The organism is Robertmurraya massiliosenegalensis JC6 (assembly GCF_000311725.1).
Lineage (GTDB): Bacteria > Bacillota > Bacilli > Bacillales > Cytobacillaceae > Robertmurraya > Robertmurraya massiliosenegalensis.
The window spans coordinates 15,174-72,435 of record NZ_HE978513.1 but is presented as its reverse complement, the minus strand read 5'-3'; the positions used below and the strand labels follow the sequence as shown (position 1 = coordinate 72,435).

63 protein-coding genes and 3 pseudogenes (1 of these 66 running past the window's edge) are annotated in these 57,262 nt (G+C 37.6%); 58 read left to right on the top strand and 8 right to left on the bottom strand.

The window, feature by feature from the left end; genetic code table 11:
- The 5 genes from BMSHG_RS10160 to BMSHG_RS10140 all read left to right on the top strand — a co-directional run.
- Window positions 1-941: the 3' portion of a helix-turn-helix domain-containing protein gene (locus BMSHG_RS10160; RefSeq protein ID WP_019154340.1), read on the top strand. Its footprint begins 121 nt before the window's first position; 941 of the gene's 1,062 nt are visible here — the last part of the coding sequence; the start codon falls outside the window, past its left edge; the stop codon is at window positions 939-941.
- Window positions 931-2,424 (top strand): RecQ family ATP-dependent DNA helicase, encoded by a 1,494-nt coding sequence (locus tag BMSHG_RS10155; protein ID WP_019154339.1) that lies wholly within the window; start codon window positions 931-933, stop codon window positions 2,422-2,424. The genes BMSHG_RS10160 and BMSHG_RS10155 overlap by 11 nt, the downstream gene beginning before the upstream one ends.
- Before the next feature lie 10 nt (window positions 2,425-2,434).
- Entirely contained in the window at window positions 2,435-3,043 is a 609-nt protein-coding gene (locus BMSHG_RS10150; RefSeq protein ID WP_019154338.1) for a CPBP family intramembrane glutamic endopeptidase, read from the top strand.
- On the top strand, window positions 3,036-3,707 hold the full coding sequence (locus BMSHG_RS10145) for a LysM peptidoglycan-binding domain-containing protein (RefSeq protein ID WP_019154337.1): 672 nt from the start codon (window positions 3,036-3,038) through the stop codon (window positions 3,705-3,707). Before BMSHG_RS10150 ends, BMSHG_RS10145 begins: the two co-directional genes overlap by 8 nt.
- Before the next feature lie 173 nt (window positions 3,708-3,880).
- Entirely contained in the window at window positions 3,881-4,339 is a 459-nt protein-coding gene (locus tag BMSHG_RS10140) for a YpbF family protein (RefSeq protein ID WP_019154336.1), read from the top strand.
- 53 nt (window positions 4,340-4,392) lie between these two features.
- On the opposite strand, the gene BMSHG_RS10135 is transcribed toward BMSHG_RS10140, so the two are convergent.
- From BMSHG_RS10135 to BMSHG_RS10125, 3 genes are read right to left on the bottom strand one after another with little or no spacing between them, the layout of a single operon-like run.
- Window positions 4,393-4,962, bottom strand: a complete 570-nt coding sequence (locus BMSHG_RS10135; protein ID WP_019154335.1) for a manganese catalase family protein — start codon at window positions 4,960-4,962, stop codon at window positions 4,393-4,395.
- Window positions 4,963-5,000: 38 nt separating this feature from the next.
- Window positions 5,001-5,264 carry a spore coat protein CotJB gene (locus BMSHG_RS10130; protein ID WP_019154334.1) on the bottom strand — a complete coding sequence of 88 codons (264 nt, stop codon included), beginning with the start codon at window positions 5,262-5,264 and terminating at the stop codon, window positions 5,001-5,003.
- Entirely contained in the window at window positions 5,261-5,494 is a 234-nt protein-coding gene (locus BMSHG_RS10125; RefSeq protein ID WP_019154333.1) for a spore coat associated protein CotJA, read from the bottom strand. The genes BMSHG_RS10130 and BMSHG_RS10125 overlap by 4 nt, the downstream gene beginning before the upstream one ends.
- 144 nt (window positions 5,495-5,638) lie before the next feature.
- On the opposite strand from BMSHG_RS10125, the gene BMSHG_RS10120 reads away from it, so the two are divergent.
- The 5 genes from BMSHG_RS10120 to BMSHG_RS10100 all read left to right on the top strand — a co-directional run bounded on the left by BMSHG_RS10120 (window position 5,639) and on the right by BMSHG_RS10100 (window position 10,549).
- The gene (locus BMSHG_RS10120) at window positions 5,639-6,271 is read left to right on the top strand and encodes a CBS domain-containing protein (protein WP_019154332.1); all 633 of its coding nucleotides are present in this window, start codon (window positions 5,639-5,641) and stop codon (window positions 6,269-6,271) included.
- Window positions 6,272-6,378: 107 nt separating this feature from the next.
- A complete protein-coding gene (locus BMSHG_RS10115; RefSeq protein ID WP_019154331.1) occupies window positions 6,379-7,158 on the top strand; it encodes a metallophosphoesterase in 780 nt (259 codons plus the stop codon).
- 83 nt (window positions 7,159-7,241) lie between these two features.
- Window positions 7,242-7,826 (top strand): genetic competence negative regulator, encoded by a 585-nt coding sequence (locus BMSHG_RS10110; protein ID WP_019154330.1) that lies wholly within the window; start codon window positions 7,242-7,244, stop codon window positions 7,824-7,826.
- Window positions 7,827-8,059: 233 nt separating this feature from the next.
- The gene (locus tag BMSHG_RS10105) at window positions 8,060-9,337 is read left to right on the top strand and encodes a Glu/Leu/Phe/Val family dehydrogenase (protein ID WP_019154329.1); all 1,278 of its coding nucleotides are present in this window, start codon (window positions 8,060-8,062) and stop codon (window positions 9,335-9,337) included.
- Window positions 9,338-9,583: 246 nt separating this feature from the next.
- Entirely contained in the window at window positions 9,584-10,549 is a 966-nt protein-coding gene (locus BMSHG_RS10100; protein ID WP_019154328.1) for a YpdA family putative bacillithiol disulfide reductase, read from the top strand.
- 448 nt (window positions 10,550-10,997) lie between these two features.
- Here BMSHG_RS10100 and BMSHG_RS10095 read toward each other — a convergent pair whose 3' ends face one another.
- Window positions 10,998-11,972, bottom strand: coding sequence for an asparaginase (locus BMSHG_RS10095; RefSeq protein ID WP_019154327.1), 975 nt, complete (start codon window positions 11,970-11,972; stop codon window positions 10,998-11,000).
- Between the two features lie 193 nt (window positions 11,973-12,165).
- Here BMSHG_RS10095 and prsW point away from each other — a divergent pair, with 193 nt between their 5' ends.
- From prsW to fni, 9 genes are all read left to right on the top strand, one after another.
- The gene (gene prsW, locus BMSHG_RS10090) at window positions 12,166-12,846 is read left to right on the top strand and encodes a glutamic-type intramembrane protease PrsW (protein WP_019154326.1); all 681 of its coding nucleotides are present in this window, start codon (window positions 12,166-12,168) and stop codon (window positions 12,844-12,846) included.
- Window positions 12,847-13,032: 186 nt separating this feature from the next.
- Window positions 13,033-14,037, top strand: a complete 1,005-nt coding sequence (gene sleB / locus BMSHG_RS10080) for a spore cortex-lytic enzyme (RefSeq protein ID WP_019154324.1) — start codon at window positions 13,033-13,035, stop codon at window positions 14,035-14,037.
- 15 nt (window positions 14,038-14,052) lie between these two features.
- Window positions 14,053-15,402, top strand: coding sequence for a germination protein YpeB (ypeB, locus tag BMSHG_RS10075; RefSeq protein ID WP_019154323.1), 1,350 nt, complete (start codon window positions 14,053-14,055; stop codon window positions 15,400-15,402).
- Window positions 15,403-15,780: 378 nt separating this feature from the next.
- Window positions 15,781-16,440, top strand: a complete 660-nt coding sequence (locus BMSHG_RS10070) for a flagellar brake protein (protein WP_019154322.1) — start codon at window positions 15,781-15,783, stop codon at window positions 16,438-16,440.
- A 74-nt stretch (window positions 16,441-16,514) separates the two neighbouring features.
- Window positions 16,515-16,697 (top strand): YpfB family protein, encoded by a 183-nt coding sequence (locus tag BMSHG_RS10065; RefSeq protein WP_019154321.1) that lies wholly within the window; start codon window positions 16,515-16,517, stop codon window positions 16,695-16,697.
- A gap of 207 nt (window positions 16,698-16,904) precedes the next feature.
- Complete coding sequence (gene cmk / locus BMSHG_RS10060) at window positions 16,905-17,579, top strand: (d)CMP kinase (protein WP_026073405.1); 675 nt, start codon at window positions 16,905-16,907, stop codon at window positions 17,577-17,579.
- A 1-nt stretch (window position 17,580) separates the two neighbouring features.
- Window positions 17,581-18,171, top strand: coding sequence for a lysophospholipid acyltransferase family protein (locus tag BMSHG_RS10055; RefSeq protein WP_019154319.1), 591 nt, complete (start codon window positions 17,581-17,583; stop codon window positions 18,169-18,171).
- 183 nt (window positions 18,172-18,354) lie between these two features.
- Entirely contained in the window at window positions 18,355-19,491 is a 1,137-nt protein-coding gene (gene rpsA / locus BMSHG_RS10050; RefSeq protein ID WP_019154318.1) for a 30S ribosomal protein S1, read from the top strand.
- An 18-nt stretch (window positions 19,492-19,509) separates the two neighbouring features.
- Window positions 19,510-20,562 (top strand): type 2 isopentenyl-diphosphate Delta-isomerase, encoded by a 1,053-nt coding sequence (fni, locus tag BMSHG_RS10045; RefSeq protein ID WP_019154317.1) that lies wholly within the window; start codon window positions 19,510-19,512, stop codon window positions 20,560-20,562.
- 508 nt (window positions 20,563-21,070) lie between these two features.
- On the opposite strand, the gene BMSHG_RS27515 is transcribed toward fni, so the two are convergent.
- Window positions 21,071-21,208, bottom strand: coding sequence for a YpzI family protein (locus BMSHG_RS27515; protein ID WP_019154316.1), 138 nt, complete (start codon window positions 21,206-21,208; stop codon window positions 21,071-21,073).
- 157 nt (window positions 21,209-21,365) lie between these two features.
- On the opposite strand from BMSHG_RS27515, the gene BMSHG_RS10035 reads away from it, so the two are divergent.
- The 32 genes and pseudogenes from BMSHG_RS10035 to tnpA form a co-directional block, all read left to right on the top strand.
- Complete coding sequence (locus BMSHG_RS10035) at window positions 21,366-21,971, top strand: YphA family membrane protein (RefSeq protein ID WP_019154315.1); 606 nt, start codon at window positions 21,366-21,368, stop codon at window positions 21,969-21,971.
- Complete coding sequence (locus tag BMSHG_RS10030; RefSeq protein WP_019154314.1) at window positions 21,968-22,855, top strand: YIEGIA family protein; 888 nt, start codon at window positions 21,968-21,970, stop codon at window positions 22,853-22,855. The genes BMSHG_RS10035 and BMSHG_RS10030 overlap by 4 nt, the downstream gene beginning before the upstream one ends.
- A gap of 5 nt (window positions 22,856-22,860) precedes the next feature.
- Complete coding sequence (locus BMSHG_RS10025) at window positions 22,861-23,046, top strand: capping complex subunit for YIEGIA (RefSeq protein WP_019154313.1); 186 nt, start codon at window positions 22,861-22,863, stop codon at window positions 23,044-23,046.
- Between the two features lie 247 nt (window positions 23,047-23,293).
- Window positions 23,294-24,604 carry a ribosome biogenesis GTPase Der gene (gene der, locus BMSHG_RS10020; protein WP_026073404.1) on the top strand — a complete coding sequence of 437 codons (1,311 nt, stop codon included), beginning with the start codon at window positions 23,294-23,296 and terminating at the stop codon, window positions 24,602-24,604.
- 68 nt (window positions 24,605-24,672) lie between these two features.
- Complete coding sequence (locus BMSHG_RS10015) at window positions 24,673-25,728, top strand: NAD(P)H-dependent glycerol-3-phosphate dehydrogenase (RefSeq protein ID WP_019154311.1); 1,056 nt, start codon at window positions 24,673-24,675, stop codon at window positions 25,726-25,728.
- Between the two features lie 419 nt (window positions 25,729-26,147).
- Window positions 26,148-26,348: a DUF2768 domain-containing protein gene (locus BMSHG_RS10010; RefSeq protein WP_019154310.1), complete on the top strand. Its 201-nt coding sequence runs from the start codon at window positions 26,148-26,150 to the stop codon at window positions 26,346-26,348.
- 39 nt (window positions 26,349-26,387) lie between these two features.
- On the top strand, window positions 26,388-27,101 hold the full coding sequence (locus tag BMSHG_RS10005; protein WP_019154309.1) for a hypothetical protein: 714 nt from the start codon (window positions 26,388-26,390) through the stop codon (window positions 27,099-27,101).
- A 532-nt stretch (window positions 27,102-27,633) separates the two neighbouring features.
- Window positions 27,634-29,112 (top strand): stage IV sporulation protein A, encoded by a 1,479-nt coding sequence (spoIVA, locus tag BMSHG_RS10000; RefSeq protein WP_019154308.1) that lies wholly within the window; start codon window positions 27,634-27,636, stop codon window positions 29,110-29,112.
- A gap of 474 nt (window positions 29,113-29,586) precedes the next feature.
- A complete protein-coding gene (locus tag BMSHG_RS09995) occupies window positions 29,587-29,859 on the top strand; it encodes an HU family DNA-binding protein (protein ID WP_019154307.1) in 273 nt (90 codons plus the stop codon).
- 239 nt (window positions 29,860-30,098) lie between these two features.
- Entirely contained in the window at window positions 30,099-30,665 is a 567-nt protein-coding gene (gene folE, locus BMSHG_RS09990) for a GTP cyclohydrolase I FolE (protein ID WP_019154306.1), read from the top strand.
- Between the two features lie 166 nt (window positions 30,666-30,831).
- A complete protein-coding gene (mtrB, locus tag BMSHG_RS09985; RefSeq protein WP_019154305.1) occupies window positions 30,832-31,065 on the top strand; it encodes a trp RNA-binding attenuation protein MtrB in 234 nt (77 codons plus the stop codon).
- A 174-nt stretch (window positions 31,066-31,239) separates the two neighbouring features.
- Window positions 31,240-32,061: a heptaprenyl diphosphate synthase component 1 gene (locus tag BMSHG_RS09980; RefSeq protein ID WP_019154304.1), complete on the top strand. Its 822-nt coding sequence runs from the start codon at window positions 31,240-31,242 to the stop codon at window positions 32,059-32,061.
- Window positions 32,062-32,065: 4 nt separating this feature from the next.
- The gene (locus BMSHG_RS09975) at window positions 32,066-32,770 is read left to right on the top strand and encodes a demethylmenaquinone methyltransferase (RefSeq protein ID WP_019154303.1); all 705 of its coding nucleotides are present in this window, start codon (window positions 32,066-32,068) and stop codon (window positions 32,768-32,770) included.
- A 52-nt stretch (window positions 32,771-32,822) separates the two neighbouring features.
- Window positions 32,823-33,785: a heptaprenyl diphosphate synthase component II gene (gene hepT, locus BMSHG_RS09970; protein WP_019154302.1), complete on the top strand. Its 963-nt coding sequence runs from the start codon at window positions 32,823-32,825 to the stop codon at window positions 33,783-33,785.
- Window positions 33,786-33,968: 183 nt separating this feature from the next.
- Complete coding sequence (gene ndk, locus BMSHG_RS09965; RefSeq protein ID WP_019154301.1) at window positions 33,969-34,415, top strand: nucleoside-diphosphate kinase; 447 nt, start codon at window positions 33,969-33,971, stop codon at window positions 34,413-34,415.
- A 140-nt stretch (window positions 34,416-34,555) separates the two neighbouring features.
- A complete protein-coding gene (locus BMSHG_RS09960) occupies window positions 34,556-35,329 on the top strand; it encodes a CheR family methyltransferase (protein WP_019154300.1) in 774 nt (257 codons plus the stop codon).
- Between the two features lie 183 nt (window positions 35,330-35,512).
- Window positions 35,513-36,685 (top strand): chorismate synthase, encoded by a 1,173-nt coding sequence (gene aroC / locus BMSHG_RS09955; RefSeq protein ID WP_019154299.1) that lies wholly within the window; start codon window positions 35,513-35,515, stop codon window positions 36,683-36,685.
- On the top strand, window positions 36,685-37,764 hold the full coding sequence (gene aroB, locus BMSHG_RS09950) for a 3-dehydroquinate synthase (protein WP_019154298.1): 1,080 nt from the start codon (window positions 36,685-36,687) through the stop codon (window positions 37,762-37,764). Before aroC ends, aroB begins: the two co-directional genes overlap by 1 nt.
- An 18-nt stretch (window positions 37,765-37,782) precedes the next feature.
- Window positions 37,783-38,145, top strand: a complete 363-nt coding sequence (gene aroH / locus BMSHG_RS09945) for a chorismate mutase (protein WP_019154297.1) — start codon at window positions 37,783-37,785, stop codon at window positions 38,143-38,145.
- Between the two features lie 30 nt (window positions 38,146-38,175).
- Complete coding sequence (hisC, locus tag BMSHG_RS09940) at window positions 38,176-39,300, top strand: histidinol-phosphate transaminase (RefSeq protein WP_019154296.1); 1,125 nt, start codon at window positions 38,176-38,178, stop codon at window positions 39,298-39,300.
- Between the two features lie 81 nt (window positions 39,301-39,381).
- On the top strand, window positions 39,382-40,506 hold the full coding sequence (locus BMSHG_RS09935; RefSeq protein ID WP_019154295.1) for a prephenate dehydrogenase: 1,125 nt from the start codon (window positions 39,382-39,384) through the stop codon (window positions 40,504-40,506).
- Between the two features lie 11 nt (window positions 40,507-40,517).
- A complete protein-coding gene (aroA, locus tag BMSHG_RS09930) occupies window positions 40,518-41,804 on the top strand; it encodes a 3-phosphoshikimate 1-carboxyvinyltransferase (RefSeq protein ID WP_019154294.1) in 1,287 nt (428 codons plus the stop codon).
- Between the two features lie 109 nt (window positions 41,805-41,913).
- Window positions 41,914-42,816, top strand: a complete 903-nt coding sequence (locus tag BMSHG_RS09925) for a hypothetical protein (protein ID WP_019154293.1) — start codon at window positions 41,914-41,916, stop codon at window positions 42,814-42,816.
- An 83-nt stretch (window positions 42,817-42,899) separates the two neighbouring features.
- Window positions 42,900-44,162, top strand: coding sequence for a tetratricopeptide repeat protein (locus BMSHG_RS09920; protein WP_019154292.1), 1,263 nt, complete (start codon window positions 42,900-42,902; stop codon window positions 44,160-44,162).
- Between the two features lie 108 nt (window positions 44,163-44,270).
- Window positions 44,271-44,810 (top strand): ReoY family proteolytic degradation factor, encoded by a 540-nt coding sequence (locus tag BMSHG_RS09915; RefSeq protein WP_019154291.1) that lies wholly within the window; start codon window positions 44,271-44,273, stop codon window positions 44,808-44,810.
- Between the two features lie 130 nt (window positions 44,811-44,940).
- On the top strand, window positions 44,941-45,405 hold the full coding sequence (locus tag BMSHG_RS09910) for a YpiF family protein (RefSeq protein WP_019154290.1): 465 nt from the start codon (window positions 44,941-44,943) through the stop codon (window positions 45,403-45,405).
- 149 nt (window positions 45,406-45,554) lie between these two features.
- Entirely contained in the window at window positions 45,555-46,061 is a 507-nt protein-coding gene (locus BMSHG_RS09905) for a QcrA and Rieske domain-containing protein (RefSeq protein WP_019154289.1), read from the top strand.
- Window positions 46,062-46,064: 3 nt separating this feature from the next.
- Window positions 46,065-46,739 carry a menaquinol-cytochrome c reductase cytochrome b subunit gene (gene qcrB / locus BMSHG_RS09900; RefSeq protein WP_019154288.1) on the top strand — a complete coding sequence of 225 codons (675 nt, stop codon included), beginning with the start codon at window positions 46,065-46,067 and terminating at the stop codon, window positions 46,737-46,739.
- A gap of 51 nt (window positions 46,740-46,790) precedes the next feature.
- The gene (locus BMSHG_RS09895; RefSeq protein WP_019154287.1) at window positions 46,791-47,561 is read left to right on the top strand and encodes a menaquinol-cytochrome c reductase cytochrome b/c subunit; all 771 of its coding nucleotides are present in this window, start codon (window positions 46,791-46,793) and stop codon (window positions 47,559-47,561) included.
- Between the two features lie 131 nt (window positions 47,562-47,692).
- Window positions 47,693-48,286, top strand: coding sequence for a lipoprotein heptaprenylglyceryl N-acetyltransferase LhaT (gene lhaT / locus BMSHG_RS09890; protein ID WP_019154286.1), 594 nt, complete (start codon window positions 47,693-47,695; stop codon window positions 48,284-48,286).
- An 82-nt stretch (window positions 48,287-48,368) separates the two neighbouring features.
- The gene (gene ypjB / locus BMSHG_RS09885; protein ID WP_019154285.1) at window positions 48,369-49,157 is read left to right on the top strand and encodes a sporulation protein YpjB; all 789 of its coding nucleotides are present in this window, start codon (window positions 48,369-48,371) and stop codon (window positions 49,155-49,157) included.
- 233 nt (window positions 49,158-49,390) lie between these two features.
- Window positions 49,391-49,582 (top strand): annotated as a pseudogene (gene tnpA, locus BMSHG_RS27510) (IS200/IS605 family transposase); the annotation flags it as partial.
- A 432-nt stretch (window positions 49,583-50,014) separates the two neighbouring features.
- Here tnpA and BMSHG_RS29110 read toward each other — a convergent pair.
- Window positions 50,015-50,116 (bottom strand): annotated as a pseudogene (locus BMSHG_RS29110) (hypothetical protein); the annotation flags it as partial.
- Between the two features lie 680 nt (window positions 50,117-50,796).
- On the opposite strand from BMSHG_RS29110, the gene BMSHG_RS29105 reads away from it, so the two are divergent.
- From BMSHG_RS29105 to BMSHG_RS29095, 7 genes and pseudogenes are all read left to right on the top strand, one after another.
- Window positions 50,797-51,027: a tyrosine-type recombinase/integrase gene (locus tag BMSHG_RS29105; RefSeq protein ID WP_316245667.1), complete on the top strand. Its 231-nt coding sequence runs from the start codon at window positions 50,797-50,799 to the stop codon at window positions 51,025-51,027.
- Between the two features lie 145 nt (window positions 51,028-51,172).
- A complete protein-coding gene (locus tag BMSHG_RS26075) occupies window positions 51,173-51,763 on the top strand; it encodes a tyrosine-type recombinase/integrase (protein WP_019154283.1) in 591 nt (196 codons plus the stop codon).
- Window positions 51,760-52,041 carry a site-specific integrase gene (locus tag BMSHG_RS09870; RefSeq protein WP_026073402.1) on the top strand — a complete coding sequence of 94 codons (282 nt, stop codon included), beginning with the start codon at window positions 51,760-51,762 and terminating at the stop codon, window positions 52,039-52,041. The genes BMSHG_RS26075 and BMSHG_RS09870 overlap by 4 nt, the downstream gene beginning before the upstream one ends.
- A gap of 142 nt (window positions 52,042-52,183) precedes the next feature.
- The gene (locus tag BMSHG_RS28675) at window positions 52,184-52,348 is read left to right on the top strand and encodes a hypothetical protein (protein ID WP_019154282.1); all 165 of its coding nucleotides are present in this window, start codon (window positions 52,184-52,186) and stop codon (window positions 52,346-52,348) included.
- Between the two features lie 26 nt (window positions 52,349-52,374).
- The gene (tnpB, locus tag BMSHG_RS09860; protein ID WP_019154281.1) at window positions 52,375-52,728 is read left to right on the top strand and encodes an IS66 family insertion sequence element accessory protein TnpB; all 354 of its coding nucleotides are present in this window, start codon (window positions 52,375-52,377) and stop codon (window positions 52,726-52,728) included.
- A 65-nt stretch (window positions 52,729-52,793) separates the two neighbouring features.
- Window positions 52,794-54,344 (top strand): annotated as a pseudogene (gene tnpC / locus BMSHG_RS26070) (IS66 family transposase).
- Window positions 54,345-55,015: 671 nt separating this feature from the next.
- Window positions 55,016-55,351: a tyrosine-type recombinase/integrase gene (locus BMSHG_RS29095; RefSeq protein WP_316245666.1), complete on the top strand. Its 336-nt coding sequence runs from the start codon at window positions 55,016-55,018 to the stop codon at window positions 55,349-55,351.
- Here BMSHG_RS29095 and BMSHG_RS29090 read toward each other — a convergent pair.
- Together BMSHG_RS29090 and BMSHG_RS28805 are read right to left on the bottom strand one after the other, a co-directional pair.
- Window positions 55,262-55,792, bottom strand: a complete 531-nt coding sequence (locus BMSHG_RS29090; protein ID WP_262362270.1) for a DUF6431 domain-containing protein — start codon at window positions 55,790-55,792, stop codon at window positions 55,262-55,264. The two genes, BMSHG_RS29095 and BMSHG_RS29090, sit on opposite strands and share 90 nt — an antisense overlap.
- 648 nt (window positions 55,793-56,440) lie before the next feature.
- Window positions 56,441-56,668, bottom strand: a complete 228-nt coding sequence (locus tag BMSHG_RS28805) for a hypothetical protein (protein ID WP_026073398.1) — start codon at window positions 56,666-56,668, stop codon at window positions 56,441-56,443.
- Between the last annotated feature and the right edge of the window lie 594 nt (window positions 56,669-57,262).

Here is a 57,262-nt window from a genome sequence, read left to right as displayed (position 1 = left end):
ATGCACATCTTTTCCAAATTACGCAATTTTATAGAACATATAATTCGTTAACTAGAAAACAATACGAGAACATCATTATCGAGCTTGAAAGATTAAATTTAATTGTTCTAACGAAGGAGCAGCATTACGTTCTAACGGATGATGGAAGAGTGTTTTTGGAGAATGAGTTGAAAAGTTATCCTTTTTTATCTTATTTAGATGGCTGGAATTATCAGTATTCAGAGGTATTTTGGCAAAGATTATCATTAGTGGTTCAAGTCACCTCCCATTTAGTGAATAAAGATCGGAATTACATTCCAATTCAGAGAAATAGACATTTGCTTAACTGGTTAAAAAGTTTTTTCTTACATCATCGGCTTAATCGTAAGGAATTTAGTCGAAATCTCTATGAAGAACTTCACCTTGTACTGGATCAGAGTGCTGAAATCAGTCCCAATGTTTTAGTTATTCGTTTTACAGGTTACGAAAACATTGGATTAACGGAAAAACAAGCATGTGATTATCTAGAGATGGAGCAAACGCTGTACCAATACCAGTTTCAAGCATTACTACATTATATATTGGAAAAAGTTCAAAATGTTCCAGGGAGATTTGCCCTTTTATCCTCTCTAATAATGGATTTGCAAACCACTTTCCAGATTACAGAATCGAGTAAAAAAACGTTAGACCTCTTAAATAAAGGACTTTCAATTGAAAGAATCGCGCAAATAAGAAAATTGAAAGTCAGTACCATACAGGATCATATTGTGGAGCTTGCTCTTCAGATGAAATCATTTCAAATTGACCCTTTTGTGGACAAGCAAACAATGAATCTGATATTAAAAGCGCGCGAAGAGGCAGCATCTAAACAATTAAGGTATATACGTGAATTGGTACCAGAAGCGACCTATTTTCAAATACGCTTAGTGTTGAGCAAATTTGGTGATAACGATGAGTCATAATTTAGAGAAAGAATTACAAGACCATTTCCGCTTTCCTTCATTTAGACCTGGGCAAAAGGAGGTTGTGTCTTCTGTTATAGACAGCAAACATACGGTAGCTGTTCTGCCTACGGGTACAGGAAAATCATTGTGCTATCAACTTCCAGGCTATTTATTGCCAGGTGCCGTGGTGATTGTTTCTCCTCTCTTGTCACTGATGCAAGACCAGGTTGAACAGATGCAAATGCAGGGAGAAAAAAGAGTGATTGCCCTCAACTCATTTTTAACGGGGACTGAGAGAATGAGGGTGCTCAGTCAACTCAAAAAGTATAAGTTCATCTTCATTTCACCTGAAATGCTAAATCTCCAGGAAATAAAGAAAAAGCTTCGAGCTTTGTCCATTTCCTTATTTGTCATAGATGAAGCTCATTGTATATCGCAATGGGGATATGATTTTCGCCCAGATTATATGAAGCTCGGTTCGGTAAGAGAAGAGCTGGATAATCCGTTAACATTAGCATTGACAGCGACTGCCACGAAAGAAGTAGTAAGTGATATTGTCAAATCCTTACATTTGCATTCTTGGGAAGAGCATCTATTTTCTGTCGATCGTCCTAATATCGCATTGAAGGTCGAAGAAGTGGAGAATCCAGAACTAAAAGAACAACGACTTCTAGATTTAGTTGCATCCTTACAGGGACCAGGGATCATCTATTTTTCAAGTCGGAAGAGGGCAGAAGCCATCGTGGAACGATTGAGGTCTAGGGGAATAGACAGCGTGATGGCTTATCATGGAGGAATGGATCAAGAAAGTCGAACTCTGATTCAACAACAATTTATCCATGGTCAGCTTGATCTTATTTGTGCTACGAGTGCTTTTGGCATGGGCGTGAACAAAGAAGATATTCGTTTTATTATACATTATCATCTGCCATTGCAAATCGAATCCTATTTACAAGAAATTGGACGTGCTGGAAGAGACGGAAAAAAAAGCATAGCTATTTTGTTATATGCACCAGGTGATGAAGCTCTTTCCTATCATTTAGTCGAAAATGAATTGCCAAATGAATTCCAAATTGAGCGTGTCATCGAATGGATGGACGGTTCTTCCCATAACACCATTCAATATCATGAGGAAGAGGTTCGGAACTTTGCTGGCTTAAATGATATTCAATGGCGATTAATAAATGATTTTATTCAAAGTATGGAAAGTACCGAATATTTGCAATCCAATATGAAAAAATTTATCCGTTTTGTCGAAGAAAGAACTAGCTTAAAGAAGAAAAAAATTGAAGAAATCAAGAATTGGGCACAATCTCATCAATGTCGTAGAGAAAAAATCTTGAATTATTTTGATGAAGAAAAGAAAATAGTGATTAAAGATTGTTGTGATGTATGTGGGATAGATTTTGAGCCATTTAGGAAAAAAGAGGAGAAAACAGAGGCAATAACTTTTCCTTTTGATTGGAAATCCTATTTATCCACCATTTTATTAAAAGAGTGAGCGTGAGTCCATGAAAAACAAATATACAGAATTAATTCAAGGGTTAACAGATCGAGAAATCACGTTTCATCTTGTTGCAACGCAAGTGTTATTACTAGTTATTGCATTAGTGATGGGATTTTTTTTGTTTGAAGATTTTTCATCGTTCTGGGATCTTTTCGTTTGGAATGATTGGAAGATATGGTACGTAGGTGGAGTTGCTGGATTAGCAATTGTTTTTTTGGATGTCTTGTTAATGAAAATTTTGCCACCATCTTATTATGATGATGGTGGTTTGAATAAACGGATGTTTGAAAATAGGACGATTGGGCAAATTGCTGGAATTGCTGCGATGGTTGCTGTAAGTGAGGAGATATTATTTAGAGGGGTGATCCAAACCCATTTCGGATTAGTTGTCACAAGTATTCTCTTTGCACTTATCCATTATCGTTATTTGTTTAATAAATTTCTTTTTGTCAATATTATCGTTCTCAGTTTTTTTATCGGCTACATTTATTACATGACGGAGAATCTTCTCGTCACGATTGTGCTACATTTTATTGTCGATTTTCTATTAGGTTTATCGGTGCGATTTAATAAACAACTACCTCAGGAACAGGAGGGAATTAATCATGAATAATGAGAAACCATACCGTGATCAAGCGGAACGGTTACGTAAACGAATTACAAAGAAAGAGGAACCCTTGGAGCATATAGAGCCGTCTAAAGAATTGCCACCAAGAAGTAGGGTGCATTATCAAAAAGCGAAGAGGACAAAGGTAAAGTTAAAATACCCACTTATTCGACTATTAGCGATCTTTTTTATTCTTTTACCGATTGTTAGCTTCAGTATTTATTCCATTAATGAAAGTAAAGCGAAACGTTCTGCGTCAGTTGAGCAAAATTTATCAGGAAATGTAGAGTCAGTCGATGTTAGAAATGATGACCCTGTAGAGAAAGTGGTTGAAGAAGAGGAAGAGCCAGAAATAGAAGTTGCTCCAGAGCCAGAAAAGGTTGAGCATGAAGAAGAACCTACTCCAGAGCCAGAAGAGGTTGAGCCAGTGAAAGTAGAGAGTACTCCATCTGCAGCCTCAACAGTACCAGACAAGGCTTCGCACAATGATAAAGCAACTGAACAAGAAGAAATCATATATCATAAAGTACAGAAGGAAGATACACTTTACCGGATTTCGATGAAATATTATAAATCGCAAGCGGGAATTGACATTATTAAACAAGCAAATGGCATTCAAGGAAATGAGATACAGCTCGGACAAACATTAAAAATACCGATCCAGAAATAAGGAGAAGACAATGTTATTTTCAAAATAGCATTGTCTTTTTTTACCCTGTTTCGCAATGATTGTGTTTTTTACGCTGTTTCCGAAAAGAGACTTTTTTAATCATAAATCGAAGGACAAGATCATATATTTTTACAAAAGCAGCATGGGATTTGTAGGTAACAAGGAGGAACACAATGGAGACATCGATTAAAATGCTTGATGATCGTACGGATAAGGCAACGAAGCAAATGCTCCAAAAAGTAGTAGAAAGAAAAAGAAAATTTGATGCCTTTACATTCAGGCATTTTGTTGTCATCTGGTTGACTGTATTTTCGTCTTTTATCTACCTTTTTATCTTATATAAAACACTCATGATACCGTACTCGTATTCTTTTGCAGCGATGTTTTCTGCCTTTGTTGATCACTCTTATAATCTATATGCTCTTGTCATCATAGTAGGCTTGTACGGATTAATGAATCTATTGAAAGAGAAGAAGGATAAGGCGGAAAAAGAATACCATGCCTTGCGTTGTGAAATCATTGATAAAAGCAAGGACTTATGGAAACCAGAAGAAGCTTGGAAAAATCGTCATCTCGTTTTTGAAATGATGAAAAAAAATTATGATATCAACCTTTATCACGAGAATAAATAATTTCAGCTTAGTATATAGAGGCAGTGTAAAGCTAGACTGCCTCTTTAAAGAGATTAAAAAAATATCTTCTTATCACGTTCTTCTTTCAGAATTTCTACAGCTTCTCGAAAACGTTGAGAATGAACAATTTCTCGTTCTCTTAAAAATCTCAACCCATCGTTCAAGTCAGGATCATCGCTAACATTAATGATCCATTGGTAAGTAGCTCGTGCTTTTTCCTCTGCCGCAATATCCTCATAAAGATCGGCAATTGGATCCCCTTTTGCTTGAATATAGGTTGATGTCCAAGGTGCTCCGGCGGCGTTATGATAGAAGAGGGCGTTATCATGATTTACATAGTGGTCGCCAAGTCCTGCAGCTTTCATCTGTTCAGGAGTTGCATCCTTTGTGAGCTTATAGATCATCGTTGCGATCATCTCTAAATGAGCAAATTCTTCAGTGCCAATATCCGTTAAGAGACCAATTACTTTATCTGGAATCGAATAACGCTGGTTCAAATATCTAAGCGCTGCAGACAATTCTCCGTCGGCCCCTCCATACTGCTCAATCAAAAATTTCGCAAGCATCGGATTACACGTACTGACCTTCACTGGATATTGGAGCTTTTTTTCATAAATCCACATATGAATCTATCCCTCCTACTGTTGGATTGTTTATATGATTAAACTTGCCATGGCCACGGGGCGTCGTCCCAATTCCATGGTTGACCGGAATAGCTATGCCCGAACTGCATCAATGGACCGTACACGCTCTCAACCGCTTTTCTTAACTTTTTTCTCTCCTTTGCGTAATGATTAAACTGATTGATCGCTTCTAAATCATTGTTATGGGTATTTAAATATAAGCTTAGCTCGACAAGTACAAAATCAACTGCTTGAAGTTGCTCCATCAGCTCATAAAACTCTGGTGGCAATTGTTTACTCATGAAGATTTTCCTCCCTTAGCAGCTAATTCTCGAGAATTGTAATAAGGGTCGTATAAGGGCTTCCATAGAGTTCCAGCTCTTAATGCTTCCATTGGTGAGAATTGGGGGAAATTATTTGGTTGAAATCCGATGTATAAATTCGGTGGTGTGGAATATTTTTTAACTTTAATCGGTGGACAAGGATCAAATGGACCAACGAAGGGGGAGTAGGTTTTATAAGGTGTAAACATAGTTGACCTCCTTTATGGATATATCATTCAATTTTATGAAAAAAAACGGCAGACATGACAGTTATTTTCATTATAAGGAAAGGAGTTCTTTCTACTATTGTAGAATATAGTAAGAGTGTACATATTAATACGGAGGTGAAAAAAATGTTTGTTAAGAATATTATGATGCCGAAACATCAAACATTTACCGTCCGGGCGGATGAACCTTTAAGAGTTGCCTTGGACAAATTAGAAGAGCATAAAATCGATGGTTTGCCTGTGTTAAAAGGCAATCAATATGCAGGTATAGTGACAAGGTATAATCTCTATGAGAATTTTTTTACCTCTAACCTTTCTAGGGATGATTATTTGGAGAAAAAGAGTTGCGCAGATATTGCAACAAATGAAGATAAATATTTACAAGGACAAGAAATTTTTGAGAAAACATTGCTTGAACTGAAGGATTTCCCACTACTTGCGGTTGTAAACGATAAAAATGAATATTTAGGTGTTGTGACAAGATTTGATGTATTGGAGCAATTCCAATCTGCATTTGGAGTAAAGAGACCTGGAGTGAGGATTGCCTTTACATCGATTGAAACAGAAGGACGCCTTGCTCGTCTTGCTGAAATTGCACATCAATTCCATGAGCACATCATCTCTTTAGTTACTTTTGATGAAACGGATAAGCTTGTGCGTAGAATTGTGATGAAGATCGAGAAAAAAGACAATGTCGATAAATTTGTGAAGAAGCTGGAAGGTTCTGGTTTCCGAATTTTAGATATTTACGAGGATTGAGCAAGAAAAAGAATCCCTTTCATAAATTGATTATGAGAGGGATTTTTTCTGTTTTTTATAGCGATATGGTATGATTTTTAAAATAGCAAGGCAATATGGGAGGAACTATGGTTTACATTTTAGCAATTAGCATATTGAGCTTTGGGGTTGCTCTTATCACATATATGTATAAATTAGCCCATTCTGATCATGTTTTATATCAAGAAATCACATTTCCAAACTTTCCTGACAGCTTAGGTGAAGTAAAGCTGTTTTTTATATCCGATCTCCATCGCCGAGTTATTTCTGAGGAGATTGTAAAAGAAGTAAAGGGAAAAGTAGACATAGTGATCATTGGTGGAGACCTTCTAGAAAAAAGGGTACCGATTGAACGAGTTGAGCGAAACATCAAATTATTAACTGAAATAGGACCAACCTATTTTGTTTGGGGCAATAATGACTATGAAATTAATCCTCGGTTAATTGATGGATTACTTTTAAAATACGGGGTCAAAATTTTGGACAATACGGCAGTTTCCTTTGAGTCAGAAGAGGGGGAACGTTTTGTTTTGTTAGGGACAGATGATATTTCTCGGGAAAGGGATCGCCTGGATTTGGCTCTTCAAGATTCTGGAAAAGGAGGATTTAAGGTATTGATTAGCCATGATCCCAAAATTCAGCATCAATTAAAAGAAGAAGATCATATTTCGCTTGTTTTAAGTGGACATACGCATGGTGGTCAAATAAGAATATTTGGAATCGGTCCATATGAGATTGGAAAATTGAAGCGTTTAGGGGAGACAACCATTTTGGTGAGCAACGGTTATGGCACTACCTCATTGCCACTCCGACTAGGTGCTAGCCCTGAAACTCACGTTATTACGTTAAAAAAAGGCAACGAAGAATAATAAAAACCCTTTTTAGACGACTCACCATCCCTCTCGATTTACATAAACTAAAGCAAGAGTTGTCACAGTAGGGGGCAAAAAATATGCGCATTGAGCGATTAAATTATAATAAAATTAAGATCTTCCTTACATCAGACGATTTAATGGAAAGAGGATTGACAAAAGAGGATATTTGGAAAGATTCCCTCAAATGGCATCAACTTTTTCATGATATGCTTGAAGAGGCAAGCGATGAGTTTGGAGTTAAAATTGAAGGTTCGGTAGCGGTAGAGATCTTCTCTATGCATGCACAAGGCATGATCATGATTGTGACGATGGAAGAAGAGGAAGAAGAACAATCCCTACAAGATGGGTTTATAGATATGGCGGTTACAGCTAATAATAACGAAAATATCCTTTTTGAATTTGAAAGTTTTGAGGATATTATCCAGCTTACAAAACATCTCCGGAACTTAAATGTACTAGGTGGGAAACTATATAATTGGAATCAAAAGTATTTTTTATCTCTCAAAGAGGACTCGCTACATCAACCAGATAGTGTTATTGCGATTTTATCAGAATTTGGCGACGTATCGCTAAGGGGCATTCCTTGGCTCGAAGAATACGGACAGAACGTGATAAACGATCATGCGATCGAAACGATTATCGAGTATTTTTTAGCTAAATGAGAGCGATACAAAGACTTCCTTGCTAAGGGCAATTACTCTTACAGGAGTCTTTTTCTGTCTTTTAAGGAATAGTAAAAAGAAACTTTCTATTATAATAAGAATGATAACGTTTACATGATTATAAATTGTATGTAAAAAAGGCTCTCATTCATCTTGCATTAATTATCCAAACGTGTATACTTGTGACTGAAAGAGGACAATTATTGAAAGCGATTTTAGGAGGTTTATTTTAGATGGTAGCCGAGAAAGGTACTGAAAATATAAATCAAGAAGACAAGCTTGATGTCTTAAAGTCTACTCAAACTGTCATACACAATGCACTCGAAAGACTTGGATACCCTGAGGAAGTCTACGAGCTATTAAAAGAACCTTTAAGATTGATGACGGTCAAAATTCCAGTAAGAATGGATGATGGATCAGTAAAAGTCTTTACTGGCTACCGAGCCCAGCATAACGATGCGGTAGGGCCTACCAAAGGTGGAATTCGTTTTCACCCTAACGTAACTGAAAAAGAGGTAAAAGCACTCTCCATTTGGATGAGTTTAAAATGTGGAATAGTTGATCTGCCATATGGTGGCGGTAAAGGTGGGATCGTTTGTGATCCGCGAGATATGTCATTTAGAGAATTGGAACGTTTAAGCCGTGGGTATGTTCGAGCGATCAGCCAAATTGTTGGACCAACAAAAGATATACCGGCACCTGATGTTTTTACCAATTCACAAATCATGGCATGGATGATGGACGAATATAGCCGTATTGATGAATTTAATTCTCCTGGCTTTATTACCGGTAAGCCACTTGTTTTAGGAGGTTCCCATGGGAGAGAATCTGCAACAGCAAAGGGAGTAACGATTTGTATTGAAGAGGCTGCAAAAAAGAAAGGTATCGAAATAGAAGGAGCTCGTGTGGTAGTCCAAGGGTTTGGAAACGCGGGAAGCTTCTTATCTAAATTTATGCATGATGCAGGTGCCAAAGTAGTTGGAATTTCCGATGCATATGGTGGCTTGTATGATCCGGATGGATTAGATATCGATTATTTACTTGATCGTCGTGACAGCTTTGGAACGGTAACGAAACTATTTAATAACACGATTTCAAATAAAGAACTGTTGGAATTAGATTGTGATATTCTCGTTCCGGCAGCCATTGAAAATCAAATTACAGAAGATAATGCTCATAACATTAGAGCCAAAATTGTCGTGGAGGCAGCCAATGGCCCGACTACTTTAGAGGCCACACAAATTTTAACCGATCGAGGAATTCTTCTTGTGCCAGACGTACTGGCTTCAGCTGGCGGCGTGACCGTATCTTATTTTGAATGGGTTCAAAATAATCAAGGTTATTATTGGACAGAAGAAGAAGTAGAAGAAAAACTTAGAGCCGTTATGGTAAAATCATTTGAGAACATCTATCATACTGCTCAATCCCGTCGAGTCGACATGAGGCTCGCTGCCTACATGGTTGGAGTTAGAAAAATGGCAGAAGCATCCAGATTTAGAGGCTGGATTTAATACGTAATAGCGGAAGGACTCTGTTTCACACCGTAAGGCCCTGGAGAGACAGCGACTGAGATAAAGGATACGACGAGCGAAAGCGATTCGAGATCGACTTATAATAGGGTGGTGGCTTGTAGGACAATAGGTCCTGGAGCTGGATAGAGAAAAGCTGAGCGCAAAACATATATTAATTCTATAACGGAGAGGACTTACCACTTGGTGAGTCCTCCTTAGTTATTGTCGTTAAGGAGTGGTTTTTACATGAAACAAGAAGAGGTTATTGTTATTGGAGGAGGACCGTGTGGCATAGCTGCCGCAATCTCCTTAAAGAAAATTGGCATCGAGCCGGTCATTATTGAAAAAGGGAATATTGTAAATGCCATTTATCATTATCCAACACATCAAACCTTTTTTAGTACGAGTGAGAAGCTTGAAATTGGCAATTATCCTTTCGTAACCGAACACTATAAACCAAAGCGCAATCAAGCATTAGTTTATTATCGTGAAGTTGTAAAGAGAGAACAGTTACGCGTAAATACGTATGAGAAGGTACAATCTGTTCAGAAAGAGGAAAATGAAACCTTTACAGTTGTGACGGACAAACAAGTTTATAGATGTCAACATGTTGTCATTGCTACAGGTTATTATGATCATCCCAATTATATGAATGTGCCTGGTGAAGAATTGCCTAAAGTATTTCATTATTTTAAAGAAGCGCACCCTTACTTTGATAAAGATGTTGTTGTCATTGGAGGGAAAAACTCAAGTGTGGATGCAACGATTGAACTTGTAAAAGCAGGGGCGAGGGTAACGGTTCTCTATCGTGGATCTAGCTTTTCTTCAAGCATTAAGCCATGGATTCTTCCGGAGTTTGAATCTTTAATTCGTAATGGAATTGTGACGATGGAGTTTCAGGCACATGTGAAAGAAATTACTGAGGATAAAGTGGTCTATGTAAAAGAAGGTCAGGAAATTAAAATCAAAAATGATTTTGTCTTTGCGATGACAGGTTATCACCCCGATCATCATTTTCTTAAACAAATGGGTGTGGAAATTGACGAAGCGTCAGGCAGACCAATCTTTAACGAAGAGACGATGGAAACGAATGTATCAGGGATATACATTGCTGGAGTGATCGCAGCTGGAAATAATGCGAATGAAATCTTTATTGAAAATGGACGTTTTCACGGAAAGCAAATTGCAAACGCCATAAAATCACAGAAGTAATAAATTAGTGCTCCTTTGAAGCTTGGGTTTATTTGCAAATTTGTGATTCCATACTTCAAAGGAGGGAAAACTTTGACAAATCCACTTCACGTTTCAATTGAGACAACGTTATAGATGGATGAGCTGTTATGCTATTTCTATAAAAGAGCTTGCACCAAAAAGATACGGAAAATAAAGCAAGAGATGTCTTTTCAGAGATACTCGGACTTGAACCCTTAAATTAAATTGACGTATGATCATTCATACGTCAATTTTTGTATTTATTAGGCTCTCTTTTCAACGTAATAAAAAACAAAATGCCGCCGTCGTACACTTCATGTATCGCCATAACCATGATAACTGGCTTCTTGGTTTTTACAAATAACCACAATCTATACGAAAACTGCGATAGATTAAATAGAGTGCGCTCAAAAACGGACCTCTTTGGTGCGTTTTCTAAATGTTCCAATCAAATCGCAAAGGCTTGTTCGATTTGATTCCTGTCAGTCGTTGTTGCTAATAAGATAAGAAGTTTTAAACGGGCTTTCTGTCCGTTTAATCCATTGGAAAAAATGACGCCCATTTCTTTTAGTTGTTTTCCCCCACCTTCATAGGCATAGGTATCTTGTGCGATTCCATTAAAGCAGCGTGATACAAATACGACAGGAATATTGTTGTTAATTAATGCCTTTATTCCTGGTAGAGTCGCTGGTGGAAGATTTCCTTGGCCAAGAGCTTCGATGACAATTCCATCACAAGGTAATGCATTAATGGCGTCTAGTAAAGTTGAATCCATTCCAGCATGAGCTTTTATTAGAACGACCTTTTTCGAAACATCTGAGATCGGATAACATTCTGCACGAGTTGGACTATGGTGGAAGACGACACCTCGCTTTGTCACAATCCCAATCGGTCCGTACTGTGGACTTTGAAACGTACTAATATTGCTGGTATGAGTTTTTGTTACATTTTCAGCTGTATGGATTTCGTCATTTAATACGACAAGGACCCCTTTACCACGGGCTTCGTCACTACTTGCGACCTTTATTGATGAGATTAAATTATATAAACCATCAGCACCTATTTCATTACTTGAACGCATCGCTCCTGTGACGACGATAGGGAGTGTGCTTGCGAGTGTTAAGTCAAGAAAGTAGGCTGTCTCTTCAAGGGTATCTGTACCATGAGTTATCACAACGCCATCTATTTTATCGCTCAGGATTCGTTGAGAAATGTGCTCGCGAATTTTGAGCATCTCGGTGGGTGTGATATGAGGAGAAGGCAAATTAAATGGTTCATCTATAATTAAGTGAGCAAATTCCACTAATTCCTCTGTTTTTTTCGTCAATGGGTTTGACTCATTAGGTGTTACTGCACCGGTTTTTTCGTCTTCGCTCATTGAAATGGTTCCACCGGTATGAATGACAAGTATCTTTTTCTTCATTATGAAGCCTCCGTGTGTATTTCTCATTTTCATTCTATCTATTCCATGATACGATTAAAGGAGGGATTTCCTCAATTCTTTTTATTTATTTTTGACAAAATTAATTCCGATTGAGTAATTTATGTAAATTGTGGATTTAATGTATAGATTGAGATATAGAGCTCTATAAATAGCCTTGAAAAGAGGAACATAAATGTTGGGGATCTTATCAGCTGGGATAGCGCCTGGGTTGGCGTTATTAAGCTATTTTTATTTGAAAGATGAATATGACTCAGAACCAGTTTCTTTTGTTTTCAGGGCATTTATTTATGGGGCACTTCTCGTGTTTCCGATCATGTTTATTCAGTATGTCCTTGAGATAGAGAATTTGGTTCAATCAGAAGTGATTCACGCTTTCTTTTCAACCAGTCTTCTTGAAGAATTTTTTAAATGGTTTATCCTTATTTATACCGTTTATCAACATATAGAATTTGATGAGCCATACGATGGCATTGTTTATGGAGCGGCCGTATCTTTAGGATTTGCAACTGCTGAAAATATCTTTTACTTGGTTGGAAACGGCCTAGAATATGCAATGGGAAGAGCATTATTGCCAGTGTCTAGTCATGCGCTTTTTGGTGTCATTATGGGTTACTATTTAGGGAAGGCAAAATTTAGTCACGAATCTAGAGTGAAATGGTTTATCCTTTCCTTGCTGCTCCCATTTCTTCTGCACGGAATTTATGACTACATCTTGCTTTCTTTAAAAAATTGGGTCATGTACATGTTTCCGTTTATGATATTTTTATGGTGGCTTGCATTGAGAAAAGCGAAACTTGCAAGGACGCTACACTCACAAAATCATATTGAAGTAAATAAGGGCCTTCCATTATAAAAAATGGAGGGTTTTTTTATGTTTGTTAGCTAAGTTTCCATGCTTGTTTTTAGAAAGCATCTTGATTTTTTTGAATAAAAACCCTCTTACTACAAAAAATAGGCTCAAGTGGAGTACATTGCCTTTTAAAGTAAGATTACGGAACAAGTTCATCTTAGGAAACAAATTCAATTGGGGGTGCATTCATTGAGCAAGAAGCTTTTATTATCAAAAGTCTTCCTTATTTTTTCAATTTGTATAATTTGTGTTCCATTGAGTATGAACGAGAAGACTGCAGATGCTTTCTCCGACCAAGTGATTCAGCATGGAGCTGTTGGAGATGATGTGATCGAATTACAGTCAAGACTCCAATATTTAGGGTTTTACAATAAGAAGATCGACGGAGTTTTTGGCTGGAGTACGTATTGGGCACTTCGGAATTTTCAATATGAATTTGGCCTGCCAATAGATGGTTTAGCGGGTCAGAAAACGAAGAATATGTTAGCAAGAGCATCGAAATATCATGAACAACATGTGAAGGAACAAATTAATAAAGGAAATAAATTCACACATTATGGCGGTGTTGATTTAAACAAGCAAAAGGGTCCAGATAAGTCAGGTGGGGCCAAAGGCAATACAGGACAGAAAGCTCCAGCACAAAAAGCACCGTCAGGGCAAGCACCAGCTAAGCAAAATACAGGGCAAAAAGCTCCCGCACCACAGAATACAGGCAAACAAACGCCTGCTCAGCAAAATACGGGTCAACAAACACCGTCAGGGCAAGCACCAGCTGAACAAAATAACCAAGCAAACGAACAGCCTCAACAACCGACAGCGGCAAATGTTCCAAACGGTTTCTCACAAAATGATATTCAACTTATGGCTAATGCTGTTTATGGAGAAGCGAGAGGTGAAAGTTATACAGGTCAGGTTGCCGTTGCAGCAGTCATTTTAAACCGTGTTGAGAGTGCAACTTTTCCGAACACTGTCTCTGGAGTCATATTTGAGCCTCGGGCATTTACAGCGGTGGCTGATGGACAAATTTGGTTAACGCCTAATGAGCAAGCAAAAAAAGCGGTGTTAGATGCGATCAATGGCTGGGATCCGACTGGAGAGGCCATCTATTACTTTAACCCTGATACAGCAACGAGTGGTTGGATATGGTCAAGACCACAAATTAAGCGAATTGGAAAGCATATATTCTGTAAATAGAGGGGTGAGACAAGCATGATTCGAGGAATTCTTATCGGAGTATTAGCTCTAGGTGTCGCAGGAACAGCATTTTGGGGGTATCAGGAGCATCGAGAAAAGAATGCGATTCTAATTAATGCTGAAAATAACTATCAAAGAGCCTTTCATGATTTATCCTATCAAATTGATCTGTTGAACGATAAAATTGGCACAACATTGGCAATGAATTCTCGTACATCTCTATCTCCTGCACTTGCAGAGGTATGGAAAATAACATCACAGGCACATAGCGATGTAGGACAACTTCCTCTTACCCTCCTCCCTTTTAACAAAACAGAGGAGTTTCTAGCCCAAATTGGAGATTTTAGTTATCGTACGGCAATTCGAGACCTTGACAAAGAACCATTATCAGATAAAGAATACAATACACTTAAAGATTTATATGCCCAATCAGCTGATATCCAAAAAGAATTAAGGGACGTTCAGCACACGGTTATAAGTAAAAACTTAAGATGGATGGATGTTGAGCTTGCGCTTGCTTCAGAAGAACAACCATTAGACAACACGATTATTGATGGGTTTAAAACAGTAGAAAAAACGGTTGAAAGTTACGGAGAAACAGATTTTGGTCCTACTTTCGTTAGTTTGAAAAAGAAGGACGATCTCTATCAGTATTTAGAAGGCGATGAAATTACGAAGGAAGATGCAGAAAAAACGGCTAAAAAGTATACAGGTTTTGGGGAAAATGTAAAAATTCAAGTTACGGATAATGGGAAAGGCGCTGACATTGGCTTTTATAGTGTCTCAATTCTGGATAAAAAATCAAAAATTGAGGCAGACATGGATATAACGAAAAAGGGCGGCTTTCCAATCTGGTTTATCGTTTCAAGAGATGTCGAAGATCAAAAGATTAGCTTAAACGATGCAAGCAATAAAGCGATCAAATTTTTAAAGGAAAATAACTTTGAAAACTTGGATTTATTCGAAAGCAGTCAGTACGATAATATCGGGGTCTTTACCTTTGTTACGAATGAGAATGATGTCCGAGTGTATCCAGATGCAATCCATGTAAAGGTAGCTCTTGATAATGGGAAAATTATCGGCTTTTCTGCGGATGATTATTTGAAAGCGCACCATACAAGGGAAATCGCAAAACCAACTATGACTGAGGATGAAGTGAAAAAAGAAATCAATTCAAATGTTAAGATAATGGAACAAAATTTAGCCATTATCATTAATGATTTAAATGAAGAAGTGCTTTGCTATGAGTTTTTAGGAACATTAGGGGATGACACCTACAGAATCTTTATAAATGCCAATAGTGGAACAGAAGAAAAGGTTGAAAAGTTACAGAATGCTGAACCAATCTATGAAGACGTCGTATAACAGAAGTATTGTCTAGCATTTAAGGAAATAAAGAACTACCCTGTTCATTTATTTTGGGTAGTTCTTTTTTTGTTCGCGGTTTTAGAATGTGGTTTTTTGTATGAACGCAGAGGCTTTAATTTTTAGTCCGCTAAGCTAAGGCACTTTTCGCTTCCTCGTTATAGTTCAAAGAGGAACTGTCAAAAGATCAAACCCTTATTACGCTCGAAAAGCAACAAGTTTAAGTAGGGTCAAATCTTTATTTTTAATGTTGCGCATGTATTCATGCTCATGTCATAATTAGACATAATGTAATTTCTTCGGTCAAATTTCGGTATAGTTGAATCGTGCTCATCAATTGATGTGAGATAATATGGATTTTATGGGAAGTGTGATTAGATGATAAAAATCGGAGACTCACTTACGCTAGAATTGAAAAATCGAGATAAAATAGAAAAATATAAATGTAAGCTAGTTGAAAGAAAAGGCCAACAGTTGTATATTGATTATCCGATAAATGTTGGGACAAATAAGACTGCTTTTTTTATTGACGGTACTCAGATTAAGTGTTCATTTGTGAAAAAAGATGGAACCGTATATTCCTTTGAAGCGGAAGTAGTAGGACGGATCAAACAAAATATTCCGATGATGATCCTCTCCTATCCAGGAGACGAACTGCTCATGAAGATTCAGCGACGCCAATATGTACGTATTGAAACTCCGGTCGATGTTGCCGTTCATCCTAATAATTTTGAGTTTAAACCGTTTGTTACGGTGACAGATGATATTAGTGCAGGAGGAGCTGCAATCATCGTTTCCAAAGATCTGAAATTTGAAATTGGATTTACAGTCACGACGTGGATGGTATTTCCAATGAAGAATGGGGAATATCACTATTTCTATTTTCACGCAAAGGTTGTCAGGATCATTCCTCTAGATGAACGAAGAAATAAAGTCTCCCTTGAGTTCAAAGATGTAGATTCACATCAACGTCAAATCTTACTTCGTTTTTGCTTTGATCGACAAGTAGCGTTGAAGAAAAAGGGCTTGTTGGAGTAGTACGAGAAGGAATAAATTTTATCTAAAACCGCCATAATGCAAATATAGTGCATAAAAAGTATTGGTGGGATACGATGAAAACGATAGAAAGAATCATCATAAAAATGATTGTCGTTCAATTTTTATTTCTCTTAGTAACACAGGTATTTTTACACAGGTGGAATGTCTTGCCCGAGTTAAAAGAAATTACTCAATATGAAGGTGTAACAGATACGAATTTCTCTGATTTATTGGAGACATTTAACGGATTAAAGTGAAGCGGGAGACTGCTTCTTTTTTTTGATCAAGTAAGTGTAAACATAATTCTTACTCGGTTATGAAAAAATAAAAATAGCTGTCTTTTTTCTAATATCATTTGCGATACATGTGTTAAAATAGAGTCAGCGTTAGATTTGGACGTGAAGATTTCCGCGAAACCATTTCATTAGCAGATTTACTAGATATTTGGTGAACAACTAGGAGGAATTATGAACAGAATATCCATTGCAATCGATGGTCCTGCGGCTGCGGGAAAAAGCACAGTTGCAAAGATTGTGGCTAAAAAATTGAATTACATATATGTTGACACCGGTGCGATGTATAGAGGGATAACCTTTCAGGCATTACAACAAGGGGTTGACCTTCAAGATGAATCTAAATTAATTAACCTTCTCAAAAACACAGAGATATTATTAAAGCCTTCTGAGAATGGTCAACGTGTCTTCGTAAATGGACGAGATGTTTCTGCTGAGATTCGAAATTCAGAAGTAACCAATCAAGTTTCCATCGTAGCAAAACATCGATTAATTCGTGAAGAAATGGTACGAAGACAAAAAAGCTTGGCTGCTGAAGGTGGAGTTGTGATGGATGGTAGAGACATTGGAACACATGTCATGCCAACAGCAGAAGTGAAAATATTTTTGTTAGCGAGTGTAGAGGAAAGAGCTCAAAGACGCCATACAGAAAATATAGAAAAAGGTTATCCTTCCGATTTAGATACATTGAAAAAAGAAATTGCCGCAAGAGATAAGCTTGATTCAGAGAGAGAAGTAGCTCCATTAAAAAAAGCCGATGACGCTATTGTCATGGATACAACGTCAAAATCAATTGATGAAGTCGTCGAATTAATTATGGAGTTGGCAAAAGAAAGGATCGGATGAGATGTCTTTTTATACATTTGCAAAATCGGTCGTTTATGGAATTTTAAAACCGATTTATCGTATGGAAGTGATCGGCAAGGAAAACTTTCCGAAAGAAGGTGGGGTTTTACTTTGTTCAAACCACATTCATAATTTTGACCCACCTATAGTCGGAATTGTTGCCCCGAGAACGATTCATTTTATGGCGAAAGAAGAATTATTCGCGGTTCCTGTATTAGGGAAACTCCTTCCGCATTTGAATGCTTTCCCTGTTAAACGAGGAATGAGTGATAGAGAAGCACTACGTAAAGGACTTAAAGTATTAAAAGAGGGCAATGTATTAGGACTTTTCCCGGAAGGAACTAGAAGTAAAACTGGGGAACTAGGCAAAGGGTTAGCGGGGGCTGGTTTTTTTGCTTTAAGAACAGATGCTGAAGTTGTGCCTTGTGCAATAATTGGTCCGTACAAAGCTTTTTCAAGATTAAAAGTAGTCTATGGAAAACCGATAGATATGAAAAGATTAAGAGAGAAAAAAGCTTCACCAGAAGAGACAACAGAAGTGATTATGAATGAAATTCGGATTCTGATTGAGGCTCATAAGAAGAATCGTTAATTCTTCTTTCTTGACAAAAAGGAACATTTGTAAGAAGTTATAAGAAAAGTGCAAGTTGTCTTGCAAAAAAACCATTGAATAGGATTAGTCATTTAAATCCTAGGGACTGATGTTTGGAAAATGAATTAATTCATTTATATTTTTCTTTTAAGGAAGTAGCGATTGGATTAAGGAGGAGTACATATGTCCGAAGAGATGAATCAAGTAGAAGTGAAAAGTTTTGAAATCGGTGATAGTGTCACCGGGACTGTTTCAAAGGTTGAGGAAAAGCAAGTAATCGTTAATATTCAGGATAGTAAACTAGATGGAATTATTCCGATTAGCGAGCTTTCGAGTCTTCATATTGAAAAAGCAAGCGATGTTGCAGAAGTTGGTCAAGAGCTAGAGCTTGAAGTGACAAAGGTTGAAGAAGATGCGTTCATTTTATCAAAAAGAAAAGCAGATGCTAAAAAAGCATGGAGCGTTCTTCAACAAAAATTTGAGTCTGGTGAAGTCTTTGAGGCAGAAGTGAAAGATGTCGTCAAAGGTGGTCTCGTTGTTGATCTAGGAGTAAGAGGATTTGTACCGGCATCACTAGTAGAAGCTCACTTCGTCGAAGATTTTTCAGATTACAAGGATAAAACGTTAACCTTCAAAATTGTTGAGCTAGACCAGGAGAAAAATCGATTAATCTTATCTCACCGTGCTGTTGTTGAGGAAGAAATGGGACAGCAAAAGCTGGCACTTCTAGATTCTCTTCAACTTGGGCAAGTATTAGAGGGAACGGTTCAAAGAATAACTGATTTTGGTGCATTTGTTGATATTGGCGGGATCGATGGATTAGTACATATCTCACAATTATCACATGAACATGTTCAAAAACCATCAGATGTTGTCCAAGAGGGACAGCAAGTAAACGTGAAAGTTCTAAGTGTTGATCGAGATAACGAAAGAATTTCACTATCGATCAAGGAAACCTTACCTGGACCTTGGCATAATCTTGCTGAAAGAGCACCTAAAGGCACTGTTCTTGAAGGGGTTGTGAAACGACTTGTTTCATATGGTGCTTTCGTAGAAGTATTTCCTGGTGTAGAAGGATTAGTGCATATTTCACAAATCTCACACAAACATATCGGAACTCCACATGAAGTGCTTCAAGAGGGGCAATCTATTAAAGTGAAGGTTCTTGAAGTGAATGAGGAAATTCAAAGATTATCGTTAAGCATTAAAGAACTTGAAGAGAAAGAACCAGATTTTGCTGATTATGAGCTTCCTGAAGAATCAAAAGGCTTTCAATTAGGCGAAATGATTGGTGATCAACTTAAAAAAATGAAAGAGTAAGATAAAAAGGTGATATAGGTGACGAGAGCAAAAAGGAAGTCAGAGCATATTCAGCATGCTTTAAGAATAGGACAAAGCAGACTCACTGGTTTCGATGACATCACTTTTATTCACCAAAGCTTACCTGATTGTTCTATAGAGCAAGTGCAATTAAGTACAAAAATTGGCGAACTTACCTTAAGTTCGCCAATTTTTATAAATGCGATGACAGGTGGTGGCGGTGAAGCGACATGTCAAATTAACCGAAAATTAGCGATTGTCGCTCGAGAAGCGAATATCCCTATCGCAGTTGGTTCGCAAATGTCTGCTTTAAAAGATCCAACAGAGGAACGAACCTTCAGAGTTGTGCGGGAAGAAAATAAAGATGGATTGGTGTTTGCGAATTTGGGGAGTGAAGCAACGATTGAGCAAGCAAAAGCGGCCGTCGACATGCTTGAAGCTGATGCGTTGCAAATTCATTTGAATACCATTCAGGAACTAACTATGCCAGAAGGGGATCGTAGTTTTGTTGGTGCGCTTAACAGAATCGAATCCATTACTAGCCAAATGGAAATCCCCATTATTGTAAAAGAGGTTGGATTCGGCATGAGTCAAGAAACGGTTGCTAAACTCGAATCAGTTGGAGTGACCGCAATTGATGTCGGTGGGTTCGGAGGAACGAATTTTGCAAAGATTGAAAATGAAAGGCGAAAAAAACTTCTTTCCTTTTTTAATGACTGGGGAATTCCTACTGCTGTCTCTATTATAGAAGCAAATGAAGCCGCTAGACCTGTTTCGATTATTGGCTCTGGTGGTATTCAAAACAGTCTTGATATGGTTAAAGCACTCTCACTCGGTGCCTCGGCAACTGGCCTTGCTGGGCAAATGTTAAGAATACTTGTCGATCATGGGTATGAAGCCCTAATCGAAGAAATTCAAGAAATGAAAAATGAAATTCGCATCATGATGACAGCACTTGGTGCAAAGACTATTGCAGATCTAAGAAGGGTTCCGCTCCTTATCACAGGAAAGAGCCATCATTGGTTAACAGAAAGAGGTATTGATACAAAAGCGTATAGTCAAAGAAAGTAGAAAGAGGCTCCGGACATAACTAGCTTCAAATCATGAGAAAGGTGAATCCTGAGGGGACTCAAATTCACCTTTCTCTATTTTTGTATTCATGCAAGACCTTCGATTTTCCTCGTACAAAAAATCGGGTGAAACGCAAATTAGCCTTCAAGAATCCAATCGATTTCCGCTTTGTCTAAATTTCTACTATCAGACCCTATTTTGCTGCAACCATCTCTCACCCTTTTAGCGGAATTTTTCCTGTTATCTCCTCAATGGACTCCCTTTTAGGGTAAATAACGGAAGATTTTCCGCTTATAGAGGGCAAAATTGTTTATTTTAGCATTTTTTGAGTGAATAGCAGGAATTTTTCCTGTTATTTCGGCTCTTTTTCATGATGGTTGCTCATTAAGCGGAATTTTTCCTGTTATCATACCGATACGCCAACTGTTTCCACAAGTCGAGGGAAATTATACACTCCAAACTAGAATCAAAAAGTCGTTACTACCGACTTTTTGACCAAGCCTTATTTTTACTTGCCATCGTTAAGCTTTTCTGCTTCCTCTGGGCTCGCCATTTTAGTGGCTCCAGGGTAATGGAGGGCTTGATCTCTATCCGATTCAACTTGTTTGCTCTTTTTTAATTTTTTTTCTTGACGATCCTTTCCCATGCTAGACACCTCCTCATCTTTAAGATATATCATCTTCCCTTATTCTATACAGAAGCAATCGATTTCCTGGCAAGTTTAGAATCGTGTAAAAGTTAAACAGGTAAAGGGTTAAAGTACATAACGAAGAGCCATAATGGAAATGATAGGAGGTAGTGGAATGGAAGGGATTATCTTTTTATGGTTATTTTGGATTTATTGGATAGTAGCCACTTTTTTTATGGGGAAAAATAAAATGCGTCAATTTATCTCAATCGCGATTCTTATAGCTATTATTTTTTCTACTTATTCAATTGAAGTACTCAATATGAAAATAACGTTAACAACCTTGTTTTTGCTCTTAACATCATATCTTTTTATGGCTAAACAAAAAGAACTGAAGGGGATTTATCTCTTTATCGCTTCTTTCATTATTATGCTTGCATATGCAACGTTCCATTTGTTTGAGTTATACGATCCGGTTTGGCTTATTTTCAACCGAAATATCATGTTGTCTTGCCTTTTAACCTATCTGACTTTGCTTCTGCACAATGAATTTAAATTTCGCATCGTTATTCTTATTTGTGGCATGATTCATGGCGAATTTTTGTATGCATTTGCATTAAAAAATATTACTTCTTCCTATTTGATTGGCTCGTATGCATTTTTTGATGTCATTGCCCTGTCTGTAGGAATCACGCTCATTATACATGCCTTTAAACGAGTATCACTGTATTTTGAGTATCAAATTAAACATCTTGAAAGGGGAAAGCAAAAACCATCATGAGTGAATATACATACCCCATATTGCTTGGACTAATAATTGGTACACTTACGAGAGTCTATATGCTAAGAACAGACTATCGCCAATATCCCACCTATCTACATGGGAAAATTATTCATATTGCGCTTGGCTTTATTGCTGCTGGATTAGGGACGCTTGCTGTTCCATCAATTATGGAAGAGGATTTCACAGCTGTTACCTTTTTAACGATTGCTGCATCACAATTTAGAGAAGTGCGCAATATGGAACGAAATACGCTAACTGAAATGGATAGCTATGACCTTGTCCCAAGAGGAAAAACGTATATCGAAGGTATTGCGATCGCTTTTGAGAGCCGCAATTATCTCGTAATATTCACCTCGCTTCTTACTACACTCGGGTACTTACTCACGAATATTTGGGGCGGTCTTATCGTCGGTGTCATTGCTTTTTTCCTATCGAAGATTTTAATGGCTGGTGGAAAGCTTAGTGATATTGTAGATATAGAGTACATTGAACCGAGATTTGATGGGGCAGGACTATACGTTGATGACATATACATTATGAACATCGGATTACCAGAGAGGCAAAAGGAAGTATTACGATATGGTATGGGATTTGTTTTAAAACCGAAAAACTTTGATTCACGATCGACGATTGCTAATCTAGGTCAAAGACAAGCAATCCTTCATGATGTCTCTACAGCGCTTGGGGTCTATCGTGATTCAGGAACGCCAGCATTAGTTCCTTTGGCGAAAAGAGATTTAGATGATGGCAGAATCGGCGTGTTTGTACTACCGCAGGAAAGAGATGTAAAAAGGGCGATTGAAATCATTGGCAAAGTTCCAACGCTTGAAAATGCTATTAGGATGCCATCAGAAAGAAAGAAAAAGGAAGAGGGGATGTAAAGAGTATGGCTCTTGATAAATTTATTCTAGCAGCGATCACGACAAGTCCAAAAAAAGTCCCTTCTGGAGTTGCCGTGTTTCATTGTGATAGTAAAGAGGAAATGGATAAAATTACGACTAATTTAGAGGCCATCTTGGATGGAATTGCCCATTCTTTAACGGAAGACTTATATGTAATTGTCAAACACTAATGACCTTCTTAAGAAACCTTCTTCATGCTCCATTGACGTCATGTTTAACATAATGAACTAGTTGATGCAATCTTTTCATTGCGAGGAAGTTTTCACTTTGTTAATATAATTAGGTTAGGCCCTTCTAATATGGAAGGGTTTCTTTACTAAGAAGAACAGTTTATTGTAGATAAAAACGAGGATGTAAACATGCCTGGGGAGCAGTCTAAGGGTGTGTTGGTCTATAAAGAAGGAAAGGGTGATGTTCATGGTGAAACCAGTAATAGCCATAGTTGGACGTCCAAACGTTGGGAAATCGACGATTTTTAATCGTATAGTAGGAGATCGGGTTTCCATTGTAGAAGATATTCCAGGAGTAACAAGAGATCGTATATATAGTGGTGCAGAATGGCTAAATCATGATTTTAATATTATTGATACAGGCGGAATCGATATTGGTGACGAGCCATTTCTAGATCAAATTCGCCAACAGGCAGAAATCGCTATCGATGAAGCGGATGTGATTATATTCTTAACGAATGGTCGTGAAGGAGTCACGGGGGCCGATGAAGAAGTTGCGAAAATATTGTATAAGGCTAAGAAGCCGGTAGTGCTAGCAGTAAATAAAATTGATAACCCTGATATGCGTGAGCAAATCTATGACTTCTATGCTTTAGGGTTTGGGGAACCATTTCCAATTTCAGGTGCACACGGATTAGGCTTAGGTGACTTACTAGATGAAGCAGCAAAGCATTTTCCAAAAGACGAAGGCGATAATTATGATCCAGATACGATTAAGTTTTCCTTAATTGGGCGTCCAAATGTGGGGAAATCTTCACTCGTAAATGCCATTCTTGGTGAAGAGCGAGTGATTGTGAGCAATATCGCTGGAACTACTCGTGATGCGATTGACTCAATGGTAACTGTAAATGGCCAAAAATATGTCATCATTGATACTGCCGGGATGCGTAAAAAAGGAAAAGTGTATGAAAGCACAGAGAAATATAGTGTTTTGCGTGCTTTAAGAGCAATTGAACGATCAGATGTTGTTTTAGTAGTAATTGACGGGGAAGAAGGCATTATTGAACAAGATAAAAAAATAGCTGGTTATGCTCACGAAGCGGGACGAGCGATTGTTATTGTAGTGAATAAGTGGGATGCAGTCGAAAAAGATGAAAAGACCATGAAGGATTTTGAACAGAAAATTAGAGACCATTTTCTTTTCTTAGACTATGCGCCAATTGTGTTCTTGTCTGCTCTAACCAAAAAACGGATACATACGCTAGTTCCGATGATTGATATGGCAAGTGAAAACCATATGAGAAGAGTGGAAACAAGCGTCTTGAATGATGTGATTATGGATGCAGTTGCGATGAACCCAACACCGACAGATAAAGGAAAGAGATTGAAGATTTACTATACAACACAGGTGGCAGTGGGCCCACCAACTTTTGTTGTGTTCGTAAATGACCCAGAATTAATGCACTTCTCCTACCAACGATTTTTAGAAAACCGGATTCGAGACGCATTTGGATTTGAAGGAACACCGATCAAAATATTTACTCGTGAACGTAAATAATTGCGTGATAAAAGCTTACCTATTTAAGCTTTGAACTTTTTCTTAATAAAAGTTAAGGACGTGATCTTGTGGAAAGAAAAAGAGAAATAATTTCCGTAATCGGTGCAGGTAGCTGGGGTACAGCATTGGCAATGGTGCTAGCAGATAATGGGCATGAGGTCAGATTATGGGGACATAATCCACAACAAATTGAAGAAATCAATGAGAAGCATAGCAATGAAAAGTATTTACCCGGGGTTGAACTTCCGCAGGAGATCGTTGGCTACTCTTCTTTACAATCAGCACTTAGCAATACTGAACTTATTCTTTTAGCTGTTCCAACTAAAGCGATTCGTGAAGTGCTCAAAAAGATTCAGGAAGTTCAAGAAAATCCACTTACGATTGTTCATGTGAGTAAAGGAATCGAACCTGATACATTAATGACCATTTCAGAAATGATTGAAGATGAAATGGCGGAAGATTTGCTAAAGGATGTAGTTGTACTTTCTGGCCCAAGCCATGCAGAAGAAGTGAGTCGACGATTTATAACCACTGTAACTGCTTCTTCAAAAAATTTGGAAGCAGCTGAAAGAGTACAAGATTTATTTATTAATTCGTATTTCCGAGTTTATACAAACCCTGACATCATTGGTGTGGAAATTGGCGGAGCGCTAAAGAATATCATTGCCCTTGCTGCAGGTATTACCGATGGACTTGGCTATGGTGACAATGCAAAAGCAGCACTTATAACAAGAGGTCTAGCTGAAATTGCCCGTCTCGGTACAAAAATGGGGGCAAGTCCTTTAACATTTTCAGGACTGACGGGAATTGGTGATCTGATCGTTACATGCACCAGTGTTCATTCAAGAAACTGGAGAGCGGGGAATTTATTAGGAAAAGGACAAAATCTTCAAGAAGTATTGGACAATATGGGAATGGTTGTTGAAGGGGTTCGAACAACGAAGGCAGCCAACCAGTTAGCCGAAAAATTCCAAGTGAAAATGCCGATTACGAAAGCTTTATACAATGTTCTTTTCAATAATGCAAGTCCGAAAGATGAAGTGGATACATTAATGTCACGAGTGAAAACACATGAAATGGAAGACTTAGCGAACGTTCTTTCAAATGACCAGCTGGAGTCGTGATTCGTTTTGAAGACGTTTGTATGTAAATCAATTTCATAATTGTGCTTCTCAAGTTAAAAAACGAACGAATATAACTCTAAACAAAATAACTTTTGGAATGTTATGGTGGGTTCGAATCAATCATGCTAGAAATGTTCGTATTTTAATTTAGCTTCGTACATGTCTATAATATTTTCAAAATATAGGCTTTCGAGGATGCGCTTTATATAAGCAATGCATACAATGGGAGCGAAGCAAACTGGTGAAATGAACAGGGTGTATGGTGTATTTAGTCAAGTTGGCTAAAGTAAAGAGCGGCCCCCTACTTTACTTTAGCTTTTTTTCGTTCCTATGTTATAATATTTCGGATAATGGCATCTGATGGCATGATTAGATCCATAGAACAATTGAGTCTTTAGTTACTTGAAGGAGTTGAGTATATGTCACCAGGGATGTTAAAAATGTGGATCTCGATCGCAGGAATGGGATTTATGTTTATCTCGATTATGATGATTTATTTAAGCAGATTTAAGATTAAAAATAGTGTGTTCAAATTTATTACTGCTTTAATTGCATACGTCTTAATGATCGTGAGTGGAATTATTATATTTTTTGTTGTCATAAGTGGCCCAACAACATAAACGTTTTTATCATTACATAGAATAGAAGGATTGATTCATATGAAAAAAGGAATGCGTGTATTGCTCATTTGCCTGATCACATCCGCTATTTTAACGGGCTGTGCTTACCCACAGGACAAGTTGGCTCAAAATCAGACCCCTTATCAAGACCAAGTTACAACCGTTCAATCGGCAGTTGAGAGATTTCAAGAGGAAAAAGGCGGAATTCTTCCGATCAAAACGAAGGAAAATGATACACCTATTTATCAAAAGTATTTGATAGATTTTAAGCAACTTGCTCCACAATATATGGCTGAACCACCAGGGAATGCATTCGAATCAGGTGGTATTTTTCAGTATGTTCTAATTGATGTAGAAACAAATCCAACTGTAAAAATATTTGATTTAAGAATCGCAGAAATGATTCGAGATATTAATTTACGCATCTCGATGCTGGATTATCCCCCCTATAAAGAAAGAATTGCTGATGGGGTGTTCTCATTAGATTACGAAAAACTTGGTTTCAAAGAGGAGCCAGTAGTCATAAGTCCCTTCTCGAACCAAGACTTGCCGTTCGTGATTAATGGAAATGCGGAAGTGTTTGTCGATTATCGAAAGGATCTGTACCAGATCTTTCAAGAGGATCCATCTTTATTTGAAGCTGGGAAAGATGTAAGGAATCTTTTACTTGAGGATTCATTATTTGTTCCAGCCTATTCCCTCCCGTATACTGTTGACGCGAAAACAAATGAAATCATTTTTATGCCTTTGTGACCCATATTTTCATATCGAAATTTCCAGTCATAACCCTTTTCTTACGGAATATATTGTAGGAGAAGGGTTTTTATTATACTTAATCCGTTTCCTTTTTTAGTAAATGCTGTTTTCGTATTGGTTGTTATTTTTTTTGTAAATGTCCAAAAGCTGACATTTACAACTGCAATTAGGTTTATGTGCACATATTATTTTTTGCACGGCCCTTTTCGAAGACATTCTTATTGTTTTTTATAGCAGAATTTGGTTTTAATTTACTAACTAACACTTGAAAAGCAATAATGATTGCGAAAAGAGCCTAAGTAAAAAAGAGAACTTAAGAAAAGAATTTTTTTCATAATTCCTTTTAACTAGGAATGAAGAAATTTTCAAATAAGGAGGTAATTTTTAAGAAAACTGTCATAACGGAGTAGGACAACGTCATACACATATATTGTCAAAGTATCGTAACAAATTCGATATGAAGGTTCCAAATGGTAATAAATTAGGATAGCTATTATCCCACTAACTCATGATTTCGGGAGGGGATCACTTGGAAAAGGTAGATATTTTTAAGGATATCGCTGAAAGAACGGGCGGTGATATTTATTTAGGTGTTGTAGGAGCAGTTCGAACAGGGAAATCAACTTTTATCAAAAAATTCATGGAGCTTGTCGTTCTACCAAATATGGATAACGAAGCAGAGCGAGCTCGTACCCAAGATGAACTGCCTCAAAGTGCAGCAGGAAGAACGATTATGACGACAGAACCGAAGTTTGTTCCTAATCAGGCAGCGACTGTTCATGTTAGTGAAGGGTTGGATGTCAATATTCGTTTAGTAGATTGTGTAGGGTACACGGTCCCAGGAGCGAAAGGATACGAGGATGAAAATGGTCCCCGCATGATTAATACTCCTTGGTACGAAGAGCCAATTCCATTCCATGAAGCTGCTGAAATTGGCACAAGAAAGGTCATTCAAGAGCATTCTACGATTGGTGTTGTCGTGACAACAGATGGGACAATCGGAGAAATCCCAAGATTTGATTATATTGAAGCAGAAGAGAGAGTCATTGAAGAACTTAAAGAGGTTGGAAAACCATTCATAATGGTCATTAATAGCGTTCAACCACATCATCCAAATACGGAATCTCTTCGCAATGAATTAGCTGAAAAGTATGATATTCCAGTACTTGCGATGAGTATTGAAGGAATGCGAGAAGCAGATGTGCTAAATGTCATGCGTGAAGCATTGTATGAATTCCCAGTGCTAGAGGTGAATGTTAATCTTCCAAGCTGGGTCATGGTATTAAAGGAAGACCATTGGCTCCGAGAAAGCTACCAGGAAGCTGTGAAGGATACTGTAAAAGATATTAAGAGACTACGTGATGTCGATCGGGTTGTTCATCTTTTCAGTGACTATGAATTTATTGATCGAGCAGGTTTAGCAGGTATCGAAATGGGTCAAGGGGTAGCTGAAATTGACCTATTTGCTCCAGATGAGCTTTACGATGATATCTTAAAAGAAATTGTCGGTGTGGAAATTAGGGGAAGAGACCACTTGCTAGAATTAATGCAAGATTTTGCACATGCCAAGCAAGAATATGATCAAATTTCAGATGCACTGAAAATGGTGAAACAAACTGGATATGGAATTGCTGCTCCAACACTGGCTGACATGAGTTTAGACGAGCCGGAAATTATTCGCCAAGGTGCTAGATTCGGAGTGAGGTTAAAAGCGGTTGCTCCATCCATCCATATGATTAAGGTGGATGTAGAGTCAGAATTTGCACCGATTATTGGTACGGAAAAACAAAGCGAAGAACTTGTCCGATACTTGATGCAAGACTTTGAAGATGATCCGTTATCGATTTGGAACTCGGATATTTTCGGTAGAAGCCTAAGCTCTATCGTAAGAGAAGGAATTCAAGCTAAGCTATCCTTAATGCCAGAAAATGCAAGATATAAATTAAAAGAAACGCTTGAAAGAATCATCAATGAAGGTTCAGGCGGGCTAATCGCTATTATCTTGTAATCGTCAAGACTCCAAAAATGGGGTCTTTTTTTTATCTCAAAATTATTCAATTTTATCGACAAAATCCTGCAAAATCCCCTTGAAAATGAAAAGATTACCATCATTTCGCTAAATTTTCTTGATAACATTAAATGATTGTGATAATCTTTTAACAGAATTACTGCTGAAAGCGACTAAAAGCCTTATAAATTAAGGTTTTTTAACAGAAAAGCGTTGAAATCTTGATTTTTATCATTTAATATATGGAAAGAGGTTCATTCAATTTGCATCGTGAGAACATCACATCTTTTAGAGTGAATTCGCCTTTTTTTATAAAAATTCTATTGTTTTTACCTTTTAGCCATAAAATATGACTAAAATAGGGGATAAATACTAGTCGCTACGTATAGAAATCAGTAATTTTGTTTAAAAATGATGATAAGAATGCAATTTTCAACTACAATGAATCGAATTCTTTGGGAGGAGGTGAAAGGCATGAACAAGACAGAACTAGTTAATGCGGTTGCAGAAAGCAGTGAACTTTCAAAAAAGGACGCTACTAAAGCAGTTGACGCAGTATTTGATTCAATCTTAAATGCTTTAAAAGATGGTGATAAAGTACAATTAATCGGTTTCGGAAACTTTGAGGTACGTGAGCGTGCAGCTCGTAAAGGTCGTAATCCTCAAACTGGAGAAGAAATTGAAATCTCTGCTAGCAAGGTACCTGCTTTCAAACCAGGTAAGGCGCTTAAAGATGCAGTGAAGTAATTACATAAAGTACTTTATACTTTTGGTAAGATATGTTGCTTTTGAGCGGGTATTCTTATCTTCTTTAAAAAGGTCCACGTTTATACGTGGCCTTTTTATTTTTTGTATAATCAATAGCAAATATAACATGACAAAGATGATTGGATTCCTTCTTTTTGCCTGTCTTTCGTTAGTTGTGCTAAGATGTTAATGTTATATTTATTGTTACTAGTAGAGGATTAGGCTGAGGAGGATTTATCATGTCAAACGTCAATCGTGCCCAAATTGAAGAGGCGGTGCGTTTAATATTAGAAGCGGTAGGGGATGACCCGAATCGTGAAGGAGTATTAGATACACCTAAACGTGTTGCTAAAATGTATGAAGAAGTATTCCAAGGAATAAACCAAGATCCACGTGAGTATTTTGAAACGATTTTTAGCGAAGATCATGAAGAATTGGTTTTGGTTAAAGACATCCCGTTCTACTCCATGTGTGAACACCATCTTGTTCCTTTTTACGGAAAGGCTCATGTAGCTTATATCCCAAGGAATGGACGAGTTACAGGCTTGAGTAAACTAGCAAGGGCAGTTGAAGCTGTTGCAAAAAGACCACAGCTTCAAGAACGAATCACGTCTACGGTGGCCGATGCGATGATGGAAAAACTTGAACCACATGGTGTGATGATTGTGGTAGAAGCTGAACATATGTGTATGACAATGCGCGGTGTTAAAAAACCGGGAGCGAAAACGGTCACTACTGCCGTGAGAGGAACTTTAGCAGAGGATAGTACTGCTAGAGCTGAGATTGTATCATTAATAAAACAATAGAGAATCAAAAAGTATCGACTAATGGTGAAATTTAGTCGATACTTTTTAAAATAGTTAACGTACAATTAGCAAAAGTTATATGAAAATGAAGGCAATAATTGATATGATGGTTGTACGGCAACTTTTAAAGCCATAATAATCATGATTAAATGGAGATGTGGTTCGGATGGATAACAAACCAAATGGTGAATATTTAGTGATAAAAGCGATTGAAGATGGTGTCAATGTTATTGGACTAACACGTGGAACGGATACGCGTTTTCATCACTCTGAGAAACTCGATAAAGGTGAAGTTATGATTGCTCAGTTTACCGAGCATACTTCTGCGATAAAAATAAGAGGAAATGCGAAAGTCCTGACTGCGTATGGTGAAATAGAAAGTGAGCAGAAAGAGAAATAATAAACGTTTCCAATGTGGTAATATTATTAATATTAATCAAATTACTGAATTATCTATATTTTTATTAAGAGGACCATAGTAGGGTCTTTTATGATATAATTGTCCAAGCGTTTATTTTTGAGAGTAGCGGCTATAGAAGTGACAATAGAATCTAGGAGATACAAGGGTGATTTCATGCTAAACCTTCAACAAAAACTAGAATATGTTCGGAAAAAAATAGAAGGAAAGATCCATCATCCCTTCTTAGCACAAAATATTGAAGCACCGGTAATTGATGAAGATAAGCTTTTCTTTCTTGTCTCTTTTCTAGATGATCTACAGGTTTCGATTGAAGACATTGAACACTATGTTGTCCCTACGATGTTATTGCAAATTGCTCTTGATACGCATGATTTGGTGACAAATGACCTATCAGGGGATGCGAATTTAAAGCATAGACAATTAACAGTACTTGCAGGGGTATATTATAGTGGTCTATATTATAAAATTTTGGCAGAAAAGGATAATATTGAAGTAATCCGTTTACTTGCTGAAGGAATCGAAACAATTAATGACCAAAAAATCATCGTCTATCAGCAAGAACTTGATGGAATTGAAAAATTAATGGATTGCCTTAAAAATATTGAAGCATCGCTACATAAGAAACTAGTTAAACATTTACATGCAAAAGGTTGGGATGAGGTCATTACCAACTTTTTACTAATAAAACGGTTAAGCAAAGAAAGAGAGCTGTTTGTGAAGTCTCAAACTTCAGTTGTTTTTGATGGTTTAAAGAAATTGATATTCCCTAGGCATGAACAAACAGTGAAAGAATTATCAAATGAACAAAAAAATCATTTAGTTTTTATTTGTGATAAATATATTAGCTTTTATAAAGAGCTGTTGGTGAAAGCAAAGAATAAATTGCCGCTTGTTAATGAAGTGGTTGAAAATAAAATCGAAAAAGTACTAAAGCAGCATCAAATCGTTGTGAAATCGCTTGTGGAAGAAGGGTAAGAAAATGAACCAGTCAAAAGAACAACGTGTACATGGCGTCTTTGAAAAGATATCGGATAACTATGATAAGATGAATTCGGTGATCAGTTTTCAAATGCATAAAAAATGGCGTGAAGACACGATGAAAAAGATGAATGTCAAGGCCGGTACGAAAGCATTAGATGTGTGCTGTGGGACGGCTGACTGGACAATTGCTCTTGCCGACAAAGTCGGTCCAAGTGGTGAAGTTATAGGCTTAGACTTCAGCAAAAATATGCTTAAAGTTGGCGAAGAAAAAGTGAAGGATTTGGATTTGCAACAGGTGCAACTTGTCCATGGGAATGCGATGGAACTTCCATTTCCAGATCATTCATTTGATTATGTAACGATCGGTTTTGGTCTTCGGAATGTACCAGATTATTTACAGGTATTAAAGGAAATGAATCGTGTCCTCAAACCGGGCGGAATCGGAGTTTGCTTAGAGACTTCACAGCCAACCATGTTTGGTTATCGACAGTTATTCTTTTTTTATTTTCGATTCATTATGCCGTTTTTCGGGAAGCTTTTTGCCAAGAGCTATAATGAATATGCTTGGCTGCATGAATCAGCAAGAGACTTCCCAGGGATGAAAGAACTTGCGAAGATGTTTGAACATGCAGGCTTCAAAAAGGTAAGCTATAAACCATACAGTGGCGGAGCTGCTGCTGTTCACATTGGACATAAGGAATAAGCTTTGTAGCTGCCTTATAACGTGTTAAAGTTTTTAGGATTGGTGACGTCATATGAAACTAAAAATGGTATATTCATTTTTGAGCTCTGATATAAATACAATAGAAAAATCATTAGAAGAGACGGTGAAAGGGGAATCTCCACTTTTGCAGGAAGCTTCCTTGCATCTATTGCAAGCGGGCGGCAAAAGGATTCGCCCTGTTTTTGTCTTGTTGGCAGCAAAATTTGGACGGTATGATATTGAAGTCGTGAAAGATGTTGCTGTAGCTCTAGAACTTATTCATATGGCTTCATTAGTTCATGATGATGTCATTGATGATGCTGATTTGCGTCGAGGAAGACCAACGATCAAGAGCAAATGGGATAATCGTTTTGCGATGTATTCCGGAGATTACATATTTGCAAAGTCATTGGAATTAATGACAAATGTACAAAATCCAGAAGCTCATCAGATTTTATCCAATACGATTGTGGAATTGACCATTGGTGAGATTGAGCAAATTAAAGACAAGTATCGATTCGAACAGAATTTACGGGATTATTTGCTACGAATTAAAAGAAAGACAGCATTATTAATCGCTGCAAGTTGTCAACTTGGCGCAATTGCTGCTGGAGTAGAAGAAGAGATTCATCAAAAGCTTTTTCGTTTTGGATATTTTGTAGGAATGAGCTTTCAAATTACGGATGATGTTCTTGACTTTACAGGCACTGAAAAAGAACTTGGAAAGCCTGCTGGAGGAGATTTGCTACAAGGGAATATCACTCTTCCTGTTTTATTTGCGATGGAGGATGAAAAGCTTCATGCTGAAATTGTAAAGGTTCATGAACATATGAACTCAGAGGAAATGGACCGTATTATTCAGCTTATAAAAAATTCAGACGCCATTGAGAAGTCCATTAAGATGAGCGATCGTTATTTAGATAAGGCGCTTGAGGTACTTGCGGAATTGCCTAATAATAAGGCAAGAAAGACATTAAGAGATATTGCGCTCTATATTGGAAAACGAAAATCATAAGTATCGAGAGTTTGTGTAAACAGATTCTAGCTCCTATCCTTCCCATGTCAAAAAGGGAAAGCACCCCCTAATTTAAATCCTTTAACTCTGTTGCCATTATGTGAAAATAATGGTAATATTTTCGTGGGCTGTTTAATCGCTTTTTTAGTCCGTACATACAGACAAACTTTAGGAGTGGAGCTTATGGAAAAGACTTTTTTAATGGTAAAACCTGATGGTGTACAGCGCAGTTTAATTGGTGACATCGTTTCTCGTTTTGAAAGAAAAGGATTTCAGCTAGTAGGTGCGAAGCTAATGAGTATACCTCAAGAATTAGCAGAGCAGCATTATGGTGAGCATAAGGAACGCCCTTTCTTCGGCGAGTTAGTTGATTTCATTACTTCTGGTCCAGTATTTGCGATGGTTTGGGAAGGCGAAAACGTCATTGCGACTGCACGTAGTATGATGGGGGCAACAAATCCAAAGGATGCAGCAGCTGGAACGATTCGTGGAGATTATGCAGCTACAGTTGGAAAAAATATTATTCATGGTTCAGACTCTCCTGCAAGTGCTGAAAGGGAGATTTCATTATTCTTCAAAGAAGAAGAACTAGTTACGTATTCTAAGCAAATGAGTGAATGGATTTATTAAGGTAAAGTCAATTATATTTTTAAAAAAAGTAAGCGCTTGTATAATCTGCAAGTGCTTCTTTTTTTAACAATTATACTCTTTTTTTTCCATTTTTACGCTATACTTACATTATATTAAGTTAATTGCATAGGGAGAAAGATATGGCACAGGACTACGAACAATTTGTTGCGAACATTAAGAAAAAAACAGGAATTGATCTTTCATTATATAAAGAGGCACAAATGAAGAGAAGATTGACATCCCTTTATGAAAAAAGAGGCTATCGCTCTTTTAATGACTATTATTTGGAACTTAAAGAGAATAAAGCACTTTTAGATGAATTTTTGGATCGGATGACCATTAATGTTTCGGAGTTTTATCGAAATGGTAAACGGTGGGAAGTGTTGGAGAAAAAAATTCTTCCTAAGCTATTAGAAAAAAATAGTCGCTTAAAAATATGGAGTGCTGCATGTTCTACAGGAGAAGAACCGTATACAATTGCCATGATTATGTCTAAATTCACATCACTTTCCGGAGTGCAAATTGTTGCGACAGACATTGATGACAATGCCATTTCTAGGGCAAAGATAGGGGCCTATCCAGAGAGATCGTTGAATGAAGTTCCAGATGATATGAAACGTAAGTTTTTTAAACAGGATGGGAGTTTCTATCATATTTCAGACGAAATTAAGAAAGCAGTATCATTCAAAAAACAGAATCTACTAGCTGATCCGTTTGGAGGCCCATTTGATTTAATTGTCTGTAGAAATGTGTTGATTTATTTTACAGAAGAGGCAAAAGATATACTGTATACTAAATTTAGCGGTGCTTTAAAAGAAGATGGAATCTTTTTTGTTGGCAGCACAGAGCAAATTTTCAACCCGAGTCTATATGGATTTGAAACCGAGGATACCTTTTTTTATCGGAAAACATAAAGAGCCGAGGCTCTTTTTTTTCTACCCATTAATGTACATAGAAATGAGGATTATGCTTAAATATCAGCTATCATACAATAAGAACGAAATATAGACAATATTTTAAATCTTTTACTATTCTTCTTTACGTGCGTATGTTATATTGATACATAATCCTTTAATGAGTTGAAGGAGGAAAGAGTTATGAGATACTTAACAGCGGGAGAATCACACGGCCCACAATTAACGACCATTATTGAAGGATTACCGGCTGGAATGCCCTTGTTAGCGGAAGATATTAATGAACAATTAGCGAGGCGTCAAAAGGGATATGGACGAGGCCGAAGAATGCAAATCGAAAAAGATACCGTACATATCGCAAGTGGGGTTCGACATGGATTAACCCTAGGTTCACCGGTTGCTTTAGTTGTCGAGAATGATGACTGGAAGCACTGGACGAAAATTATGGGACAAGAGCCGCCTGAACTTAATGAAGGTGAAGAAGTAAAGCGGAAGATTACGCGGCCCCGGCCTGGACACGCAGATCTCAATGGTGGAATTAAGTATGGCCATCGTGATTTGCGTAATGTGCTGGAGCGTTCTTCTGCCCGTGAAACAACCGTTAGAGTGGCGGCTGGAGCAGTAGCAAAGAAGCTACTTTCTCTTCTCGGAATCGAAGTAGCATCTCATGTCATTGAAATAGGTGGAATTAAGAGTGAAGTTAGAAATTATGAATCAATCAACTCATTAAAGAATATTACTGAAAATTCCCCTGTAAGATGCTTAGATTTAGAGGCAGAAAAAGCAATGATGAAGGCGATTGACGAAGCCAAGGAAAACGGAGATTCAATTGGTGGAGTCGTTGAAGTGATCGTAGAAGGAATGCCTGCTGGAGTGGGAAGTTACGTTCATTTTGATCGTAAATTAGATGCGAAGCTAGCAGCAGCCATTGTCAGCATTAATGCCTTTAAAGGTGTAGAGTTTGGAATCGGTTTTGAAGCAGCTAGAAAACCTGGCAGTGAAGTACATGATGAGATCATTTGGGATGAAACAAATGGATATACTCGAAAAACAAACCGCTTAGGTGGATTGGAAGGTGGAATGACAACAGGGATGCCGATTGTCGTTCGAGGTGTGATGAAGCCAATCCCGACATTATATAAGCCACTTCAAAGTGTCGATATTGATTCAAAGGAACCTTTTTCAGCAAGCATAGAACGTTCTGATAGCTGTGCGGTACCAGCAGCAGCTGTCGTTGCAGAACATGTTATCGCATGGGAAATTGCTTCGGCAATTGTCGATCAATTTTACTCTGATAGACTTGATACATTGATTCGCACAATCGAACAGCAACGTACGTATGCGAGGGAGTTCTAATGGAACCCATTCTCATTCAGACAGAATCTAGAAACTACCCAGTTTTCGTCGGGGAAGGGATTATTTCTACCCTTCCAACTTTTTTAAGAAAGCAGTTTCCTTCATTAACGAAGGTAGTTATTTTAACAGACGGAAATGTCGGAGAAAGATACTTAGCAACTTTGGAACGGAATCTCTCTGATTTTCAACCTTTAACCTATATCGTTCCAAATGGTGAATATGCAAAAACTTTTTCTGTTTACCAGGAATGTTTAACATTTTGTTTGGAAAAAAAACTGGACCGAAAATCGATTATTTTGGCCTTTGGTGGCGGAGCGGTTGGGGATCTTAGTGGTTTTGTTGCCGCAACGTATATGCGAGGGATTCCTTTTATTCAAATTCCTACAACGATCCTTGCTCATGATAGTGCGGTGGGGGGAAAAGTAGCAATCAATCACCCTTTAGGGAAGAATATGATCGGTGCTTTTTATCAACCAGAAGCAGTATTCTATGATTTAAGCTTTCTTAACAGTCTTTCAATTGGTGAAAGAAGATCAGGGTTTGCTGAAGTTATAAAACATGGATTGATACAAGATGAATCTTTTTATCAATGGCTTCTTTCGAATATTGTAGATTTGGATCATCTTACAATTGAACAACTAGAGTTTATGCTGAAAAAAGGGATTCAAATAAAAAGGGCTATCGTCTCTCAAGATGAGAAGGAGATGGGGATTCGTGCTTTTTTGAATTTTGGCCATACACTTGGACATGCCATTGAAGGGGAAGCGGGATATGGTAAGATCACCCATGGTGAAGCTGTTTTAATAGGCATGATTTTTTCATTGAAATTAAGTAAGCATATTTTCAATCTATCTTTTGATGAGAAAGAGTTTATAAGCTGGGTGAAAAAGCTTGGCTATAAAACTTCGATCCCGAATCATTTGAATGGACCAGCTTTACTTGAGAGAATGAAGCAAGATAAAAAATCGGTAGATGGTCATATTCAATATGTGTTATTAGAAAAGGTTGGGAAGCCTGTTACGGTCTCATTGGAGGATCCATTTATATTAGAACAGTTAGAGCAATTTCAAAAGGAATGATCTAAAGAGGTGATTAAGATGATAAGAGGGGTAAGGGGAGCCACTACGATAGAGGAAAACGTAGAACAGGAGATTGTACCGTCGACAGAAACGCTCATTCGCGAAATGATTGCTGTCAATGACATTGAAGCTGAAAATGTCGCATCTGTATTCATTTCAGTAACAGACGATATCGATGCTGCTTTTCCTGCAAAAGCGTTGCGAAACATAGAAGGTTGGACATATGTTCCTGTCATGTGTATGCGGGAAATCCCAGTAAAGAATTCTTTAAAAAGCTGCATTCGGGTGATGATTCACCATAATACAGAAAAGAGTCAAACAGAAATAAAACATATTTATTTGGAAAAAGCGATTAGCTTAAGACCTGATTTACAGGTTTAAAGAAATTATTGAATTGAGTGGTGAAGACAAGTGAGATGGAAGGAAGATGTTCTCCAATTGACTCCTTATCAGCCTGGAAAATCAATTGGTGAGGTTAAGAGACAATACGGGCTAGAAAAAATCGTAAAGCTTGCTTCAAATGAAAACCCATTTGGATGTTCAGGGCAAGTTCTAGAAAAAATTCGTACCTTCGATAACTCGTTGGCTCTTTATCCTGATGGCTATGCAACAGAGATAAGGGAAGCACTTGCAAGCAAATTAGGGGTTTCAGAAGGGCAGTTAATATTTGGAAATGGTTCTGATGAGAATATCCAGATTATCTCTCGTGCCCTTTTGAGACCAGGTTTTAACACGGTCATGGCGGCTCCTACCTTTCCTCAATATAAGCATAATGCAGTGATTGAAGGGGCTGAAGTACGAGAAGTCCAGCTTGTAGGTGGCGAACATGATTTAGAAGGGATGTTAAACAAAATAGATGAAAAGACAAATGTTGTTTGGTTATGCAGTCCTAATAACCCAACTGGAGCTTATATTAATGAAGAAAAGCTATTGTCCTTTCTAAAGAGAGTACCGACTGAGACGCTTGTCGTATTAGACGAGGCGTATTATGAGTATGTGGTGGCAGATGATTATTACGATTCTATCGAACTAATTAAACAATTTGAAAATCTCATTGTCTTAAGGACTTTTTCAAAAATCTATGGATTGGCTAGTCTTCGCATTGGGTATGGTATTGGAAATGAAAAAGTGATTCAAGCCCTTGAACCGGCAAGAGAACCTTTCAATACAAGTACATTTGCCCAAACGGCAGCTAAAGCAGCTCTCGAAGATCAATCTTATGTAGAGATGTGCAGACTTAAAAATCGTGAAGGCTTAGAGCAATACTATCAATTTTGTGATCAACAGCAATTATCTTATACAAAATCACAAGGTAATTTCATTTTAATTGATTTCAAAGTTGATGGAAATGAAGTGTTCCAATACTTCCTTGAAAGAGGGTTTATTGTTCGTTCAGGTGTAGCTCTTGGTTTTCCAACTTCAGTAAGAGTAACGGTAGGCTCTAAAGCTGAAAATGCAGAAATGATTGAAATCATGAAAGCTTTCGTTTTTGAGAAAATCGCCACTCAATCGTCACAAACTCATACTCAACAGTAAATATAACTATCGACATTGAAAAGCTCCTGTTTTAAGTGGCCAATAAGATTGGTTTCTTTTTAACAGGAGCTGTTAGCAATTATGAAAGCAGGTGATCCCTTGAAAGGTCGTGTATTGATTGTCGGGCTTGGACTCATCGGGGGTTCATTGGCTCTTTGTATTAAGCATGAGCATCCGCAAGCAAAAATCATAGGCTATGATATAAATAAGAAACAAGCAAGATTAGCAATAATGCTTGGAGTTGTAGATGAAATAGTGGATGATCTGGAGATGGGTGCAGTTGATGCTGACCTTATCTTAATTGCCACGCCAGTGAAAAAGATTGAAAAAATGATCGAGCTTCTCAGTCAGCTTCCGCTCAAGAAAAGAGTCATTATTTCTGATGCTGGAAGTACAAAAATGGAAATCGTGAAAAAGGCAGTCTCTCTTACTGAAAAAGGGTATACTTTTATCGGTGGACACCCGATGGCAGGTTCCCATAAAAGTGGCGTTCAAGCAGCAAAGTCAATTCTTTTTGAAAATGCTTTTTACTTACTGACACCAGAGGCTGACACGGATAAAGAGGCAGTTGAACGATTAAAAGTGTGGTTAAAAGGAACAAAAGCTAAATTTCTTCAGGTACTGCCTCAAGAACATGACTACTTAACAGGTGTTATAAGTCATTTTCCCCATGTCATTGCGGCTTCTCTCGTTCATCAGGCAGAAAGAACGAGTCAGCACCAAAGTTTAGTTACGCGACTTGCTGCAGGAGGATTTCGTGATATTACGAGGATTGCCTCTAGTAGCCCGGATATGTGGCGGGATATTTCCTTACATAATAAAGACGTCCTTTTACAGTTGTTAACGGAATGGCAGGAAGAAATGGCAAGAGTAACGAATATGTTAGCGAATGAAAATGAGGATGATATCTTTCAATATTTTTCACAAGCAAAACGTTTTCGTGATGAGATGCCTGTAAAAGAAAAAGGGGCAATCCCGGCGTTCTACGATTTATTTGTAGATGTTCCTGATTACCCTGGGGTTATTTCCGAAATTACAGGCTATTTAGCAAAAGAAAAAATCAATTTAACAAACATCCGTATTCGTGAAACGAGAGAAGAAGTATTTGGGATCCTCGTCATTAGTTTTCAAACAGAAGAGGATCGGGAGCGCGCGGAAAAGTGCATTCGCCATTATACCAATTATGATACATCTACAGGGATATAAGAGGTGAGCAAATGAAAACAACATCATTGCAAATAAATGTAGACAAACTTCAAGGTCAAATTGTCATACCAGGAGACAAGTCGATTTCCCACCGTTCTATTATGTTTGGAGCTATTGCAAATGGGACGACAACGGTATCGAATTTTTTAACAGGGGATGATTGTTTAAGTACGATTTCTTGTTTTCGAAAATTAGGAGTTGAAATTGAACAAGAAGGGGACAAAGCTACGATTTATGGAAAAGGATTTAGTGGACTGCAGGAGCCAAGTGAAGTACTTGATGTAGGGAACTCAGGTACAACGATTAGGCTTATGCTTGGAATTTTGGCAGGACGTCCATTTTTTTCTACACTTATAGGTGATCAATCTATCGGGAAGAGACCGATGACAAGGGTGACGAAACCTTTATTAAGTTTAGGGGCGAAAATCGATGGGAGAAACGATGGGGAATATACGCCAATCTCTGTACGAGGAGGAAACCTGGAAGGGATAGAATATGAATTACCTGTCGCCAGTGCCCAGGTGAAGTCTGCGATTCTTTTAGCAGGCCTTCAAGCTAAAGGTGAAACGACCGTTTTGGAGTCGTCAAAAACGCGTGATCATACAGAAAGAATGATTCGACACTTTGGTGGAGAAATTCAAGTAGATGGACTTGCAGTTAAAGTTCAGGGTGGACAAGAGTTAAAAGGGACTCATGTTCAAGTTCCAGGGGATATTTCCTCTGCTGCCTTTTTTTTAGTTGCAGGAGCAATTGTTTCTAACAGTGAAATTATATTGAAAAATGTAGGACTTAACCCGACTCGAACAGGGATTATCGATGTGTTGAAAGAAATGGGAGCGGACCTCCAGATCGTAAATGAAAAAGCTGCCTTTGAGCCGACGGGTGATCTAATCATTAAAACTTCATCTTTAAAAGGAATAACGATCGAAGGTAGTATCATCCCGCGTTTAATTGATGAAATCCCGATTATTGCCCTTCTTGCAACCCAAGCGGATGGCGTAACGATTATAAAAGATGCGGAAGAACTAAAGGTGAAAGAGACGAATCGGATCGACACTGTCGTTCATGAGTTACAAAAACTCGGTGTCAAAATCGAATCAACGAATGATGGGATGATTATTTACGGTAACCAAGAGCTGACAGGAGGGACAGTAAGTAGTCACGGGGATCACCGAATTGGGATGATGCTTGCCGTCGCTGCCCTCATTTGCGAAAAGGAAGTGAGATTAGAAAACATCGAAGCCATTTCTGTTTCTTATCCAAACTTTTTCGAGCATTTACAGAGCCTGCTAAGTTAATTAGCAGCTCTTTTTTGTTTTTTGAGACTTCCACCTTTTCGATGAATCAAGGCATAATTATTTTTGTACAAGCATAGTTTGTCATAAGACTGATTAAAAGGGTGGTTTTATGACCTATATCATCGAAAATGCCAATTTGCTAAAAGACGACAGACTTGAGCAGAGTTCTTTGCTGATTAAAGCGGATCGAATTGATTCCATCAGGCCCTCTTTTGAACGATTTTCTTATATGAGAGTAAATGCCAGTTCTTATGTGATGACCCCACCCCATATCCTTTTTTGTCCTCGATTTCCATGTGATTCTTCTTTTCAAGATATGAAGAAATTTTTTATCAATGAACTTATTACAAAAGGTAGTACGATGTTTTTAACTTATGTGGAAATTGACAAAGAGTATTTATTACAGTCTGCATTTACTAAGATGAAAACAACACTTCTAAATAGTCCGATTGATTATACCGTTGGTGTGAAAATTCCAATTCGACTTTTAACAACGAGTTTTCTCATCAAATGTAAACGGGCCAAGATTCCAGCTATATTTGTTGAGGTAGAAGATGAGTACCAGCTCAAAGAAATTCCGTGGGGATGGTTAAGGGAGGCGATGTTTCCATATAACAGCCCTCTTATCCCCATTTTTGTCAGTGATAATGAGAAAAAGAAGAATCAATTAGAGGTTACGTGGAGAGAGCTGCTTCATAAAGAGAAAATCCCTTATATTGAGCATGAGTTAGAAGAGAATGTCCCTATTTCTCATGAGAATTTATGTAAAATGGGTATTTATCCAGTTAAATCAGCGATACATCATGGTGGAGAAGTCAGTTATAATCTATATGGAAAGGATGTTTCTGAGAAAGAAATTTGTGAACGAGATTTGTTTCAACAAGTGGATAAGCGTTTACTCGTGACGGTTCATAAAGGTACGGTCATTCGAGCAGGAAAGGATGTACACTTCCGACCAGGCTATGGAGAATATGTCCTCATAAAAACTCCGGCTTTTTTTCGCGTTAATTAAAAAGTCTTATTACGAGTAGAATTTAGCAAATTCCATTATAATGTAGATAGAAAGCAAAATAGGAAATGCGAAAGGATTGCTAAATGGACAAGATTAGTAAAATTATTACACTATTAGAAAATGGTCAACATGAGGAAGCCATTAAAAAATATGAAGCAATACTAAGAAATGGGACAAATGATGAGAGACTGCTTCTCGGTGAAGAACTATTTCATTATGGGTTTTTAGATGAAGCAAAAGCGCTCTATGAGCGACTTCTTGAAGCGTATCCTGAGGAAGGGGAAATTCTTGTTACACTGGCTGAAATCTGTTTGGAACAAGGAAAAGAAGACGAAGCTCTCCAAACACTCGATAAAATCAGAGACACTGATCCAAGTTTTCCAGAGAGTTTGCTTTTACAAGCAGATCTTTATCAAATGGAAGGACTTTATGAAGTTAGTGAGCAAAAATTGCTTAAAGCAAAATCGGTCTTGCCTAATGAAGTGATTGTTGATTTTGCTCTAGGAGAACTATATTTAGAGCAAGGTAGATTTATTGAAGCGATAAAGTCATATAAGAAAGTCTTGCCTGTGGAGAAAGAAATAGCTGGAGTCAGCATAAATCAAAGACTTGGAGATGCCTATAGTGCTGGTGGTGCTTTTGAAGAGGCTCTTCCTCATTATGAGAGAGCGTTGGATGAAAGCTTAGAAATTAACACGCTTTTCCATTATGCCTTTACAGCACTTCAAGCTGGGATGACCAAGACGGCCATTGAGAAATTTACAGAGCTTAAAGAGCTTGATCATGAGTATCATTCCTTATACCTTTATTTAGCCAAAGCGTATGAGCGAGAAGAAGAGCTTGAGCTAAGTTTTGAAACGATCCAAGAGGGCTTGCGCTATGATGAATATAATAAAGAACTGTATTTCATTGGTGGGAAAATAGCGCTGAAGCTTGGAAAGGAAGACGAAGCGGAGGTCTTTTTAAGACAGGCGCTCGTACTGGATCCTGAATTTATTGAGGCAGGCTTAACCATTAATAAACTATTCCTTCATCATGAAAGATACGAAGATGTGTTAGAGATCGTTGGAATTTTCGAGTCTAATGGCATTGAAGAACCCCATATGATTTGGGATGAGGCAGTTGCTTTACAAAATTTAGAAAAATATTCACAGGCATTAAACAAATACCAACTTGCATATAATTTTTTAAAGAATGATCAAGAGTTTCTCACAGATTATGGATACTTTCTAATGGAAGAAGGAAAACGAGATGACGCTGCCGAAATATTTAATGTATTATTAGCAAACGATCCATCAAATGAAGAATTTGCTGAAGTCGTGCAAAGACTATCTGATGAAGGATAGCTTGTTTATTCGTACATGATATATTAGAAAGTATGCATATTTCGTTCACAGCCATTTTTCATTCGTAATGGTTCATTAAAAATAGTTGTACGCAGAGGAGGGAAAATGATGAAGACCCCTGTATCTGTCAACGAGAAAAAGGATTTTATTCGCTGGTTCCTGAATCACTACCAATTGAAGAGACGCGAGTGTGTGTGGATTTTAAATTATTTAATGAGTCATGATGGGCTCATGGAAAAAGTCCATTTTGTTGAGCAAGCTCAGTATTGTCCTCGTGGCTTAGTGATGTCCACTCATTGTGTTGATGAGGTACCGTTCCGTTTTTACAAAGAGAATGTAATGACAACAGATGCAGAAAAATCTTTCCATGATATTCGCTTGAATAGGGATGAAGAAATCTATATTCAACTCAATTTCCATGCATCAAATAAAGCCCATCAATATGCTGCCGTCTTGGAAGAGAATCCGTTCATGCCTAAAAGCCTGCAAATCAGTGAAAAAGACCGACTCATAGCTGAAAAATTTCTCTCATCTACGCTGAAAAATTTTCAGAGAGAAAAATTGCTTCATTTAATTGATGAAGCTCTGGACAATCAAGATAAGGAAGCGTTTGAGGATTTAACAAAAAAATTAAGTCGCCTAAAGTAAATTTACTTGATATGAAATGAATAAGACTGGTAGCCTGCAATTTTGCAGGCTATTATTTTTGCGTCATCTTTGTCCAGCTACCACTGAAATGATATGATAAGAAGGAATTTATTAGCTTGGAGTGATAGAAATGAAATGGGTTTCAAATGATATTGACATGTATTTGGGAGCGAAAGAATATGTAGACACGGTCGTGTTACCGCTGCTACCTATATCGTTTGGCGACGATATCAAGCAATCAGCATCAATGACTGAATTTATCTCTCTATTAAACATTCCCCTAGAGCGCCAATTTAAAGGGAGGCTCATGATGCTTCCTGGTTATCCCTATTTAAAGAGTGATTCTGATGATAGGCGTTTACAATTAATCAACCATTGGGAAACTGAGTTTAAGAAGTATGGATTCAAGCATATTTTCTACATCACATCTGATAGTGATTGGAGATCATTAGAGGAAAAACTAGAGGGAACATTGATTTGGTTACCATCTCTACCACTGGAAAGCATGGATGATAAGTATCGAAATCAAATTTTAGAGGATCAAATTAGTCAATTGATTCATTTATTTGTGAAAAAGTGGCAAAATAATGACTAATGGAGATATTAATCACTCAGCACCCATCCTTTAGCAATTTATTATATTGACCTAAAGTATAGATTGATATATCATTGTTATGTCCTAGTTTTATATTGTGTTTATTTATGTCCGTTGGACTACCATTTCATGATAGAGGGGGGAAAGGTATGAGCAAACAACGCGTAACAAGACGTCAATTCCTAAACTATACTCTTACTGGTGTAGGTGGATTTATGGCTGCAGGAATGTTAATGCCAATGGTCCGATTTGCAGTTGACCCAGTTTTGAAGCACAATGCAGCTGGTGATTTTATTGTTACAAACCAAAAAATTGATGAAATTTCCAATGAACCAGTTCGCGTTGACTTTACATTTGAACAAAAAGATGCTTGGTACACTTCAGAAGTAACAAATACTGCTTGGGTATACAAGGATGAGAAAGGTGAAATTATCGCATTATCTCCAGTTTGTAAACATTTAGGTTGTACAGTTGACTGGAATAAGGATGAGACACACCCTGAACATTTCTTCTGTCCATGTCATAATGGGCTATATACAAAGGATGGTACAAACGTACCTGGTACACCACCAGCAGCTCCATTAGACGTGTATCCTTACAAAGATGCTGACGGTTACTTAGCTTTAGGTAAAGCAGAACCGCGAAAGGAGGCGTAAATCTTGTTGAATAAAATTTATGATTGGGTAGACGAGCGTTTAGATATTACGCCTTTGTGGCGGGATATTGCAGACCATGAAGTACCTGAACATGTAAACCCTGCACATCACTTCTCTGCATTTGTGTACTGTTTCGGTGGACTAACGTTCTTTGTTACGGTAATTCAAATATTGTCTGGTATGTTCTTAACGATGTACTACGTTCCAGATATTAAAAATGCATGGGAATCCATCTATTATTTACAAAACGAAGTTGCTTTCGGACAGATTGTCCGCGGGATGCACCACTGGGGTGCTAGCTTAGTTATCGTAATGATGTTTTTACATACGTTACGTGTTTTCTTCCAAGGAGCTTATAAGAAACCACGTGAGCTTAACTGGATTGTTGGAGTACTTATTTTCTTCGTCATGCTTGCCCTTGGTTTAACAGGTTATTTATTACCATGGGATATGAAAGCGTTATTTGCAACAAAGGTAACGATTACCATTATCGAATCAGTTCCATTCATAGGTGAATATTTGAAGATCCTAATTGCAGGACACTCAGATATTATAGGTGCACAGACAATTACTCGATTCTTTGCAATCCATGTATTCTTCTTACCTGCTGCATTGTTTGCATTGATGGCTGCCCACTTTATGATGATTCGTAAACAAGGTATTTCAGGTCCATTGTAAAATCATAAACACGCATGATTTGTGAATGACTTAAAGGAGGGGAATTGTTCAATGCATCGTGGAAAAGGTATGAAGTTTGTGGGAGATTCACGTGTCGCAGCTTCAGGTCGAAAACCGAATATACCAAAGGATTATTCGGAATATCCTGGTAAAACAGAGGCGTTTTGGCCAAACTTTCTTTTAAAAGAATGGCTGATCGGTGCTGTTTTTCTTGTTGGATTTTTATGTTTAACTGCGGCGCATCAACCACCGCTCGAAAAAATTGCAGATCCAAGTGACACAGCATATATTCCATTACCTGACTGGTATTTCTTATTCTTGTATCAGCTATTGAAGTATTCTTTCGCATCAGGTCCTTATAATATTATCGGAGCTCTTGTTATTCCTGGACTTGCTTTTGGTGCATTATTACTCGCACCATTCATTGATAGAGGCCCAGAGCGTCGCCCGTCAAAGCGTCCATTAGCAACAGGCTTTATGCTTCTAGCACTAGCAGGTATTACGTACCTTACTTGGGAATCAGTAGACCAGCATGACTGGGAAGCTGCCAAACTCCAAGGTCAGATTGTAGCAGAAGCAGAAATTGATAAAGAATCTGATGGCTATAAGATTTTTGAAGCAAATGGTTGTGTGACTTGCCATGGAGGAGATCTGCAAGGTGGAGCAGGTTCACCACCGCTTATTGATACTGGTTTAACACCTGAAGAAGTTGCTGAAATTGCACAAAACGGTCGTGGTGCTATGCCAGCAGGATTGTTCCAAGGTACTGATGAAGAGCTACAAACATTGGCTGAATTCATCTCTACGCTTGAAAGTGAATAATAGTATGTTAAAGCTGACGATAACTTCGTCAGCTTTTTTCTATCTAGTTAAAAGGATGATAAAACAATCGGTTCACAAAGGAAATATGTTACTATAAGAAAGATGTGGAAAATATAATGAGGTGAAATATATTGAAATGGATGTACTCGCTTTTAGCTAATCGCTCAATTCTATCTTTACTATTAATCGTTAATTTTTTCGGTACGGTTTATGGATACTATTGGTATAAAAGTCAATTGGCAGCTACCCCACCCATTTTTCTAGCGTTTGTACCAGATAGTCCAACAGCCAGCCTTTTTTTCTTATTTGTGCTCATCGCTTTTTTACTCGGCAGAAATTGGCCACTATTTGAAACATTAGCAATGGTGACGCTTTTTAAATACGGTATTTGGGCCGTTGTCATGAATGTATTGGTATTTATGATCAACGGTGAAATTGATGGAATCGGAATGATGCTTGTACTATCACACGGTGCCATGGCGATACAAGGGATATTATATGCTCCATTTTACCGATTTAAGTTATGGCACCTGGTAGTTGCTGCTATATGGACATTACATAATGATGTGATTGATTATGTCTTTTTTATGATGCCGCGATATCATATGCTAGATGACTATATTCCACAAATCGGTTACTTCACTTTTTGGCTAAGTATCGCTTCTATTGCGATAGCTTATTATTTTGGTTTAAGAAAGACTCGTTTTACACTACAGCTAAAGTGAATTAGCAGCTAGCACCAATATTTTTGGTCTAACCTTGTCCAAGTTCTCATACCATTTAATAGTAATGTGAGGAGGGACAAGTATGAAGCTAAAAGCCGCTATATTTTTAATTGTAATCCTAATACTTACACCGGTAACTATACAAGCAAATCATCATATTTCCTCTATTGAAAAGCTTGATCAAATTTCTGATGAAGCTCTACAATTGGTGAAATCATCGAGATACGAAGATGCAAAGAAGCTTCTTGAGTATTTTTCAAATGAGTTTCTTGCCTATACAATGGAAAGTCACGGTTTCTCAATAGATGAATTACGAATTGTAACGCTTGCGCAAGATGAAGCCATTGCAGCCATGGGAAACGGGAATTTGGCTCATGATGAACGAATTAATCGAGTGACCAAATTTCGTTTAGCGATGGATGCGATCACATCAACTAAAGAGCCATTATGGACCGAAATGGAAGGCCCGATGATGGCTGTATTTGGCGGAATGAAGGATGCAGCATTAGAGGGAAACAGTGAGAATTTCCATTCCCATTTAAATTCTTTTCTGTCACTTTATGAAGTGATTTATCCTAGTATGAAACTAGATGTTCCTGTGCAAAGAGTCCAACAAATTGACGCCAGAATTCATTTCATTGATGAATACCGGCCACGATTATTAACGGACGAAGAAAGCCAACAGGAACTCGTCTCTTTAGAAACGGATTTAAAGGATCTGTTTAATCAGATGTCCGAAGATGAAGCAGATCCTTCTCTTTGGTGGGTGATTATTACAACAGGTAGTATTATCATCGTTACATTATCCTATGTCGGTTGGAGAAAGTATAAAGGGGATAAGGAACGAGAAAGAGAGAAGAAAAGAATGTAGTAAGGGCGAGTAGAATATGCTAAATAATTGACTCTTTCATCTGTAACATCTTTAACACCAAAAAAACGGTTCAAAACCTTACTAATCCAATGTTTTGGGCTCTTTTTGAGGAAAAGAAAACTCTGGGCTATGCCTAGGGTTCCAAAAAGCTTCTAACGAGGTATAAAAAAACTCCTCAGCGGTGCTAAAATATTTTTGGTTCGCCAACCCAAATATCAGCATACGGAGGAGTTTTGACGTCAAAAGACACTAATAGTTTTGCACACACAACATGTAATTGTAAGTATCACATCGTGTTTGCGCCGAAGTATAGAAGGCAAGTAATTTATGGAAAGGTTAAAAAGGATATAGGAGAAATACTTTGTACATTAAGTGAAAGAAAAGGCGTGGAAATAATTGAAGCTACAGCCTGTAATGATCATGTACAGTCAAGCTCATTATTATGTGTAAATTCATTCCTAATCAAAACAATGTTAAGCAGCTGATTTTTTTGTATTGGAAGGGAGCCCCGTTCAGTACACCAAAAAATTGCGCTTCGCATTCCTATTTTGCTTCTTCTTTTTCCGGGATTCTCCTTTTTCTATGAAAATAAAAAAAGTCAGAGGTCTCCTGTATACCCTGTATACATTTGTTTGAGCAGGGATACCCTATAAATTACCTATAAAAGCCAAATAAGAAATCAGAGCTATCTGTCGGAAGGTAACTTTGAATAAATCTATTTGGTTTTGGTGATACTAGTTACTCTGCATTTCTTTGGAAGGCTCCTAGTTTATTAATATGAAGTAGATACTTCTAAGCATTCGATGCGATTTCGCAACGAGTGTTTTTTTCTTTCCTCGTCTGGAGGCAATTGACCATTATTTTGTAGCTAACCAACGATTCCTGGTTCTTGATATTGCCCATGTAGCTTCACACATTGCAGATTTTATGTGAGGATTCCGTTTTGTAGTGCGAGTACTTTTACGTTTTCCAGCACTTTCGTGATTACCTGGCGAGACACCTGCCCAGGAAGCTAAATGTTAAGAAGTAGGGAATTGTCACATATCTACTCCAATTTCCACAATAATGATAGCCGCAGTATCTTTCTTAATACTTGGAATCGTAAGAGGTAGGTTTATTTCTTCTTCAAAGTTTTTTAATAAGTCGGATACTCGTGCCTCGAGCTCAGAGATTAAGGGTTCTAAATAAATGATGTGTTGCAAGATTGATGAATTAAAAAGATTTGATGTTCGTTGTTAATGATAATTTCATAGGCCCAACAACTGACTGACCGAGTTTTCCTTATTTTGCTTGAGTTGATGACCAAAAAGAATGGGAAGTTATATATAATCAAGCTTCCAAAATATTTAAAATTTGAATCTCATAGATTTCGTTCATTCTCAAATTAAGCCTTACATGTTCCGTTCCTATTTTTACATACCAAAGTCGTTGCCCAGCTACTTTTAGCCGACAAGGTATAAGTAGTTTGTTACCAAGAAGGAGGTGAAAAGACTCCCCTGGATACATTGCTTTTCCGTAATCTCCTACAACTTTTAACCAACATCCATAGTCCTTGTGAAACTGCATGTATATCTGTCAAGTTGGAAATACGATAATTGATTATCTGAAATATGGAAGGTGAAGATCGGAATTATCCTATATATTTATTCGTGCTGGACAACCTTATGACAAACTTGAGGAACTAACCCTACATAGTATTGTTTCCTTTTATTTAAAACGAGCAGGTATTAGCAACATCGATAAGAAGAAGCATGGTCCACATGCATTACGTCATAGCCTCGCAGGAATTTTATTAGAAAAGAAGACCCCAGTTACAGTTATCTCGGAGGTTCTTGGTCATACCAATACTGAGAGCAAAAACCTATCTTAGAATTGATCTAGAATCACTTCGTCAATGTGCTTTGGATGTAGCGCCACCAACATCGCCTTATTCTCATTATCAGGAGGCGAACTAAATGAAATTCTATTGAGTTAATGCTCTACTCATTGAACAATATATTTCATTTAAAAGAAATTTGGGATATGCATTTGATAAAAAACATACTTTTAAGATGTTTGATGATTTTACAGTTGAGAATGGAGCAACCTCTATCGGGTTGACTAAAGAATTAGCTATTAAATGGGCAGAAAAACGTCCGAATGAATCTGACGTTACAAGATACAAGAGGGTCAATACTATAATAATTTTTTCTATTTACCTGAATCAACTAGGTTACGAATCATACATTCCGAGGCAACTAAAATCCTATAAAACCACTTTTACACCATTTATCTTCTCAAAGGAAGAGTTAGAATCATTCTTTCATGCAAGTGAAACCATAGAGATTAAAGGAAATACAACTATTAGGCATATTCTCCCTGTTGTTTTTCGCATGATTTATGGATGCGGATTGAGAGTGAGAGATGCATTAAACCTTAAATGTAAATCTTTAAATCTCGATGAAGGCTACATTACTATTCGTGAAAAAAATGGCTGTGATCGAGTGCTTCTACTTTCTGATTCATTAAAAACTGTGTGTATTCAATACAGTGAGAATTGTTTGTCGAAACAAAATCCGAGCGATTACTTTTTTCCATACTTGTTTCCGGAGGTAAAATTGCCATGAAACCTACAGACTATTCATATTATCTAACTGGTTTCCTCTCCAAGTTTCTCCCAGGTGAAATTGGAGCAAGCAAAAATACCATCGCATCTTACAGAGATACATTTATACTATTTCTTCGTTTCCTAAAAGACGAAAAGAAAATTTCTGTAGAGAAGTTAACCTTAAATAAGATAACTAAAAGTATAGTGATGAATTATTTAGATTGGACAGAAGATAAGCATCAGTGCAGTACTTCAACAAGAAATGTCACGATTAGCTGCTCTCCACTCATTCTTTAAATACCTGTAATACGAGAACCCAGACAATCTAGTAGAATGGCAGAAAATCTTCTCTATTCCGTAAGCCCGTAATTAAATAACGCATATAAATAAGTTGACACCTTCGGTACGATAGACATATCAATTCGAGGAGGTGCCTTTTATGCTAGAGAAAAAACTTACCATAGTCCCTGTGACACTAGATCCTATCACTGACGAACCTTCTTCTGTCAATTTACCTCAAAATCCCTCTGGAACGCACTGTGTAATTAAAACAGAAACTCTTGAAATCTCCTTCTTCAATGGTGTAGATGAGCGCAACATCTAAACGATCATGAAGGAGTTGAACAATAAATGAAGCATGATTTCACAAGCGTGCAAAATATCTATATCATTTGTGGCAAAACGGACATGCGAAAAGGCATTGATGGCCTAGCAACACTCATTCAAGATTCATTGAAATTAGATCCGTATGGTGATTCTATCTTTTTATTTTCTGGATGGAGCAAGGACCGTTATAAATGCTTATATTTTGACAGTGACGGATTCGCCATGCTTTATAAGCGATTAGATAATGGCAAGCTTCAATGGCCAAAAGATGAAAATGAACTACGGAATCTTTCACAACAGGAGCTTCGCTGGTTGTTAGAAGGGTTATCGTTGCAGCAACCAAAAGCGATTGCGAAATCTGCAAAAGGTGTCTTTTAAACTCCTCTATCTAGATGGTATAATCATTCATATCCTATACTGAACGGAATGGGGTGAATGAGCTGATGAGCGCTTCTAATGAAAAAGTGATGCAACTTCTTGAAGATCAACTAGCATATATGAAAGAACAAAACAAAGACTTATCCAAACAAATAGAAGTTCTTACAGAACAAGTTCGCCAATTAACGAAAGCCTTGTATGGGTCAAAATCGGAAAAATCAAAGTACTAAGCTCCTGACGGGCAAGGTTCTTTATTCGAAGATGATCCGTCTTTTAGCGATTCTGAGCACACAGAAAAACAAAGCACGGAGACCATTCGTTATACCGTTGTACGTAAATTAAATAAGAAGTAACGAAATGATTCTTTTCATGAGGGGATTGAAATAGAAGAAATTCACCATCATCCCGATGATACAGAGTGTGACTGTTGCCACGATTAAATGACAGAAGCAGGTACCACGATTGTGCGCGAAGAAGCGAAGTTCATTCCAGCAAAAATGATACGCATCCAGCATGTTGAGCATGCGTATGAATGTAAGCACTGTAAAAAGGATTTCTCACAAAAAGCGCAAATGAAACGTGGGAAAGCATCCCAGCCTGTCATTCTGCGTAGTATTGCAGGACCGACTGTTATAGCAAAACTCAACTACGATAAGTTTATCCAGTACTTGCCTCTTTACCGTCAGGTGAAGGAATGGGATCGATATGGTCTTCTTACCAATGATAAGAATTTATCGAATTGGGTGATTCGTGTAGCGGAAGATTGGCTTTTACCGATTTATCAGGAGATGAAGCAGGTACTACTTTCAAAATCTGTCCTGCATGCGGATGAAACGTATGCGCAAATTCTTAATCGTTCTGACGGAAAGTCAGGTCAATCAAATACATACAATTGGATCTTCCGAAGCGTAGCAAGCCAAGGGACGATTATCGTTCTTTTCCATAGTGCTTTATCGCGAAGTCGAGCAGTTCTAGAAGGTTTTACAGGAGGATTTAAAGGAACCGTGATATGCGATGGCTATTCGGCATATGGGAATTTACTCGATATCATTTTCGCCAATTGTTGGGCACATGTACGACGTTATTGGCTGAAAGCTGATAGCAAAAACGGACAAATTGGCGTTAAATATTGCGATCAATTATATCGGTTAGAACGTCAATTTAAGAATCTCTCGCCGGGGAAACGCCGAAAGGCCCGACAAAAACATTCAAAACCAATTGTAGAACAGTTTCTAAAATGGGTAGATGAATCGCCTTTCTTCGGTAAGAATGCCTTAGCGAAAGCTGCCGATTATACATTAAATCGAGTAGAGGGATTAAAAGCTTTTCTATACGATGGTCGAATTGAAATAGACAATAATCCAGCAGAAAATGCGATTCGTCCAAATGTGATCGGTCGAAAAAATTGGCTTTTCTCTGTTAGTGAAGCCGGTGCAAAGGCGAACACCATTTGTTTAAGTTTAGCAGAAACTGCTAAAGCAAACGGCATAGATTTTTATCAATACCTAGTGAAGATATTGACGGAACTTCCAAATTTACCGTTCCATTCACAACCAGAAACTTTACATAATTACATGCCTTGGTCAAAAAACATCCAACTGACATGTGCAAAATAGCCAACTATCTAAAATTTCATCAGTTAGCTGGCTATTCGTCGTGCATACCGAAAAGGTATGCTTATTTTTATATTTCGGGCTTACTCTATTCCAGTTAAAAAGACAGAAAAGAAATCGGTTAACTATCTAACCCTTGATGGAATTATACTACTGTTAACAATGCCCAATCTCAATACAGAAGCTGGACGGCGAGATTTAGCATTATTAACACTAATGTATGACACAGGAGCAAGGGTGCTGTTTTTGATAACTGCATTTTGAGCCACTCCGATTACCAAAATGTAAGCCACTTTTAACATTGTCACTGGAAAATCTGGAATGTCTTGAAATGGAGCCTCCAGAGGCGTGATTCTGCTCGAAAGGCGAAACGCCAAGGTTGTTTCGAATGGCAACAAACCTATCATGCCTCTCACTCCATGTAAAGACGTGTTCTAACTGGAAAAGGAGTGGCTCACGTTTTCACGAGCGAAGTGGCTCTATTTGAATTATCAAATACAGGTGCAGGAAATTATTGACTTAACACCTTCTATGATTAGATTCGACAAACCTTACATTATAAAGTTGATTGGTAAAGAGAACAAAGCTAGGATCTTACCATTAATGGAGCCAACAATGCAGATTGTTAAAAAATACATGGTAGAGCAGAATCTTTTGCGAAACTCCGCTAACTTATATCCTTTGTTTTTTATAGGAGAAGAGTAAAACTGACTAGGACGGGGAGCAATTACATTGTAGACAAATATAAGAAACTAGCATGCGAGGAAAATAAAATATTAATACCTGAGGTATTTTCCTGTCACTGTCTAAGACACTCTAAGGCAATGCACCTCCTTCAAGCAGGAGTGAATCTCGTTTATATTAGAGATATACTAGGTCACTGCTCAGTACAGGTAACAGAAATCTATGCGAAAACGGATTCAAAGCAAAAAAGAGAAGCAATTGAGAAAGCGTATGTAGATGTATCTCCTACTGATGAACCAGTATGGGAAAAAATGAGGGTTTATTGACTTGGTTGAATACGTTGAATAAATAATGTGCATATTGATAATGTAAAGTGAACCCACCAGTCGTCCAATTCTTTGAAGTGCGGTCTCTAAATTTGTGGAAGTCAAATTCAGAGGGATCATTTCCTGTTTCGTTCGAAGCATAATGGATATGAAGCAGTTAATCCAATAGTCTACAAAACTATCAAACCACTTATGCCAACGAAACCAGATAGATTCATCAGCTGGAACGTCATGCATGGAAGGGTTCGAAAGAACCGACTCATATCTCTTATATGGAACCAAGAAATCTGGCATTTCATGATGAATCCGTCTACATTGACCACAACGTAGACGGCGAATATTATAAATTTTTGTCTTTCCAGAACCTTCTTTTGATTTTCTATTTCGAGTATCAATAACACGCATGCTTTTCCCACAACAAGGAGAAGGAATCCTCCCCACACTTCTAACCAAGAACGCCTGGTAGAGTATTTTCAATAAGTTGATAATCTGATACAATACTCATAAGATTTGTTTGGGGACGTCTCCTTTATATCTGTTTGAGCAGATATACATTATGGGTGGCGTCTTTTCCTTTCTACAGAATTATAAATGTTAAAATTCCCTATAAAATATAATGACATTATAACCGTCAAATTCTGGACAGGCAATATCATCAACTTCAGGTAATTTAAGATAGCAATAACAGTTCATTTATCGTGCCAAAAAGGGAATCTGTAATTTTTTGTTTTTTACTCATGATGCTTCCATGAATGTTGGACTCTACATCGTGAGCATCGACATATCCTTGAGAAATTAGTTTATGGAGAAGCTTTCTTCCTGACACCCAAAAAATGACTGAAATAATTAAGCTGAGTTTAACGTTTGAAGACTCCAGCGCTTTCTGTATTCGTTTTTTTCAGAAGTTACATGATCAATCCATTTCTTACGCAGTCTAGTTAAACCTCGAAGTTTGCGAATTTCTTGAGGTGGAACAAAACTCATGTCGAAGTAATTTAGCTATCCACTCAGTATCTGAAATATCTATGTTTCTTTCTTGAACATTTTTGTTTCTTTGTGGATTCGCCAAAGTGATATCGAAAAAATCTTCTAAGATGTTGTATACTGTTTTCCGTATACTCTGGTGCTCTCCATTGCAATGTGAGTAACTTCATGGACCTCAATCCATTTCAATAATCGAAAAAGATCCTTGGTTAAAGTTGGAAAAGTTTCGATTTCTTGAAACATCTTATCTTCTCGATTTCCATAAATAACACAAGCGAAGATTGTTTCTAGATGTACATCTAAACCGGCACATCGTTCGATAAAAACTTCCATTGTGGTACTACACTCCCAAATATTTAGAGCACAAACATTGAATGAGTCAGGTAGGGAGTGGAATTCACTATTTAATATAAGAAACACCTCTCTATCCTATCTTCCTCGGTTAATAGTGGATTCTAGATTTGTACATACCGTGTAAAAATCCATCAGACATCTTTTCGTTATCAATCAATAAAAAATAACGAAAAGCCGCTGTTGGAGATATTAAGCTTGAAAATTCCCTCAAAGAGTTGGCTTTAGATTCCAAAGGATGGCGAATACCAGGCAGTAATAAAAAACAAACTCGGAAGATATACATCATCTTAAAAATGACACTAGAGCATATTACAAAGAAAGATGGCTAAAAAAATAGTTTGCTGCAAATACTAATTATCACCTATCACCTGCCCATGAGCGGATACCAATCATCTATTTTAGATAAGTTTCAATACACTTATTATTTTAAAAAAGTAGCTTTTATAGAATTTGGTGAGTTGCTTCGTTTGGTTATGATTCGTTATCATATAGAGGACAACTTCTCTGTATGGTTATGTGGTTCTAATCAAATCAACGAATGGGTATTTTTTTATGCGTTTTTTCTTATCAATG

Excerpts from the sequence above, each read along its gene's own strand:
- hepT (WP_019154302.1), top strand. The coding sequence starts at position 32,823 with ATGAAACTAAAAATGGTATATTCATTTTTGAGCTCTGATATAAATACA.
- BMSHG_RS09980 (WP_019154304.1), top strand. The coding sequence starts at position 31,240 with ATGCTAAACCTTCAACAAAAACTAGAATATGTTCGGAAAAAAATAGAA.
- rpsA (WP_019154318.1), top strand. The coding sequence starts at position 18,355 with ATGTCCGAAGAGATGAATCAAGTAGAAGTGAAAAGTTTTGAAATCGGT.
- ndk (WP_019154301.1), top strand. The coding sequence starts at position 33,969 with ATGGAAAAGACTTTTTTAATGGTAAAACCTGATGGTGTACAGCGCAGT.
- der (WP_026073404.1), top strand. The coding sequence starts at position 23,294 with ATGGTGAAACCAGTAATAGCCATAGTTGGACGTCCAAACGTTGGGAAA.
- BMSHG_RS10025 (WP_019154313.1), top strand. The coding sequence starts at position 22,861 with ATGGCTCTTGATAAATTTATTCTAGCAGCGATCACGACAAGTCCAAAA.
- BMSHG_RS10125 (WP_019154333.1), bottom strand. The coding sequence starts at position 5,494 with ATGTTTACACCTTATAAAACCTACTCCCCCTTCGTTGGTCCATTTGAT.
- mtrB (WP_019154305.1), top strand. The coding sequence starts at position 30,832 with ATGGATAACAAACCAAATGGTGAATATTTAGTGATAAAAGCGATTGAA.
- BMSHG_RS09915 (WP_019154291.1), top strand. The coding sequence starts at position 44,271 with ATGAAGACCCCTGTATCTGTCAACGAGAAAAAGGATTTTATTCGCTGG.
- BMSHG_RS10055 (WP_019154319.1), top strand. The coding sequence starts at position 17,581 with ATGTCTTTTTATACATTTGCAAAATCGGTCGTTTATGGAATTTTAAAA.
- BMSHG_RS09910 (WP_019154290.1), top strand. The coding sequence starts at position 44,941 with ATGAAATGGGTTTCAAATGATATTGACATGTATTTGGGAGCGAAAGAA.
- prsW (WP_019154326.1), top strand. The coding sequence starts at position 12,166 with ATGTTGGGGATCTTATCAGCTGGGATAGCGCCTGGGTTGGCGTTATTA.
- BMSHG_RS10145 (WP_019154337.1), top strand. The coding sequence starts at position 3,036 with ATGAATAATGAGAAACCATACCGTGATCAAGCGGAACGGTTACGTAAA.
- BMSHG_RS09960 (WP_019154300.1), top strand. The coding sequence starts at position 34,556 with ATGGCACAGGACTACGAACAATTTGTTGCGAACATTAAGAAAAAAACA.
- BMSHG_RS10035 (WP_019154315.1), top strand. The coding sequence starts at position 21,366 with ATGGAAGGGATTATCTTTTTATGGTTATTTTGGATTTATTGGATAGTA.
- aroB (WP_019154298.1), top strand. The coding sequence starts at position 36,685 with ATGGAACCCATTCTCATTCAGACAGAATCTAGAAACTACCCAGTTTTC.
- ypjB (WP_019154285.1), top strand. The coding sequence starts at position 48,369 with ATGAAGCTAAAAGCCGCTATATTTTTAATTGTAATCCTAATACTTACA.
- BMSHG_RS09975 (WP_019154303.1), top strand. The coding sequence starts at position 32,066 with ATGAACCAGTCAAAAGAACAACGTGTACATGGCGTCTTTGAAAAGATA.
- BMSHG_RS27515 (WP_019154316.1), bottom strand. The coding sequence starts at position 21,208 with ATGGGAAAGGATCGTCAAGAAAAAAAATTAAAAAAGAGCAAACAAGTT.
- BMSHG_RS09895 (WP_019154287.1), top strand. The coding sequence starts at position 46,791 with ATGCATCGTGGAAAAGGTATGAAGTTTGTGGGAGATTCACGTGTCGCA.
- BMSHG_RS10070 (WP_019154322.1), top strand. The coding sequence starts at position 15,781 with ATGATAAAAATCGGAGACTCACTTACGCTAGAATTGAAAAATCGAGAT.
- BMSHG_RS10095 (WP_019154327.1), bottom strand. The coding sequence starts at position 11,972 with ATGAAGAAAAAGATACTTGTCATTCATACCGGTGGAACCATTTCAATG.
- BMSHG_RS10155 (WP_019154339.1), top strand. The coding sequence starts at position 931 with ATGAGTCATAATTTAGAGAAAGAATTACAAGACCATTTCCGCTTTCCT.
- BMSHG_RS09870 (WP_026073402.1), top strand. The coding sequence starts at position 51,760 with ATGAAACCTACAGACTATTCATATTATCTAACTGGTTTCCTCTCCAAG.
- BMSHG_RS09925 (WP_019154293.1), top strand. The coding sequence starts at position 41,914 with ATGACCTATATCATCGAAAATGCCAATTTGCTAAAAGACGACAGACTT.
- BMSHG_RS10100 (WP_019154328.1), top strand. The coding sequence starts at position 9,584 with ATGAAACAAGAAGAGGTTATTGTTATTGGAGGAGGACCGTGTGGCATA.
- BMSHG_RS28675 (WP_019154282.1), top strand. The coding sequence starts at position 52,184 with ATGCTAGAGAAAAAACTTACCATAGTCCCTGTGACACTAGATCCTATC.
- aroH (WP_019154297.1), top strand. The coding sequence starts at position 37,783 with ATGATAAGAGGGGTAAGGGGAGCCACTACGATAGAGGAAAACGTAGAA.
- BMSHG_RS09920 (WP_019154292.1), top strand. The coding sequence starts at position 42,900 with ATGGACAAGATTAGTAAAATTATTACACTATTAGAAAATGGTCAACAT.
- BMSHG_RS10135 (WP_019154335.1), bottom strand. The coding sequence starts at position 4,962 with ATGTGGATTTATGAAAAAAAGCTCCAATATCCAGTGAAGGTCAGTACG.
- BMSHG_RS10105 (WP_019154329.1), top strand. The coding sequence starts at position 8,060 with ATGGTAGCCGAGAAAGGTACTGAAAATATAAATCAAGAAGACAAGCTT.
- BMSHG_RS10130 (WP_019154334.1), bottom strand. The coding sequence starts at position 5,264 with ATGAGTAAACAATTGCCACCAGAGTTTTATGAGCTGATGGAGCAACTT.
- ypeB (WP_019154323.1), top strand. The coding sequence starts at position 14,053 with ATGATTCGAGGAATTCTTATCGGAGTATTAGCTCTAGGTGTCGCAGGA.
- BMSHG_RS10010 (WP_019154310.1), top strand. The coding sequence starts at position 26,148 with ATGTCACCAGGGATGTTAAAAATGTGGATCTCGATCGCAGGAATGGGA.
- BMSHG_RS10005 (WP_019154309.1), top strand. The coding sequence starts at position 26,388 with ATGAAAAAAGGAATGCGTGTATTGCTCATTTGCCTGATCACATCCGCT.
- folE (WP_019154306.1), top strand. The coding sequence starts at position 30,099 with ATGTCAAACGTCAATCGTGCCCAAATTGAAGAGGCGGTGCGTTTAATA.
- BMSHG_RS10150 (WP_019154338.1), top strand. The coding sequence starts at position 2,435 with ATGAAAAACAAATATACAGAATTAATTCAAGGGTTAACAGATCGAGAA.
- aroC (WP_019154299.1), top strand. The coding sequence starts at position 35,513 with ATGAGATACTTAACAGCGGGAGAATCACACGGCCCACAATTAACGACC.
- BMSHG_RS28805 (WP_026073398.1), bottom strand. The coding sequence starts at position 56,668 with ATGGAAGTTTTTATCGAACGATGTGCCGGTTTAGATGTACATCTAGAA.
- BMSHG_RS09995 (WP_019154307.1), top strand. The coding sequence starts at position 29,587 with ATGAACAAGACAGAACTAGTTAATGCGGTTGCAGAAAGCAGTGAACTT.
- tnpB (WP_019154281.1), top strand. The coding sequence starts at position 52,375 with ATGAAGCATGATTTCACAAGCGTGCAAAATATCTATATCATTTGTGGC.
- BMSHG_RS10110 (WP_019154330.1), top strand. The coding sequence starts at position 7,242 with ATGCGCATTGAGCGATTAAATTATAATAAAATTAAGATCTTCCTTACA.
- BMSHG_RS09935 (WP_019154295.1), top strand. The coding sequence starts at position 39,382 with ATGAAAGCAGGTGATCCCTTGAAAGGTCGTGTATTGATTGTCGGGCTT.
- BMSHG_RS10065 (WP_019154321.1), top strand. The coding sequence starts at position 16,515 with ATGAAAACGATAGAAAGAATCATCATAAAAATGATTGTCGTTCAATTT.
- BMSHG_RS09905 (WP_019154289.1), top strand. The coding sequence starts at position 45,555 with ATGAGCAAACAACGCGTAACAAGACGTCAATTCCTAAACTATACTCTT.
- BMSHG_RS10115 (WP_019154331.1), top strand. The coding sequence starts at position 6,379 with ATGGTTTACATTTTAGCAATTAGCATATTGAGCTTTGGGGTTGCTCTT.
- aroA (WP_019154294.1), top strand. The coding sequence starts at position 40,518 with ATGAAAACAACATCATTGCAAATAAATGTAGACAAACTTCAAGGTCAA.
- BMSHG_RS10120 (WP_019154332.1), top strand. The coding sequence starts at position 5,639 with ATGTTTGTTAAGAATATTATGATGCCGAAACATCAAACATTTACCGTC.
- BMSHG_RS10140 (WP_019154336.1), top strand. The coding sequence starts at position 3,881 with ATGGAGACATCGATTAAAATGCTTGATGATCGTACGGATAAGGCAACG.
- BMSHG_RS10030 (WP_019154314.1), top strand. The coding sequence starts at position 21,968 with ATGAGTGAATATACATACCCCATATTGCTTGGACTAATAATTGGTACA.